This is a genomic window from uncultured Tateyamaria sp., from assembly GCF_947503705.1.
Classification (GTDB): domain Bacteria; phylum Pseudomonadota; class Alphaproteobacteria; order Rhodobacterales; family Rhodobacteraceae; genus Tateyamaria.
In genome coordinates this window covers 56,744-112,059 of sequence record NZ_CANNES010000001.1, presented here as the reverse complement: position 1 = coordinate 112,059, position 55,316 = coordinate 56,744, and the positions used below count along the sequence as shown (strand labels likewise).

Here is a 55,316-nt window from a genome sequence, read left to right as displayed (position 1 = left end):
TATGTGGATGAGGCGGGCACTGTGACCCTGTCGTCGAACCCCTACGAGGGCAATCAGGGTTTTTGCGTGACCAAGGACTTTGGCGAGGCCAACAACATCACCGACATTGCCGATCTGGGTCGCCCGGATGTGGCCGCGTTGATGGACAGCGATGGCAACGGTCTGGGTGAGATGTGGATTGGTGCGCCGGGTTGGGCCTCTGCCAATGTGAACGAGGTCAAGACCCGCGATTATGGTCTGATGGATTTCATCGAGCCGATCCGCGCCGAGGAAAGCGTGAAGACCGCTCGCATCAAGGACAGCATCGCCAAGGGCGAGGGCTATGCCTTTTATTGCTACAAGCCCCATGCCGTGTGGTTCATGTTTGACGTGGAGATGCTGACCGAGCCGACATTTGATCCGGCGAAATACGTGATGGTCCAGCCTTCGGACGATGCGGACTGGTTCGAGAAATCCAGCGTGGCCACCAAGGATGCCCTGAAGCAGGTGCAGATCGCCTGGTCGAACTCGTTGGTGGATCGTTCGCCTGCGATTGCCGATTTCTTTGCCAACTTTGCCCTGACCGCCGATGACGTGTCGGGTCTGGCCTATGAGATCAGCGCCAATGGTGCCGACCCTGCGGATGCAGCGGCGGCCTGGGTTGCGGCGAATTCTGACCGTGTGGATGCGATGCTGGGCCTCTGAGCCCGGTTTCTGCCAAAGCATTGCAGCACCGGCCCCGGTCGGTGCTGCCCACCCCACCCCAACCATGCGGGTCCTGTCATGAGCCAAGACACTGTCATCGAGATTTCGAACGTCTGGAAAATCTTTGGCGCCAAGCCCGAGGCCGCCTTGCAGGCGATCCGGGATCGGGGTCTGACCAAGGCGCAGGTGCTGGCCGAATATAATGCCGTTGTCGGCGTGGCCGATGTGAGCCTGACGGTGAACCGCGGCGAGATTTTCTGCATCATGGGTCTGTCGGGCAGTGGCAAGTCAACATTGGTCCGTCACTTCAACCGGTTGCTGGAGCCCACCGACGGCAAGATCGAGATCGAGGGCGTGGACGTGATGGCCCTTGGGCCGAAGGAGTTGCAAGGCTTTCGCAACCAGAAGATCGGCATGGTGTTTCAGAACTTTGCCCTGATGCCCCACCGGTCGGTGCTGGACAACGTGGCCATGCCCCTGGAGATTCGTCAGGTGGCCAAGAACGAGCGGATGCGTCAGGCGGCCGCGATCCTCGACATTGTAGAGCTGGGCGCCTGGGGCGCAAAATTTGCCCATGAGCTGTCGGGCGGGATGCAGCAGCGTGTGGGCCTGGCCCGTGCCTTGGCCGCGAACCCCGATGTATTGCTGATGGACGAGCCGTTTTCGGCCCTTGATCCGCTGATCCGCCGCCAGTTGCAGGACGAGTTCATTCGCCTGTCCAAGATTCTGAAAAAGACCACTGTGTTCATCACCCATGACCTCGACGAGGCCGTGCGCATCGGCGACCGCATCGCCATCATGCGCGACGGCAAGATGGTGCAGATGGGCACCGCCGAGGATATCGTGATGAACCCGGCCGATGATTATGTGGCCGATTTCGTGGCCGGGATTTCGCGCCTGAAGGTGGTCCATGCGGGGGCGGTGATGCAGCCGATTGACGCCTTTGTCGCCGCTGATGGGCCATTGCCTGCGGATGTGCACCGGGTGGCAGAGACCGAGACGCTAAGCACGCTGATCAACATGGCCATCGACGATACCAAGCCGATCATCGTGGCTGACGGCGGCACGGACCTGGGTGTGATCACACGGGCGGATTTGCTGCGCACGGTTGTGGAAGGGACGGAAATGTCATGAAAGATCAGGACTTTAACCCGCTCGAAGACACGGAAGGCGAGGCGGCGCTGGCCTATGCCGAGGAGCGTCGCGAGAACATCCGCACCTTTGTGCGCACCAGCCCGGACTACTACATCGCGAACTTTGACAAGGTGGGCGCGTCGGCCCGGTTTACCCCGACCTTCAATGCGATGGCGGGTCTGTTTGGCCCGATCTGGTTCGGGGCGCGGGGCCTGTGGTCTTGGGCGCTGTCCTTTCTGGTGATCGAAGCCATTGCCTTTGTGCAGATTGCGCGCGGCCTTTTTGGTGATCTGGCCGCAGACGCCATGGCGCGCATCGCGTCGATTGAGGGCACGCTGGATTTGCGCCGCCAGCAACTGGCCGCCGCCATCGAGAGCGGATCGGACAGGGTGGACGCGTTTCAGCGCGCCGTGGACGGGTTGGAGGCCAATATCGGCGGCATTCGTGCCGAGGCCGAAGCGTTGGCCGAGACGGGCCCGACCATCGCCTTGACGGGCCTTGTCATCCTGATCCTGGCCAAGGCGGCCCAGGCGACGGTGGCCAACTGGGCGCTGGAGGCCCGGTTTTCCGATTGGTTGTCGGATCGTACACTTCGCTCTGGCATGCCGGTGCGGGAGATCGTGTTCAGCGCGATATTCATGATCCTGATCGTGGCTGTGGCCATGGTCCACTACAGTTTCCCGGATCGCTATGCCTTGCTGAGCGATTTTCCGACGAACCCGGAGATCAGGCTGACCAGCATTGACGGGGTGGAGGCGTTTTTCAATTGGGCCGTCCTGAACGGTGAGGCCCTGTTTGACGGGATCACCTATGGCATTCGGCTGATGCTGGACGCGCTTGAGCTGATCTTTGTCAGTACCCCTTGGATCGTGATTGCGGCCTTGATCGTGCTCTTGACCTGGTTGACGGCGGGGGTGCGTATGGCGATCTATTCGGGGGCGTTCCTGTCGTATATGGGCCTTTTGGGGTTCTGGGAAAAGGCGATGACGACGCTGGCCCTGCTGGGCACAGCCGCGTGTCTGTCCATCATCATCGGTATTCCGCTGGGCATGTTTGCGGCGCGGCGGCCCCGGTTCTATTCCTTTATCCAGCCGATCATGGATTTCATGCAGACGATGCCTGCCTTTGTTTTCATGATCCCTGTCATCGCCTTCTTTGGCACCGGCAAACCGGCGGCTGTTGTAACCACGATGATCTTTGGCGGGACGCCTGTGGTCCGTCTGACTGTGCTGGGCCTGCGCGGGGTGCCCGAGAGCGTGCGCGAGGCGGCCATCAGTTTTGGCGCGAACAAGTGGTATTTGCTGACCAAGGTGGATTTGCCTTTGGCCAGCCCGTCGATCCGGGCGGGGATCAACCAGACCATCATGCTATCGCTGGCGATGGTTGTGGTCGCGTCGCTGATCGGGGCCAAGGGCCTGGGTGAGGACGTGCTGGAAGCGCTGCAATATGCCAATGTGGGGCAGGGGATTCTGGCAGGCTTTGCCATCCTGTTCTGTGCCATGATCCTGGACCGCATCGTGCAGGGCCAGCGCAAGTGACCCATCTGGTGCTTGTCCATGGGTTCATGGGCGGCAGCGCGCAATGGGCGGATCAGATCACCGCACTGGCGGATCGCTTTGATATCATTGCCGTTGACCTGCCCGGGTTTGGTGCCAATGCGCGCGCGCCTGCGATTGATACGATTGGCGGATTTGCCGATTGGGTCATTGCGCATCTGCGCGACCGTGGTGTGGATCACTATCACCTGATGGGCCATTCAATGGGTGGCATGATCGTGCAGGAGATGGCCCGCCGTGATGCGGGCCGTGTGGACCGTTTGATATTATATGCAACGGGAGCCATTGGCGTGTTGCCGGGCCGGTTCGAGACCATCGCCGAGAGCAAGGCGCGCGCTGTGGCGGATGGGTCGGTGGCGACCGCCCGACGGATTTCGGCCACCTGGTTTTTGGACTGCGCGGCGGCCCCCGGCTATGAGGGCTGCGCACGGATTGCGGAGCAGGCCAGTGCCGACGCAATTCAGGCGGGGCTGGACGCGATGGAAGCGTGGTCTGGTCAGGATGCCTTGGCCGATATTGCGGCGGAGACGCTGATCATCTGGGGAGACCGGGATCGGACCTATACCTGGGCCCAGATCGGTGGGTTGATGAAGGGTGTTCCGCGCACGCAATTGTCTGTCGTTCCGGGGTGCTCCCATGCGGTGCATCTGGAAAAACCGTCGGTCTTCAACGGGATCCTGCGTGACTTTCTGACAGCTTAGGCGCTGCCGGGGCGGACCCGGCAGCGCCTTGTGATTCAGGCGAATTCGACGCCGTCATTGATCATGGGCAGAACGCCCACGATGGTGCCGGTCTGTGCAATCGCGTTGGCCAGCGCCGGCGCGGCGGGGGGCGTGCCCGGCTCGCCAATGCCGGTGGGTGGCTCGGCGGAGGCGACGATATGCGTCTCGATCGCGCCGATATCCCGCATCCGCAGCGGCTCGTAATCGGGGAAGTTGTATTGGTCCACGACGCCGCCCGTTAGCGTGATCTCGTCCCGCATGACGTGGCCGAGGCCGTAGCCGACGCCGCCCTCGATCTGGGCCTTGATCACGTCGGGGTTCACTGCGATGCCGCAATCGACGGCGCAGGTGACCTTTTCGATCTGGATGCCTGTGTCGGCGGTGCCCGAAACCTCCACCACCTCGGCCACAAAGCTGCCAAAGCTTTTGTGCACGGCGATCCCTTGGGTCCGGCCCGCAGGCGCGTTGCCCCAATTGCCTTTTTCCGCGGCGAGTTTCAGCACCCCTGCCTTGCGTTTGGCATCGGTGCTGTCGCCCAGATAGGCGAGCCGGAATTCCACCGGATCGCGCCCGGCGGCGCGGGCGGCCATGTCCATCATCACCTCCATCGCGTGGGCGGTGTGGGTGTGCCCAACCGACCGCCACCAGAGCGTGCTGGTCGCCTTTTTCGTATCGGTGAGGCCCACATGCATGCCCGGGATGGTGTAGGGCGTGTCGGCCGTGCCCTCGACCGAGGAATGGTCAACGCCGTCATGGACTGCAAAGGCTTCGAACGCGGTGCCTTTCATGATCGACTGGCCCGCGATGCGGTGATCCCATGCGACGATGTCGCCCGTGTCAGAGAGCCCCACACGCACCTTGTGCCCAAAAGCGGGGCGGTAATAGCCGCCGCGCATGTCGTCCTCGCGGCTCCAGACCAGTTTTACGGGGCGGGTTCGGTCGGTGATCACAAAGGCCAGCGCCGCCTCGACCTGATAGTCGGCGGTGGGCGTGGCGCGGCGACCGAAGGAGCCGCCAGCAAGCATCGTGTTGATCCGCACCTTGTCCATTGGCAGGTCAAAGATCTGGGCCATGGCCATATGCGGCCCGGTTGGCATTTGCGCGCCGTCATGCAGCGTGACACCACCATCCTCGTTGGCCTCGATGGTGCAATTCAGCGGCTCCATCGCGGCGTGGGCGAGCAGGGGGAAGTAGAATGTCTGCTCGATCACCTGGGCGGCCTGATCCATCGGGGCCGGATCGTTTTTCAACACGTTGTATTCGGCGTCTGCATCCAGCGCCGCCATGATTTCGGCCTTGATCTGGGTGCTGTCGCGGGTTTCTGCGTTTGACAGATCCCATTCGACACTCAGCGCCTCGCGGGCCTGCATCGCGGCCCAGGTGTTTTCGGCATAGACCGCGACGGCGGCGTTGTTGGGCAGGGTCGCGGCCCGGATGAACCCTTTGACCTCGCGCGCGGCGCTGTCGTCAAAGCCGGCCACGAGGCCGCCCTGTTGGGGCGGGCGGGCAAGCATGGCGATCATCTGGTTCGGCAGGTACACGTCCATGGCGTACATCGCGGTGCCGTCGCCCTTGATCTTGCTGTCGAGGCGGCGGATGTCGGGATTGCCGATGAGGCGCCATTGATCGGGGGTTTTCAGGGTCGGCTCGGCCGGGGCTTCCAATTCGGTTGCGGCTGCGACGAAATCACCGAGGGGCATGGGGGTGCCCGCGCCTGTGACCATTCCGTCCACGATGTCGAGTGTGCCCGCGTCCACGCCGGTGGCCTGAGCCGCAGCGTCAAGGATCACAGCGCGTGCGGCGGCCCCGGCGGTGCGGTACTGCATGAAGGAATTGGCCATGGCGGTCGAGCCGCCGGTGCCCTGGATCTGGCCAAAGGCGAGGTTGGCGTAGAGTTCGGGGTTCGAAGGCGCAAATTCATAATCAATCTGGTCCATGGTCACGCCAATTTCCTCGGCGATCAGCGTCGACAGACCAGTGGCGGGGCCCTGACCCTTTTCAAAGTGCTTGATGATCGCAATGACGCGGCCATCGGCGCCGATTTTTACAAAGGGATTGATCTGGGCCGTGCTGCCCCCGGCGGCCAGCGCCCCGTTTGGTTTGAGGCCGACAACAAGGACGGCACCGGCGGCGGCGGCCCCTTTGAGGAACCCGCGACGGGATGTGTTGAGTGTCATCGCTTAACCCTCCATAATCTCGGAAGCGCGTTGGATGCCCGCGCGGATGCGTTGGTAGGTGGCGCAGCGGCATGCGTTGCCGTCCATGTAGTCGTGGATATCCCCGACCGATGGTTTGGGGTTTTCTGTCAGCAGGCCCACGGCCGACATGATCTGGCCCGACTGGCAATAGCCGCATTGGACGACGTCCAACTCTTCCCAAGCCTGCTGGATCGCGGCCCCTTCCTTGGTGGCGCCGATCGCCTCGATTGTGGTGATCTCGGCCCCTGCGACGTCCTCTGCCGCCGTGATGCAGGAGCGCATTGGAAACCCGTCCACATGCACGGTGCAGGCCCCGCAGGACGCGACCCCGCATCCGAATTTGGTGCCGGTCATCTGCAATTCGTCCCGCAGCACCCACAATAGGGGCGTGCCGGGTTCGGCGTCGACAGTATGTTCAACGCCGTTCAATTTCAGTACAAGGCTCATGCCGTTCCTCCTGCTGCGACCGGGATACCGGTGGTAAACTGTGGAGTTTACACTAGGCAGAGAATTGACAGCTGTAAACCCATGCGTTTACCCAGATAGAGCACAACGGATTTTTGACAATGTACACCGATCCAATTGAGGCCGCGCCCGAAGACAAGCGCGAGCAGATTTATCAGGCGGCTGTTGCGGAATTTCAGGAGAAGGGTTTTCGCGAGGCGAGCATGGACCGGATTTCGGCGCGTGCCGGGGCGTCCAAGCGGACGGTGTATAAGTACTTTGAAAGTAAGGAAAAACTGTTTCAGGAGCTGATCTATCGCCACTGGGCCCGCTTTGCCGAGACCCTGAATGTGACCTATGAGCCGGGCCGAGATATCCGCGATCAGTTGACGGCCCTGGGCCGGGCGGAGGGGGCGTTGCTGACCTCGCCCGAGGTGATGGCCATGACCCGTCTGGTGATGAGCGAGGTGTTGCGCAGCCCCGAACTGGTCGAGGAAAATCAGGAAAAGACGGATTTCAAGGCGGCGTTCGAGGTGATGCTGCGCGCGGCGGCGGCAGACGGCCAATTGCGCATCGACGACCCCCGCCAGGCCGCCGAAGAGTTCATCGCCCTGATCAAGGGCAAGGCCTTCTGGCCGGTGGTGTTCGGCGCGCCCGTGGTGTCGGTGACCGAGATGGAGCAGATCGTGGACAGCAGCGTGGCGATGATCATGAGCCGGTATGGGGTTTGAACGCGGATTTATTATTGGCGTTGTAGATTGGGTTTAGAAAGGCAAGCGGACGTTGGCGCAGCACGCGGCGAAGGGGTCATCTGAGCCCATTCTGTGAATTCAGTTTTCTTGCTGCGTGCGCACGCAGCAAGAAGATTGCTGCAATGGCCACATCTAGGGCAATGTTCGTTTGTGAAGAAAGCGGCCATTCAACATATGCTATGTTTTGCCGTCAGCGCGGTGCTGATGACAGGGCACGGAGGGAGGATCGGAGGGCAAATCATGCCAAGAGTCCAACTTCCCGCAACTACCCCAAAACGCAGGGCCTGGAACAAGGGGCGGATCATTGGTCAGAAGCGGCCGCTGTTACCGAAGCAGGTCTGGGCAATCCGGGCGCGTCTCGAACTCGCTCGCAATCTCAGGGTTCTGTCTTTGTTCAACGTTGCCATCGACAGCAAGTTGCGCGGCTGTGATTTGGTCAAACTCGAGGTCAGCGATCTGGTGAAGGATGGTCGGGTGCGCGAGCGCGTTTCGGTCATTCAGAGTAAAACCAAGCGACCCGTTCAGTTCGAGTTGACAGAAAACACGTGTGAGACCGTGTTGGCTTGGGTCAAATCACCTGAAATGTTCGCGTGCCGGTTCATGGTTCCAAGTCGCTTCCACGGCCGCCCGCACATCTCAACATGGCAATATGGTCGGATTGTACGAGATTGGGGACTTCCATTGGTCTGGAACCAAGTGGGTACGGCACGCACTCGTTGCGACGGACAAAAGCCGCGGAGATTTGACGAAAGACCGGCAATCTCCGCGCCGTTCAGCTGCTCGGGCACACCAAGGTCGACAGCACTGTGCGTTATCTAGGCGTCGAACTGGACGATGCTCTGAGCATCGCAGAGCGTATCGATATCTGACCCACCTTGGCGAGCGGCACTGCCCTTCGCCATTTCGAGGCGGTTCCCTTTTCTTCGAGTTGTTGAAGTGACCCCAAAAGTCAGTTGAGACTTGGCTCCTGTCGAAGCCGCTTTTTGGCCAGGTCCAGAAAACTGCGGGCCTTTGTAGAGACACGTCGGCCCTCATAGTGGACCAAATGAATGGGGAGATGTTCGGGTTCAAAGTCTTCGAGGACTGTTTTCAAGGCACCAGACTGAAGATCCGGGCCAACCTGATACGACAAAACACGCGTAAGGCCCCATCCCGATCTTGCAAGGGAGACTGCGGACGCGACGCTAGTTGTGGCAAGTGTGGGTGTTACGCGCGCAATAATGTCCTGCTTCTTACCGAGGCGCCATTCACTGTTCAGCGTTGTCGTTGGAGTTTCGACAATGCGGTGATTTGCAAGATCATCCGGTGTCTGCGGCAAACCATGTTCGGCAAAATAGTCAGGCGCGCCGCAGATGACCCGACGCACGCGACCAACCTTGACGGCCATCAATCCAGCTGCGGTCAGCGGCCCGATCCGCACACCTATGTCCAATCCTTCTTCGACAAGGTTTACCACCCGGTCGACCATCAGCATGCTGGCGGTCATTTCGGGGTAGAGGTCCAGATACTCGGCAAGAATTGGGGCAACATGTATGCGCCCGAATTCCACTGGCGACGTCAGCCTAAGCATGCCTTTCGGCACTCCAACCGCACCAGAGACACCATCATTGGCCGCATCAAGATCGGTCAGGATACCCCGAACCTCATCTAGATAGGTTCGGCCAACATCAGTCAAACGTACCACCCGCGTGGTTCGGGTGAACAGGCGCGCGCTCAAACGCTCTTCCAATTCGTTCACACCGCGCGTTGCCGATGGTGCGCTGATCCCCAGCGTACGTGCTCCGCCCGCGAAGCTGCCCGTCTCAGCCACGGCAACAAACACTTCTAATGATTGTAACCTGTCCATGATCCCTCTCGATAATTACCAATTCTGAATTAATAACTTTCAGAGTTCCAGTATTATTATCTGATTTGATCGGAGCTAACTTCTTCCCAGAACGAAACACAAACCTCACTTCGAATGGACAACGACATGAGCCGCATCGCAACACCTCAGACCATCGCCGACACGCCGGTACAGTCACAGCCACTGCTTGAAACGGTGGAAAAATCGCTGGGATCGGTTCCCAATCTGTTTCGCCTCCTCGCGACAAGTCCGGACGCGCTGGAAGGATATCTGGGCCTGAACGGGGCGCTGTCAAAAGGCAAACTTAGCGCCGCAACCCGTGAACGCATCGCCATTGCCATCGCGCAAACCAATGGGTGTGACTACTGTAACGCAGCCCACACGTTTCTGGCCAAGACCTTCGCGAAGCTGGACGAAGCTGAGGTCGCGGCAAACCGCGCTGGCGCATCAACAGATGCAAAAGCACATGCCGCCGTGTCCTTTGCCGTCAAGGTCGCGACCTCAAAGGGCCGCGTGAGTGAACAGGACATCTCGACCGTCCGCGCCGCCGGGTATTCGGATGCGGAGATCATCGAGATCATTGGCCTGATCGCCCTGAATGTGCTGACGAACTACGTCAATGAAGTCTTTCAGACAGATATCGACTTTCCCGCAATCAACGCAGCAGCGGCCTGAGCCTGGCGCAAGAGGATCTTGAAATGACCACCGAAGCCCCCCGTCATCCGCTGCCCCCATTCACCGAAGCGAGCGCGCGCGAAAAGGTGCGCCTTGCCGAGGATGGCTGGAATTCCCGCGACCCTGCGAAAGTTGCTCTGGCCTATACGCCGGACAGCGCCTGGCGCAACCGGGCGGAGTTTCCGAAAGGCCGCAAGGAGATCGAGGCGTTCCTGACCCGCAAATGGGACAAGGAGTTGGACTATCGCCTGATCAAGGAACTCTGGGCCTATGGCGGCAACCGTATCGCGGTCCGCTACGCCTATGAATACCACGACGACAGCGGCAACTGGTTCCGCGCCTATGGCAACGAGAACTGGGAGTTCGACGAGAACGGCTACATGGCCAACCGCCATGCCTCCATCAATGAACAACCCATTGCCGAGGCGGATCGCAAGTTCCGCTGGCCGCTGGGGCGCCGCCCGGATGACCATCCCGGCCTCAGTGATTTTGGCTTCTAAAACCGCGCCTCTCCCACACTCTAAAATTAGCGAAAGAACCTGAAACCATGACAACGCCCATCAAACTTCACCGCGCTGCGAAATCCGGCCACTCCCACCGGGTGCAGCTTATGCTCTCTCTGCTTGACCTGTCTTACGAGGTCATCGAGGTCGATATGGCAAACGGCGCGCACAAGGCGCCCGAGTTCCTCAAAGACAGCCCTTTCGGCACCGTGCCGGTGATCGACGATGGCGGTTATCTGCTGTCGGACAGCAATGCGATCCTGACCTATCTGGTGCAGACTTATGCCAAGGGCAGCCACTGGATACCTGAGGACCCCAAAGAGGCCGCCGAGGTGCAGCGTTGGCTGACCATTGCCGCGCATCAGATTTTCCATGGCCCCTGTTCGGCCCGTTTGGTTACCGTCTTTGGCGTGCCGCTGGATCATCAGGGGGCGATCAAAACGGCGCATGATCTGTTCAAGCTGATGGATGCCCATCTCGACGGCCGCGAGTGGTTGGCGACCGACACAATCACCATCGCCGATATCGCCAGCTACAGCTATGTCGCCCACGCCCCGGAAGGCGGGGTGGATCTGACCCCCTATCCGCATATCCGCGCCTGGCTTGCCCGCGTGGAAGCGCAGCCGGGTTTCGTTGGTATGGCAACCTCACCCATCCCCGAGCTGGCTTGAAGCCAGCCCCGCGTGTCGAGGTCTCTCCCGCCTCGACACGCCACCTCTTCAGAGAAGGACCTGCAAGATGTCAAAGATGGAACAGATCAATCCGTTTCACGAAGGTGAATTGAAGGCGCAGGCCTGTGCGGGTGTGGGGGATGTTGCGCAATGGGCCGGTGGGTTCATCCGCGACTACCTGCCCGAACAGCATCGCGACTTTCACACCAATGTGCCATTTCTTGTTGTGTCCGGTGCAGATGCACAGGGCCAGACCTGGATAACGATGCTGGATGGTCCGGATGGCTTTGCCACCTCTCCTGATCCCCGACGGATTGAACTTGCAACCGCACTGGATGCGACCGACCCGCTGGCAGAGAGCTTTGCGCAAGGCTCAGATATTGGCGTATTGGGCATTGAGCTTGCCACCCGCCGCCGCAATCGCTTCAGCGGCCATATTCACGGGTCTGACGCAGGCTATACAATCGATATCCGTCAGACCTTTGGCAATTGCCCGCAATACATCCACGAACGTGCCTGGACCCGGGCGCCAAGAGCCGCCGTTCCTGAGGCACAGACAAGTGCAGCACTCACCCCCGCCCAGATCGCCCAGATCGGCAAGGCAGACACGATGTTCATCGGCTCTGGCCATCAGGGTGAGGCAGGTGCCGCCTCCAACGGGTTTGACGCCAGCCACCGCGGCGGAGCGCCCGGCTTTGTCAATGTCGCCAGCCCAACGCATCTGCAGATCCCGGATTACGCCGGGAACAACTTCTTCAACACAATTGGCAATCTGGTCTCGGACCCTCGGGTCGGGCTCCTGTTTGTGGATTTTGAAACCGGCGGGTTGTTGCACATCACGGGTCGCGCCGAAATCGACTGGTCGCCCAAAGGGGCGCATGACCCGGACGCATGGCGCATGATCAATGTCGAAATTGATCAGGTGATCGCGCGCCCCGGCGCAGTCGGTTTGCGCTGGAGCAAACAGGACCATCTCAGCCGTCGTCTGAAAGTCGCCAAGCGGGTCGAGGAGAGCACCTCTATCACGTCGTTTTATCTTGAACCTGCGGATGGCCCCGCGCTGGAGCCCTTTGAAGCCGGTCAGCATCTGCCCGTTGAGGTGCAAATCCCCGGTCAGCTCGGCACGTCGAAACGCAGCTATTCGTTGTCAGGTAACCCGGATGATCTGTCGCAATATCGCCTCAGCATCAAACGCGAAGACAAGGGACTGGTTTCACGCTTCTTCCATGACGAGTTGCGCGCGGGCAGTGTGATTGAGGCGCGGCCCCCTGCGGGCGACTTTGTCATTCCGTGCAGCAAATGCCCTCTGGTTCTGATCTCTGCGGGTGTCGGGCTGACGCCGATGGTGGCTGCCCTGCACGCAAATGCGCAACAATCGGACCGCGAGGTCTGGTATGTCCACGGTGCACGCAATGGCCGCGACCATACGCTCAAGCCCGAGGTCGATGCGCTGATGGCGCAGAACGAAACGCTGCACAAACGCATTTTCTATAGCCAGCCTGAGACGGAGGATGTGCTGGGGCGCGATTACGATTTGCAAGGACGCATCACCGCCGAACATATCATCGACTTGGGTGCAGGTCCGGACGCCTGTTACATGCTCTGCGGACCCGCGCAGTTCCTCGCTGACCTCCGCGATGGGCTGGAAGCCGCAGGCGTGCCCGGCGCCCACATCCACTTTGAAACCTTTGGCCCAACCGGCTGACCCACCAAGACGAAAGGACTTAACCGATGACACGCTATATCGTCCCCGGACTGCGCACGCCGTTCGTGAAAGCGGGGACCGCCTATGTCTCCCAAAGCTCCATTGATCTGTCCATTCCCGTCATGCAAGCCATGGCGGAGCGCGCAACACCCGATCTGGTGGCCTGGGGTCAGGTGATCCCGACGGCCAATGTGTCGAACATCGCGCGCGAGGCTTGGCTGGAGGCCGGGCTTGACCCGTCTGTGCCGAGCTTTTCGACCGCGCTGGCCTGTTCGACCTCGATGATGGCCACCATCCAGGCCAGCGGCATGCTGGGCTATGGCGGGACGCATCTGGCGCTGGTCGGCGGTGCTGAATCCATGAGCCATGTCCCGATTGCCCTGAAGCCCGAGGTCGCCCAACAAGTTGCTGGCCTTGCAATGAAGGACCCCGGCGCGGCGTTGGCCATGGTCAACGACCTGAACGCCGGTCATTTTGATCTGCCCCTCAAAGGCTGGGCGAACCGGCTTTCGGGGCGCTCCATGGGCGAGCATACCGAAGACACAGCGCAGTTGTTCAACATCACGCGGGCCGATCAGGATCAGATCGCCTTCGACAGCCACCAAAACGCTGTCAAAGCGCAAAAGGACGGCTTCTTCGACGATCTGATCACGCCGTTCGGTGGTGTGGACCAAGACACCATGCCGCGTGCCGATAGCACGCTGGAGCAGCTCTCCGGCCTGAAACCCGTTTTTGACCGCTCAGAGGCAGGCACCCTGACGGCGGGCAACTCTTCACCGTTAACGGACGGCGCCGCAAGCATTTGGGTCGCAGACGCAGAAGGTCTTGCGCGGTTAGGTGTCGCCGAAACAGATGCGATAGAGATCGTCGATTGGCGGCTCGGCGCGATGGATTACAAGGAAGAAGGCATCCTGATGGCCCCCGCCCGGGCCATTCCGCAGCTTTTGGCCGCGCATGGTCTGACGCTGGATGACATCGACGTCTGGGAAATCCACGAAGCCTTTGCCGCGCAGGTGCTGGCCAATATCCATGGCATCACGGACGACACCTATCTGCGCGACAAGGCGGGCGTGAGCGCGGATATGGGGGCCTTCCCGATGGATCGGCTAAACCAGACCGGCGGCTCGCTGGCCATCGGGCATCCATTCGGAGCCACAGGCGCGCGGGTGCTCAGCCAGGCCGCGAAACAGCTGCAAACCAAAGAGGTCGGATCCTACGCGGTCGTGTCCGTTTGTGCCGATGGCGGTCAAGGGACCGTAACCTTGCTGCGTAAACCTTCTTGAGGAAGACCGGGCGGTCCGCCCGATGTGATGGCCAGGCCGTACCCCGAAAGGAAAATCCCTAAATGCAACAGTCAAACAGCGCCAAACCTGTTCAGAGCCCGGCAAAGCCGCCGAAGGAGGTCGCGTCAAAGGACATGCATAAACCCCTCGAAGAGAGGTCGCATGTTTTTGAAGATCGCCATTGGGTGAATGAAGCCTGCGGAGACGATCTTTGGGAGATTTGAATGTACAAAAAATACTCTGCGTTTAAGGAGATATCCTAACGTATCCGTCGCCTGGCCCCGCATCAAAGCGGGGTCAGGCGATGTGCGTTCAGTCTGATCCCTTTTTGATAAGACCTTTATTCCAAATTTTGAAGTAGTGTCTTTCATTTTGGACGTATTAAGTATTTTTTCGAAATAGATATTCTCTTCTTGAAAGGGCACGCATCTCGACCGTGTCGAAATTTTCAAGGAGCATGACATGACCAAAGAACTCGGTATTTTCGCCTTTGCGGCGCTCACCACGACTCTCATCGCAAACATGGTACATGCCGGTGACGTCTCTTATGGATACGAGACCGTCGATGGCGTCGAGATCTTCTACCGTGAAGCAGGCAATCCAGAAAACCCAGCCATCGTCTTGTTGCACGGGTTCCCAAGCTCGTCTCACCAATATCGCCATCTGCTGGATGAACTGTCAGGCGACTATTACCTGATCGCCCCGGACTATCCCGCCTTCGGCTCCAGCGGGTTTCCCTCCCCTGACGACTACGAATACACATTCGACAACCTTGCGGTGACAGTGAACACCTTTCTGGAACAAAAGGGCGTCGATCAGTTTTCGATGTACATTCAGGACTATGGCGCGCCTGTCGGCTTTCGGATCGCCACCACATACCCCGACAAAATCGACGGCCTGATCATCCAGAACGGCAATGCCTATGCTGAAGGGGTGGACCCTGAAACATGGGCCCCTGTGGTCAAACTGTGGGAAGGCGGGCGAGACGCTGAATATGAAAAGACCCTGATTGACAACGTGTTCAGTGTTGCCGGTCTGCGTTGGCAATACACCCACGGCACCCGCAACCCCGACGGGATCAACCCGGACAACTGGCTGCTGGATCATCAGTCCATGAGCCGTCCGGGCATGTACGAGGCGCAGTTCAGCCTGATCTACGATTATCGCAACAATGTCGCAAAATACCCCGAATGGCAGGCCTATATGCGCGAGCATCAGCCACCTGCGCTAGTGGTCTGGGCTAAGAATGACGCCTATTTCCCGGTCCCCGGTGCCGAAGGCTACCTGCGTGATCTGAAAGATGTCGATTACAACATTCTCGATACAGGCCACTTTGCCATCGAGGAAGACGGTGATTTGATCGTCGCCCGCATTCGCAGCTTCATGTCGGCCCGGTTCTGACCTGATTGGCGGGGCATCAAGCCCCGCTGTTCCCTCCCCCAAACTTCTAAAAGGAAAAAGTCATGAAATCCTCAATCTTCGCCTCCGCCGTTGCAGCCTCTATCGCCCTGGCAAGTGCCGCATTTGCCGCAGATGAATATAACGTCTCCAACGGCCTGACCCTGAACGGTATGCCCCTTGGTTTCCACGGTGTTGATGTTGTCGCGATGACCACAGGCGAACGCCTGCTCGACGGTGCGGCTGCACATGCTGCCACACATGACGGTGTTGAATACTATTTCGCCACAGCCGCAGCCAAAGACAGCTTTGAGGCTGACCCGACAGCGTTTCTGCCGCAATTTGGTGGCTTCTGCACCCTTGGCGTTGCCGTGAACAAAAAGCTCGACGGCAACCCGCGATTTGCTGATGTGCGTGATGGCAAGCTCTATGTGTTCGTTAATCAGACGATCTACAACAAATACAAAGAGGATCCTGTAGGCACGATTACTGCGGCTGAGGAGAACTGGAAAACTATCCAGAACACTGCGGTTGTAGACCTGTGAGCGATTGAGGCGGCAGCATGCAGCTGCCGCCCTTTGCTCAACAGCAAACGGAGGTCTCTACCATGCCCAATTTCACGATCTCAGGCTTGAACCGTTTTCCCGTCAAAGGGCTGAGCGCGGAAACCCTCGATACCCTGACGCTCACGGAAGGTGAAGGTGTTCCCGGGGATCGTCTGTTCGGTTTTGCGCGTTACAACTCCGGTTTTGATCCGACAAATCCAGAACCGCTGCCCAAAGAACGCTTCGTCGTTCTGGTAAAGGAAGCCGCGCTGGCAGGTCTGAACACCACATTTGACGACACGACCTGGACCCTTCAGATCGCGACGGGCGACAGCACCCACAGCTTCGAGATGGACAGCGCCGAGGTGCGAGCACAGGCGGGCGTTTTCCTGCACAAGACCTTGGGCCTGAGCGACCCAGAGCCCCCCATTTTCGTCTCCGCTGCACCGCACAGGTTTACAGATGTCTCGGTTGTATCACCACAAATGATGAGCGCGATTTCTGTGATCAACCTCGCCTCGCTGCAGGACCTTGGTAACCGGGTCGGGGCAGAAGTGCACCGTGCGCGGTTCCGTGCAAATATCGAAATTGACGGGCTGCCGCCCTTTGCCGAACTGGATGCTGTCGGGCAGACGCTCGCTTTTGGCGACGTCGCGCTGCGCATCCTGTCGCGCACCAAGCGCTGCGCCGCGACCGAGGTCAATCCGCTCACCGCCGAGCGGGACCTCAAGGTGCCTTACCTGCTGCGCAAAGAGTACGGGCATACGGATATGGGCGTCTATGTCGAGGTGGTCAAAGGCGGTCGTCTGACACCAGGCCAGGACGGGCAGCTGAAAAGCTGAGGGCGACCGTTAGGCTGCACCAAGCATCTGCAAAACAAACGAATTACCGCAACACCGTATCTGAGAGGACGACATGACAACTCTAAAAACCAAAGTCGCCATCATTGGCGCAGGCAGCGCTGGCATGCGGGCTTACCGCGAAGTGACAAAGACTACAGATGACGTCCTTCTGATCGAAGATGGCCCCTACGGCACCACCTGCGCGCGGGTCGGTTGTATGCCCTCCAAATTGCTTATTGCGGCGGCAGAGGCTGCGCATGCCGGGTCGCACACATCGCCAATGGGCGTGACCTATGACGCGCCCAAGATCGACGGTGCCGCCGTCATGCAAAGGGTTCAGAGCGAACGGGACCGTTTCGTGGGATTTGTCGAAGAAACGGTCGAGGGCTGGCCAGAACAACATCGTATCCGTGCCCGTGCCACGTTTGAGACCGACACGGTCCTATCGTTGAGCGATGGGCGCAGGGTCGAGGCCGAGGCAATTATCATCGCCACCGGGTCCCGGTCGAACATTTTGCCGTTCTTTGAGAATTTCGGCGACCGTCTGATCATCAATGACGATGTGTTTTCCTGGGACACCCTTCCGGGTTCAGTCGCCGTTTTTGGCGCGGGCGTCATCGGGCTGGAGCTGGGCCAAGCGCTCCACCGCCTTGGTGTCCGGGTCAGCCTGTTTGGCCGCGACAATCTGGTTGGCCCCCTGTCTGATCCAGAGGTGCTGGCCGAGGCAAATCGCCTCTTCACAGAAGAGTTCGACTTCCACCCGCACACAGATGTTCAAAACCACCGCAGGACCGATAACGGCGTGGCCGTGGACCTCGTGACAGAGGCAGGCACGCAAACGCTCGAATACGACTATGCGCTGATCGCCACAGGCAGGCGTCCGAACGTGGACAAGCTCGGCCTTGATAACACGACCCTAGACTTGGATCCGCGCGGGGTGCCCATCTTTGACGTCCAGACCGGGCAATGTGGCACAGCGCCGATCTTTATCGCCGGTGATGTTAACAACATCATTCCGCTTTTGCATGAGGCTGCAGATGAAGGCATGACAGCAGGCCACAACGCCACGCATTTCCCCGAGATCCGCCGCTTTGTCAAAAGCGCGCCAATCTCTGTGGTGTTCAGTGATCCGCAAATCATGATGGTGGGCGAAACCCACCGGGCGTTAACCGAACGGGACGCAGATTTTGTCACCGGCGCAGTCGATTGGTCCGATCAGGGCCGCGCGCGCGTGATGGGCGTGAACAAAGGACTGCTTCGTGTTTATGGTGACCGGATCACGGGCCGTTTTCTTGGCGCCGAAATGATCGGGCCACGCGCAGAACATTTGGCGCATTTGCTGGCTTGGTCGCTGCAATCGCGCCTCACCGTCAGCGAGATGCTGGAACGCCCCTTCTATCACCCGGTGATCGAGGAAGGTTTGCGCACCGCGCTGCGGATCCTCAATGCGAACATGCAAATGGGCGCAATGCCCCCGCCGCGCTGCATTGATTGCGGCCCGGGCGCTTAACTCGAAAGGAAATAGTATGAGACAGACACGACTGGGACTATCCGAAAACACCCGTGCCGTCAGCGCAGAGCTGCTGCAAAACAATCTGGCCGAGGCGCTCAATCTGCGGCTGGCGATTAAGCAGGCGCATTGGACGGTGCGTGGGCCGCACTTTCAACAGTTGCATGAACTGTTCGACAGTTTCGTCGCGCCGCTGGATGCCGAAATTGATGAGATTGCCGAACGCCTCGCCACGCTTGGCGGCACACCCGATGGCCGGGCAGAGACAGCTGCCGGGTCAAACCCGTACCCGCTGGATGCAACAAGCGGGACGGCGCACCTAATCGCGCTTGCCGATCGGTTTGCAGCATTGGGCAACACTGTTCGAGACGCGATTGAGGCAACTGACACAGCAGGTGACGCAGACACAGCCGACCTGTTGACCGGCACGTCGCGGTTTCTGGATCAATCGCTCTGGTTCCTTGAAGCCCATCTTGACGAGAACTGACGCACAAGAAAGGGGCGGCACATATCCGTGCCGCCCCACTTTGTTATAATTTGGTATGGTCTTGATGTGCTTCAGAACATCCCGTTGTCATGCGCCATTTGCTCGGGGATTTCCTGCACCGTATCCCAGTGCTCAACGATCATGCCGTTTTCGACGCGGAAGAGGTCATAGAACGCCGTAGGTTTGCCGCCGAACTCGCCCTCGTTCTGGACCATCACGAAGTTCCCTTCAGCCACCACGTTGTGCACTTTGGTGTAGCGGAATGAGATGTTGTTTTCCTGCAAGTAGCCAACAAAAGCCCCGAGGCCGTCCAGACCATCGCCCACATTCGGGTTGTGCTGCAGATATGTGCCGCTGATGTAATTGGTGATCTTGTCGAACTGGCCATTCACCAGGATGTCGTTCACAAAGCCGGTCACGATGGCTTCGTTTTCGTCGGTCTTGTCCAGATCGGTAATCTCGGTCGGGCCATCGGTCATGGAGCGCCCGCTGACGGTTTCTTCGACCCAAGGCTGGAGACCATCCCAGTGCTCGACGGCAACGCCATCTTCGAACCGGAACAAATCAAACGCGGCCATTTTGTCGTCGCCAAACTCGTAGATCACATGCAATGCGACAAGATCGTCCTGCTCCAGCGCGCGCACGACCGTAGCAGTGTTCTCGGTGCCTTGTGAGGCGAGGTATCGCGTAAAGCCGATCAATCCAGCCCGCCCATCAGGCGCTTGCGGATTATGCTGAATGTAGTCCTCGGCGACATATGTGTTGATGAAATCCACATCGCCGTCGATCAAGCCGTTCTGGATGATCGCGATGGCCGTTTCCTTTTGAGTGAGCGTTTCGGCCTGTGCCGATTGTGCCCAGAAGCCAACGGTAGTGGCGACGACGAGTGTGGCTGTTTTGAGTGCATGAAGTGTCATTTGGTTCAGTCCCTTGCTGTGTGTTTTGGTTTTCTCAGAGGCGCTTTGTTGCATCGGTAAGGGAAAGATACGCGCCATCAAAAGATCGGGAAATATGGCGGAAACGATATTGGATATCGAAAATTCTGATAACCCTATGCGAACCAAACAAACAAAAACCGACCGACCCTATTCGGATCGGTCGGCCAAGATGGAAGCAGTTTCAACCCCAGCTCTTAATGTGATCTGCGACAGAGGTCAGTGTCACGCCAAACGTCTTCTCAAGAGTCGCCGTGTCCACCGCCATGGCGTCGCCTTCAAGGGCCGCGATTGAGCCGTAAAGGTCCGACAACACAAAGGCCACGCCGGGATTGTTCAGCGCATCCCCGACACGCTGGCCAAACGCCTCCCGCGTTGCAGGGTCAAAGGTGACAGGGCGGTCCAACCAGCCCGATAGGTGTGTTGCCAGCTCTGCCCCGGTCAGCGCATCAGGCGAACCAATCTCAAAGGCCTGTCCAGCAAGTTCCGGGCGCGCTAAGGCTGCGACAGCCAGTTTTGCCTGATCCAGATGAGAGGTCCACTGCATCTTTAGGTCCTGGGGCACGGGAGGATAATCCAGTTTGCCTTCGCTGCGCAGGAATGGCGCGAACAGTTCGGGCTGTAGGTTCTCAAGATAGACCGCTGATTGCAGGACGATGGATGGGATACCTGACCCCAGAACCGCATTCATTCCATCAGTAATCCCATCAACGATGGTGGAGGATGGAAAGCGATCGCCGGATGGTCCGCCCGTGACATAGACCAACAGCGGCAGCTTTTCTTTGTGCGCGGCCCCGAAGAAGGCGCCGGCCCAGGTTGCGCTGTCATCTGGCCCCGAGGGCATTGGAAAGTGCAGGAAGGCAGCATCCACACCGGACAGGGCCTTAACCACCGCGGCCTCATCTGAGAGATCTGCGCTCACGGCAATCGCGTCGGGGTGCATTTCCTTGATCTTGGCGGCGTCTCGCGCGACGGCGCGAACGGTGTAGCCTTCGGCGAGGGCTTGGGTGACGACGGGGGCCCCTTGGGCTCCGGTTGCTCCGAAGATTGCGATGGTCTTTGACATTTTCTTAATCCTTTCGTCCGGTTAGACAGTTGCGAGGTTTGATACATTGGCAGGAAGGGCGTCGGCCCGGCCGTAGTAGGCCTGATGGTCCACGACGCTGTAACGATCACCATTGCTGCGCAGCACGGTCGGCACACCGCGTGATCCGACTGCCGCCATCAGAGCTTTGGCTCTACCGGCCAGCGATTCTGCTTTGGCTTCCAGTTCTGGCGTGCCCAGCTTTTCGGCGTCCTCAGGTGTGATGCCTTCCTCGATCAGGGCCGCGACAATCGCATCGCGGTCTGTTGAAGAGACGCCTTGGCCAAAGTGCAGGTCTTCCAGCTTGCGGCGGATCGCAAATTCGCGCGCGGGGCCCTGATCATGAACGAGGGCGGCTGCCTGCGCCGAGTATTTGGACGCCAGCACTTCGGTCGGCGACATGGCGATGTTGTCTTTGTAGGCTTGGGTAAACTCCTGGCCCGTCAGCGCTTCAATTCGTGGAATCAGGTTCTCAACAATCTGTTCGCCTTTGCCTTCGCTCATCTTGGGGCGGTAGTCGCCCTCAAAGAGATGGCGATGCAGCACTTCGACCTCAGCACCGCTGGCTTCGATGGTGTCGAACACCTCGGAAGCGCCGTGGCACCAGCCACAATAGGTGTCGTAAATGATGGTGATTTTTTCGTCTGACATTGGATGTCTCCTTGAATTTAGGGAAGGAATATAAGGCTTTAGGCCTTCTGCGCTTCCATCGTGGCGAAGTAATCGAGCACCTTTTGGTGCATGTCGGGGTGATGGGCTTCGAGGTGATCCACCTCCATCACCTCGAAATTCTCAGGCACCTCGCCGCCTGCGAGGATCTGCTCCAGCGCGCCGACGATTTCCGAAACCAGTGGGCGGTCTTTCGCGCCGCCGATGTTCATTTCGCTTGGCACGATGGCCCAGCGGTACAGAACCCGTCCCGCGGTGTCCTCGATCACGATGCCGGGCTGCACCATGCCATTTGGGTAAAGCTCAGGCAGTGCTGCTGCCACCGGGTTATCGGCTTGTGGCGTTATGAAGATGTCGTGCCGCTTGGCCTCTGCGTTGTCCTCATCAACGATCACGTCGAACTTCAGATTGTTGTTGGCTTTCGACTGGTTGCCCGCTTGCGACGTGTAGGCAACAACTTGGCCGCCCAGTGCCTGGACGCGATCCTGCGCGTCGTTGAAGTCGCGCAGTTGCGCGTTGCACCAAGGGCACCAGTCGCCACGGAAGAAGACTTTGATTGTGAAAGATTGTGTCATGTCGATTTATCGTTGTTTGGTTGTGTCAATGAGGCCTATTGCCAGTGTCCGGTCTGAAGTGAGCGGGGAGAGGCCTCGCCATCGACGAACCCCAGCGGGGAGGCGCCGATCAGGCGGTGGCCTTTGGTTAGATGAAAACGCCAGGCACGTTGCGCGCCTTCAAACGCGGCGATCTCGGGGGTGATGTCCCACATGATCTCGACCGTGCCAGTCAGTTGCAGGATGTCGCCTGAGGCGAAGTCGATAAACAGCAACCCAGCCTTTGGGTTCACCATGAAATTGCCCAACGTGTTAAAGGCAAAGTTGCCTGAGAAATCGGGGACGGTCAGCGTGTTGCCGTCAATCTTGACGAAGCCGGCATTGCCGCCGCGGTGGTTTACATCGACCCCGCCATTGCTGCGCGGATCATCGACCGGATTGTGGCTGGCGACAAAAAAGGTGTCGGCCTTGGAGATAATCGCGCGCTCAGCATCACCCAATTCAGTGAACTCATGCCGATCAGAGGCAACGGCCACACGTGGATCACGGGTGAAGGCCATGTCCCTTGTATGGATGTACTGTGGACAATTGCCGAAGGACTGCACCACGTCCGCCACAACCCCATCGCCGTCACGGATGATCCCGTTCAAGCGATTGCGGCGGCGCGTTTGCAATTCGATTCCGACAAAGCTCACAGGCGCGCCCGGCTTTGCATTCTCGGCAAAGGGATCGCCATCCAGCACAGGCGTGTTGATGGCAAAGCTCACGTCGTTGGGTGTTGACAGAAACCCAGGCCGCCCGAACAGGGCCGAGGCCCAAGGCGCGCCCTGCACATCCACACTGCCGCCGATGACGAAAGGCAAGCTGGCAAAAAACGCGCGATGTTGGTCGATCATATAGGGGCGGATGATCCGGCGACCCACCATGTCCTGACGCTCCGCGCGACCCACGCGCTCGTGCAGGGCAACCTCTCCTTGGTGAAACGGAGAGACGTCTTTGTCCCAACCATCGAACGCGGGTGCGGCTTGTGCTTGTGCTGTCATGTCATCGACCTCCTTGGGCGTATCTTGTGGTGTTGAAGTAGAGATACGTCCGGATTGATTGTCCGGAAATCCCACGTTACTAGTTTGCACTATGGAAAATTCTGATTACCTCGGGATCGACGGGCGGCAGCTTCAGATCCTGCTGACCATCCAGAAAGCTGGATCGCTCAGCGGGGCTGCCCGACTATTGGATATGAACCAATCCACCATCAGCTATTGGCTGGAACAGTTGCGCGCCCGCACTGGCGATCCGCTGTTTGTGCGCGCTGGCAACGGCGTGCAGCCAACAGAGCGGGCCAAGACTCTGCTGCCAGAGGCCGAGGCAGCGTTGCGTCATCTTGATGCGATGTTTGAGACGCCCGCTTATGATCCGGCTTCGGACACCGGAACGCTGCGCATTGCGGCAACGGCCGTGGAGCGGACAGTTCTGATTAAGCCCCTGTTGCAGCATGCGCTAACCCAAGCACCAAAGCTGACATTCGAAATCAAGCGCCCAGGCTCGCTTTTCCAAACGGTACAGAACCTGCAGGAAGGCGTACTCGACTTTTGCTTTTTGCCGCTTGATGCCGCAAAGGGCGACGGCATTATGCAGCGCAGGTTGTTTTCATTTCGCGATGTCGTCTACTTTGACCCAATATATCCATTGCCAGAAAACGATTTGGATGCCTTTTGTGCGCGGCCTCATGCACGCATTGCCCTTGGCCCGGATGCCAGCTTCGCAATCGACCAGCGTTTGGCAAAGATGAAGCGCAAGCGAAATGTCGTGCTGCAAGTCCCCGACTTCGACAGTGCGCTTACGTTGATCAAGGGCACTGAGATCATCGTAACCCTACCGGACGTTCTTTCGGCAACTGGTCTTGAATGTGTAAATCCGCCTTGGAGAACCGAAACGCTGGACATCGGCCTGTGTTGGCATGCCCGCAGCCAGACGTCGGCACGGCACAGCCACTGGCGGCAGGTGCTTGCAGAGATCGCAAAGACGTAAGTGCAAGTTGCCTAAACACTACCTTCATTAAAAAATAGGCCATTGGCGGGACCATGGCAAAATAGCACACGCCATCGGCGTCTAGATAGTCCAAGCATTTTTCAGCGAACGTGAGAATTCGGATCGAACAAAATTTACGTTCGCGAATGGCTGCTTCAACGGCCCGCACTGCGAAGCAGCATTTACGGTGCTGCAACTGCGAGTGGATGCTGCGTCAGCAATAGCTGCGACTGCGCAAGTCCGGTTTGTCCCGCACTGCGGACATGGACCGAAGGCCCAGTCGAGGTCTGCTTTGTGTCATCGTGGTCGAGACTATTTGCCGGTGGGGTTTGGCGAGTAGGACGGATTTCGTCTGATAAGTGCTGCGTTCATCGCCTAGAGTGTCAGGTGTCGCGCTCTTGCGCCGCGCTCAATCGCGGCGGCGTGCAGGCGGTCTATGTTCAGTTCGTACCGCATTTCTTCGAGCAGCCGCAGTTCGGTTTCTTCGAGTGTGCCGTCGGCTGCGGCCACGTCGCAGGCCAAGGCATAGGCTGTTTCATGCAGCCGTTCGGGCAGTGCTTCGCGTGCGAGACCGAAGAGGGCGTCCAGACCGTCTTCCTGTTCGAAGAGGTCGAACACCGTTTGCGCCACAACGTTCATCCGGTCGAGGTCGTAATCAGCAAAGACCGGCAGGTTGTTCACGGCCGAGTTGATCTTGACCAACTCGGCGGTCCGAATGTCCTCGTCCGAGGCGGAGATCGCGATCATCAGCGCCACAAGCGCATCCTGGGCGGAGAGCGTAAACGTTTCGGAGTGTGCCATTGTGACAGTCCTGTTCGGGTGACCTGATGCCCCCTCAATATTGACGCAGTGCCCCGCCCGCAATAGGTAGCGGCGGGTTCGTGCCTGTCGGGTGCGGATTCTGTCCGCGCGTACCCCGTGCGGAATTGATGAGAGCGCCGCCGCGGATGCCCCCGTGGCGCCAGAATTTAGGACACCCCTGATGTCGACACTGCGTGACGCTGCGATGACGAGCAAAGCCTGGCCTTTTGAAGAAGCGCGCCGGGTGCTCAAACGCTATGAAAAAGCGCCGCCCGAGAAGGGGTATGTGTTGTTTGAGACGGGTTATGGCCCTTCGGGTCTGCCCCACATCGGCACCTTTGGCGAGGTGGCTCGTACCACGATGGTCATGCGTGCCTTTGAGGAATTGAGCGATATCCCCACGAAACTGGTGTGTTTTTCGGACGATCTGGACGGGATGCGCAAGGTGCCGGGTAATGTGCCCAACCCTGAGGCCTTGCAGCAGTATTTGCAGATGCCCCTGACCTCGGTGCCCGATCCCTTTGGCACCCATGAGAGCTTTGGCCATCACAACAACGCCATGCTGCGCCGGTTTCTGGATACGTTTGGTTTTGAATATGAGTTCATCTCGGCCCGGGAATTCTACCGCTCTGGCCAGTTTGACGAAATCCTGCTGCGTTGTGCGGAACGCTATGACGATCTGATGAAGATCATGTTGAAGTCCCTGCGTGAAGAACGTGCCGCGACCTATTCGATTTTCCTGCCCATTCATCCCGAGACCGGTCGCGTTCTTTATGTGCCGATGAAGCACGTGGATGCTGTCGCCGGCACTGTCACCTTTGATGACCCGGAGAGCGGGGAGGAGATGACCCTGCCCGTCACGGGCGGCAACGTGAAGCTGCAATGGAAGCCTGATTTCGGCGCCCGTTGGGCGGCCTTGGGTGTGGATTTCGAGATGTATGGCAAGGAACATGCCACCAACGAGAAAATCTATGACGCGATCTGTCGGACCCTGGGTGTGAAGCCCCCGAACCATTTCAGCTATGAGCTGTTTCTGGACGATCAGGGCCAGAAGATTTCCAAGTCCTCGGGCAATGGGGTCAGCATTGACGAATGGCTGACCTATGCCTCGACCGAGAGCCTGTCGTACTTCATGTACCAAAAGCCGAAGACGGCCAAGCGCATGTTTTTCGACGTTATTCCCAAGGCGGTGGACGAGTATCACCAGCAGCTGCGCGCCTATGCCAAGCAGGATGATGTGGCCCGCTTGAACAACCCGGTCTGGCATATCCATGGCGGCGATGTGCCCCAGAGCGATATGGTTGTGCCTTTTGCGATGCTCTTGAACCTCGCCTCTGTCAGTCAGGCGGAAACGAAGGAGACCCTTTGGGGATTTATCCAGCGTTATGCGCCGGAAACGGGCGCAGAGACGCATCCCGGGATGGACCGGGCGGTGGGCTTTGCCGTGCGCTATTACAATGACTTCGTGAAACCGTCGAAAGTGTACCGTTTGCCCACAGATACGGAGCGGGAGGCGCTGGAGGCGTTGCGTGCGGCGCTGGTCGCCTATGACGGGCCTGTCGACGATGAGGCGTTGCAGTCGGTGGTTTATGCGGTGGGCCGCGATCGGTTTGATCCGCTGCGCGGCTGGTTCACGGCGCTTTACGAAGTGCTGCTGGGGGCGTCGCAGGGGCCGCGTTTTGGTGGCTTCATCGCGCTTTATGGCGTGCAGGAAACCGTGACGCTGATTGATCAGGGTCTGGCGGGCGAACTGGTCGGGTAGGGCGGATCGAGGTCCGCCTTGCGGGGATTATGAGGCGCCGTTTGCCCAATGGCCCTGTTGCTCTAGCTTGTGAGGTAGAGCGACGGAGGGTTTGCGATGTTGAAATGGATGATGGCATTGGCGGTGTCTGTGTGTCTGACGGGGGCCGTGTCGGCGCAGGATGCCGAGATCGAGGGTGTGATTGGCAGCCAGATCGAAGCCTTCAAGGCTGATGACTTTGTCAGTGCCTTTGAATTTGCCAGCCCTTCCATTCGTGGCATGTTTCGCACGCCCGAGAATTTCGGCCGCATGGTCACCCAGGGTTATCCGATGGTGTGGCGCCCGGCCGAGGTGACCTTTCTGGAGCTGCGCGAGGTCGCTGGTGCGCTGTGGCAGAAGGTGCAGATCGTGGACGGGAAGGGTGTCGTCCACTGGCTGGATTACCGGATGCAAGAAACCGAGAACGGATGGAAGATCAGCGCGGTTCAGTTGCTGGATGATCCGGGCCTGAGCGCCTGAGCCGCTATTTCTGGATGGTGCGCATCCAGGTGATGATTTCGGCAACCGGCTGGCTCGTCAGGATGGATTGACCAGCCTGGGTGCGCAGCGAGATGTCCCGCCCGCCTTCAAAGAATGGCCCAAAGACCGGCATGGGTGAGCCATGCCCGACGAGAGGATCGCGCCCGTCGATCCGTTTGACCACGCGCAGCAGCGGGAACACACCATCATTGTCGCCCTGGAGCGTGGTCAGGTCGGTGGGCTGCAAGAGCAAGGCAGGGCCCATCGGGCCGTCGCCCTTGCCTGTCAAGCCGTGGCACGTTGCACAGTAGTTCCGGTACAGCATTTTGCCTTCGGCTGTGTCCTCTTGAGCATGTGCGGGTAACGTCATCAATGCGGCCAGCATCAGCCCGGTTGTTGCGTGTCTCATCGTGCCCTCCTGCGGTTTTCGGGGCAGTTTACCCGCGGTCCGCGCCTGCGGTTTGACCCTGATCAATTTTCTGGATGTTGCCTGAGCAAGGAGTACCGCGCGCGGTGCTGTGAGCCTGCGTTAACCCCTTGTTGATATTTCCCTTGCCCGGACGGGTCAGAGCACCCGGCTTTCTGCGGGTTGACTGCACCTCAACGGGCACTGCTGCCCCTGCTTGATAAAAGGGATATTTGGATGAACAAGGCGATCACTGATGGCGTGCTTTTGATGCCGCCGGCCTTTGCAAATGGTCTGGACGTTTGGTCGAGCGGCGATGGCACGCCGGGCTCTGACACATACCAGAACGCGGCGAATGCGGCCTTTGTCCCGGCGGACCAGGATTTTGCCGGCTGTCTTGAGCTGCAAAAGACGTCGAACACCACACGTGTGCGATATATGGGCGAGACGCCGATCCTGCCGGGGTGTTACCTGCGCATCACCGCGCGCATCAAAGCGATCAGTGGCAGCCTGCCTGCGGTGCGCGTGTCGGGCTATGCGGCTCAGGGCAATGGCCAGGCGGTTTCGGGTGTCACGACCGTCGGCGACAGCGTGACGCTGACCACTTATGGGTCGGTTGTCGAGGTGTCGGCCATCGTCGGGGCGGGCAATCGCAACGGCGTCGATATGGTCTGGGGCCCTGATGCTGTATACGGCCATTTTGGCATTGATCTGACCGGCCCCAATGGCGGGATTGTGCGCATTGACGACATTATCATCGAAGACGTCACATCGGTCTTTTTGCGCGATCTGGTCCCTTATGTGGATGTCCGCGACTACGGCGCCGTGGGCGATGGCGTGACCGATGACAGCGACGCCTTTGACGCTGCCAGTGCCGCCGCCAATGGCCGCACCGTTCTGGTCCCTGCGGGTGTCTTCCGCCTGGAAAAGGACATGGCCATCGAGGAATTGGTCAAGTTCGAAGGCACGCTGAGCATGCCCACGGACAAGATGCTGCTGTTGCGCAAAAGCTATGACCTGCCCACCTATATCGAGGCCTTTGGCGATGAAGAGCTGGCCTTCAAGAAGGCGTTTCAGGCGCTTTTGAACAGTTCGGATCATGAGGGTCTGGACCTGGGCGGCCGCCGCATTGCCGTCACCGCACCCATCGACATGCAGGCCGCCGTGCCCAATCGCACCACCTTTGCCACCCGCCGCATGATCCGCAACGGTCAGTTGGAGGCGCAGGGCGACAATTGGGACACCATCACTACGACCAGCCAGGCCACCTATAGCGCGTCGGACGCCCGCAAGCTGACCAATGTGAGCAACATCGCCAATATCGAGGTTGGGTCGCTGGTTGAAGGCAATGGCGTTGGCCGCGAGATCTATGTCCGCAGCAAGAATGTGGGCAGCCAGGAGATCGAATTGAACGCGCCGCTGTATGATGCGGAAGGTACCCAGAACTACACCTTCCGCCGTTTCCAGTACATGGTTGATTTCAGCGGCTTTTCCAAGCTGTCCAAGTTCATCATGTCCGACATCGAGTTCCAGTGTAACAACCTGTCGAGCGGTATCATGCTGGCCCCGTCCGGCCCCACATTCGAGTTGCAGGACTGTTTTGTGAGCCGGCCCAAGAACCGGGGCCTGACCTCGATCGGGGGCGGCTGTCAGGGTCTGTTGGTGGATCGTTGTCAGTTCCTGTCTTCGGAGGAATCCGACGATGTGGCGGACCGTGTGACCATTGCCATGAACGTCAATTCCAATGACGTGAAGCTGCGCGACTGTCGGGCCACGATGTTCCGCCACTTTGCCGTGATGGCCGGTCAAAACCATCTGGTGTCGGGCAACCACTTCTTCCAGGGTGACGCCGTGCCCAATGGGTTCCGCACCGCCGGACTGGTGTTGATGGAGAACTTTACCGCCTCTGTGGTATCGGGGAATTACATCGACAACTGTTTCATCGAGTGGACGAATGAGCGTGATGCGACCCCGGATTTCAACACCGGCTTTTCCTTCAGCTCGCTCACCATCACCGACAACGTGTATCTGTCGGGCGATGTAGCCCCCTGGTTCAGCTATTTCGTGGTCAAACCTCATGGCACGGGCCACTTCCTCAATGGTGTGACTGTGTCGGGCAACCGCTTCCGTTCTATCAACGGGACGATCGATCGGGCCGAACGCGTTGACACCAGCATTTCTGATCTGGATTACAGCCGGAACCGCGAGGTGTTTTTCGACGGCAATTCGTACCACAACGTGTCGGAGCAGGCCCATAACCCGCTGGTGGTTGCCCATACCCAGAACAGCAACGAACGCATCTGGACCGTTGGCACCAGCAAGCAACTGCCCTTTGAGAGCTTTTGCATGTTTGTCGACAGCGTTGCCCTGACTGGCGACCTGCGCAACAATTCCGGTGTGAAGCAGTTCGAGACCCCTGTCGCTGTGGGTCGGATCGGGTCGAACGAGGATCAGTTCACCCTGGAGTTCAGCACCGAAATGCGTGGCCAGATCCGGGCCACAGTGCGCATGGACCGCTAGATTTGTGCCGGGCGGGGGCATGTCCTCCGCCCACCTTCAAAAGGTTTGCCAGATGCCGAGTTTGAGGGCCACCGCGCCCTCTTCGGCCTCTAGCCCGATCTGATAGCTGGGCCGATCCGGCTTGCGTTGCCAGATCACCGAAGGCGCCAGTGTCGTGGTGCTGGCCGTGTCGGTCAGGCTGTGAAACACCTGGACCATCACCTTGAACCTGTCATTCAGTGTGAGGCCCACTGTCGTATCGAGCTTGCCTGTATCGGTGCCGTCGCCCAGCGACCATTCGACCGACCCATCTAGGGCAAACCACCCATGTTTGCCGGCGATCTTGATCCCCCGCCCATAGCTGAGCCCGGTCAGCAGCAGCATGTCAGAACTTTGCCCGAAGGTGCTGCCGATCCCGACCTCGTAGGCGAGGCGGAAGGGGCGATCCCGGGTCTGGATCGGTTTGCGAGCAAAGACAAATGCACTGCCGTTGCCTGCGCGTCCGACCGTCATGTCGATATCGGCCTTGAGGCCCAGCGTCAGTTTGGGCCGCACTCCGTATTCGCCGTAAAAGCTGCCATTGAGCGCGCCATCTTCCTCGAATGTGGTGCTGTAGGCGAGGAATCCGGTGCCCTCTGCCCGCAACCACGCCCCGGCATGTGCCGTCCCTGCCAGCAACAGGGCCATGATCAGCGTGAATAAGCGCATGGGGTCGTACCGTTTTGAAATGAGCCTCGACCAGACCGCAACATGGTTAACAATCCGTTATCGTGCCCTCGTCACCCGCGGATCGTGCCTTATGTGGTGCTGCATGACTCTGGTCCCTGAAAACGTTCAATCTTATCCCCGTCCGCCCGCGCTGGAACCTGTGCCGCAGCGTTTGCGTGTGATGCTGAACGACGTGGTTGTCGCCGAGACAACCGCTGCCCTGCGCGTGTTGGAGACCCATCATGCGCCCACCTATTACATTCCGCGCGGGGACGTTTTGGCGGTTCTCACCCCGGCGCATGGTAATTCTTTTTGCGAGTGGAAGGGTGTCGCCCGGTATTGGACGGTTGAGGCCGACGGCGGTCGGGCCGAGGCTGCGGCCTGGAGCTATCCGTCGCCCACCCCCCGTTTTGCCGATCTGGCGGATCACCTGGCGTTCTATGCGGGCAAGATGAGTGCCTGTTTTGTGGGCGAAGAGCGCGTGATGCCCCAGCCCGGAGATTTCTATGGTGGGTGGGTGACCGCCAACTTGCAGGGGCAGATCAAGGGTGGGCCGGGCACACGTCATTGGTGATACCCAGTTCTGCGGATGAATTCGCAAGCTTTGCGCCTATATGAAGAGAAGTGTTTAGGAGACAGCCCATGCAATGCCCCATCGACGGAACCCAACTTGTGATCACCGACCGCTCTGGCGTGGAGATTGATTATTGCCCCCAATGTCGAGGCGTGTGGTTGGACCGGGGCGAGCTCGACAAGATCATCGAGCGTGCCGCTGCCTATTCCGCGCCGCCCCCACCGCCGTCTGCCCCATCGCGCGGCCATGAGGATCAGCGCGGTTATGACCCGCGCCGGGGCAAGAAGAAGAAAGGTATGGGCGACCTGCTGGGCGATATCTTTGATTTTTAGCACCTAGGCGACGGGCGCTTTGGTGCAGTCGCGGAACTTTTGAACCGGCTCAGCCGCCCCTGTCAGAGAAAAAGTCGTGGCGGCCGTGTCGGTAAAGGCCGTTGCCGTATCGTTGAACTCAAGTCCATTGAGCACATTGCCAAAGCCCGCATCGGTGACCGTGATTGTCGCCCCATCGGTTTGATGCCGCGTGGTTGAGATGATGTTGGCCTGCCCCCCGTCGAACCGGATTGAGAAGGCGTCGGCGGCAGGCCAGCCTTGGGTTGTGGTGATCGCAATCGCATAGAGGCCGGTTGTGTGGTCATAGGTGAGTTTGACGCCTGTGTCCGCCTCGCTATGCGTCAGCGTGCAGATGGGCGTGGGTGCAAATTCCCACGCATGGACATGGGCGGCGGGCAGGGCGGTCAGCATCAGGGCAATCAGGGTTCGCATCATGTGCAGGTAGGGCTGTGGTTGGCGTTGGCCAGTGGCGGGCCAAGGACCGCCTTACAGGGATGCGGTGCCGTTGTTCGTGTATTTTGTGGTATGTGTAGGTTGGGCCGGTGAATTTGCGGCCTGATTGTATTGCGCATTGGAGATTTTATGAGACGTATTTTGTTTGCCGTTCTGATGGCTTTGGCTGGGCCTGCGAGCGCTCAGTTCAACACGGCCGCCGAGGTGAAGCCGATCTTGCAGATGATCAAACCGCAGTGGATTTCGTTGCGGGAATATGAGGGGCGCGACCTGCTCTACTTCACGTTGCTGGAGGTGTATCGCTGTGGGCTGGACCGGATTTCCTATGCGGTGAACGGTGGGCCGCTCATGGTCTGGCTGACGCCGCCATGCCCGGGGGACCAGACCTTTGCCGAGATCCCGGAGGGCCGGTTGCCTTACGTGGTTTTTCCGCTGGGGTCGGTGGAGACGGTGCGGATTGAGTTGGTTTATGACGATGGGACGGGTGAAGTGGGGGAGTATGCGCGGGGGGCGGTTTTGGGGCGGTAGAGTTTTGGCGATAGAACGTCCAGCTCGCGTGTCGTGATATGGCCGTTTGCTTCTTTTTGTTTTGCTGTTTGTCGAATGAGCTTCAAGATCTTCAGGAAAAACACTTTTTTACTTATCAGCTTCAGAGAAAATATATTTGTTCCAGTGGTAGAGATAGAAGCCAATTATTGCTACAAACACTATGAAGATGATACCCGAAGCAAGAATAGGGCGCGCGATCTCGCTCCAGGTCGTGTTTAAAACTTCCGGGAAAACCCTCAATGCGAAGGTCATTGGGTATAAAGTCGCCAGACCAATTGCTACGTTGAGCCAAAGTGCGGACTTGGCAACTCTTCCTCCAACCTTTTGAACTTCTATGAGGACGTAATTTATCCGCGTTTGAACTCCAGAAATTGGTGCGATCAAGGCGAAAGACAGAAACGAAGCGTTGAATGTTGCCCCAGCTTTAACGAAATTCCCATTTCGTGTGTTGCTTAACCAAAAGGAAAGCTCAAGTATTAGTGGTGTTAGCAAACTGGTCGAAAGAAATAATAATAGCGTACTGCTGTCTAGTTTTGGGCCAACATTAGAAACCTGTGTGGTGTCTGTCGGAATTATATTTAAACGCGAATAGCGGATTACAAGCATAAGGCCGATGCCAACTAGCATAAACAATAGAGCGTCTGGTTCGACATTTTCGGAACCTGCGAACTTCTCTAGTACTGTCATATCGCCTGACCAGAAGCTTATCGAGAAACTCAGGTAGTCTGTAATAGGTTCAACAAGACTCTCGAAGTCCATTCACCGCTTCCCCCCATACCGCGACTTGCCGCCCCGCATTCCTCCGCGTCCGCCGGTTGACCGCCCATACGCCTTCTGCGCGTCCCCAACCGCCTTCTCTACAGCGTATTGCCGCGCCATTGGGTCGTCGGCCACGGCAAGGTCCACCGATTCCAGCCTTTTGACCTCGTCCCGAAGCCGTGCCGCCTCTTCGAATTCCAGGTTCTCGGCGGCTTTGCGCATGTCTGTCCGCAGCCCATCCAGCACCGTTTGCAGGTTGCCGCCTGCCAGCGGGTTGTCGATCTTGGCCGTCACGCGGCTCTGGTCCGTGTCGCCTTTGTAGAGGCCTGCGAGGATATCCTCGACGTTCTTTTTCACTGTGGCGGGCGTGATGCCGTGTTCCAGATTATACGCCTCTTGCTTGGCCCGGCGGCGGTTGGTTTCGGCAAGCGCGCGTTCCATCGAGCCGGTGATGCGGTCGGCATACATGATCACCCGGCCGTCGGCGTTGCGCGCGGCGCGGCCGATGGTTTGGATGAGCGAGGTCTCTGAGCGCAAGAACCCTTCCTTGTCCGCGTCGAGGATGGCTACCAAGCCGCATTCGGGGATGTCGAGCCCCTCGCGCAGCAGGTTGATCCCGATCAGCACGTCGAAGGCACCCAGGCGCAGGTCGCGCAGAATCTCGATCCGTTCGATCGTGTCGATGTCGGAGTGCATGTAGCGGACGCGGATGCCCTGTTCGTGCATGTATTCGGTGAGGTCTTCGGCCATCCGCTTGGTCAGCGTGGTGCAGAGCGTGCGCATGCCGTCGGCGGCGACTTTGCGGACCTCGTCGAGCAGATCATCCACCTGCATCTCGACCGGGCGGATTTCCACGGGCGGGTCCAAAAGCCCGGTGGGGCGGATCACCTGTTCGGTGAAAACACCGCCCGACTGTTCCATCTCCCAGGCGGCCGGTGTGGCGCTGACAAAGACCGATTGGGGTCGCATCGCGTCCCATTCTTCGAACTTCAACGGTCGGTTGTCCATGCAGGAGGGCAGGCGGAAGCCGTGTTCGGCCAGCGTAAATTTGCGCCGGTAGTCGCCTTTATACATGCCGCCGATCTGCGGGACGGAGACGTGGCTTTCATCTGCAAAAACAATGGCGTGGTCAGGGATGAATTCGAACAGGGTGGGGGGCGGCTCGCCCGGGGCGCGACCCGTGAGATAGCGTGAATAGTTCTCGATCCCGTTGCAGACGCCGGTCGCCTCCAGCATTTCCAGATCAAAGTTTGTGCGCTGTTCCAGCCGCTGCGCCTCGAGCAATTTGCCGTCACCCACGAGTTGGTCGAGGCGCGTGCGCAGCTCTTTCTTGATGCCCAGGATGGCCTGGCTCATCGTGGGTTTGGGGGTCACGTAATGCGAGTTGGCGTAGACCCGGATATGTTCCATCGTGTCGGTTTTCTCGCCCGTCAGCGGATCAAATTCCGTGATGCTTTCCAGTTCCTCACCAAAGAAGGACAGCCGCCAGGCGCGGTCGTCCAGGTGTGCGGGAAAGATTTCGAGCGAGTCGCCGCGCACCCGGAAACATCCCCGGAAAAACGCGGCGTCGTTGCGCTTGTATTGTTGGGCTACAAGGTCGGCGATCACCTGGCGCTGGTCATAGCTTTTGCCGACTTTGATGTCTTGCGTCATGGCCCCGTAGGTCTCGACCGAGCCGATGCCGTAGATGCACGACACGGATGCCACGATGATCACGTCATCGCGTTCCAACAGCGCCCGCGTGGCGGAGTGGCGCATCCGGTCGATCTGTTCGTTGATCTGGCTTTCTTTCTCGATATAGGTGTCAGAGCGCGCCACATAGGCTTCGGGCTGGTAGTAGTCGTAATAGCTGACGAAATATTCGACGGCGTTGTCGGGAAAGAACCCTTTGAATTCGCCGTAGAGTTGGGCGGCAAGCGTCTTGTTCGGGGCAAGGATGATGGCGGGGCGCTGCGTTTCCTCGATCACCTTGGCCATGGTGTATGTTTTGCCCGTCCCCGTGGCCCCCAACAACACCTGATCCCGCTCGCCCGACACCACACCCGCGCTGAGTTCCTTGATCGCCGTCGGCTGATCGCCTGCGGGCGAAAACTCGCTGTCCATGCGGAAGGGAATGCCGCCCTCAAGCTTGAGGCGGGTGCGCACGTCTTCGGCAGGATTGGCAAGGATCGCTTGGGCAGTGTCGGACATCTGGGCGGGCTCCTGTGGTCAGGGCTGTAATCTGGCGTTTGTGGGGGCATGTGCAAGGGGGTGCGGCATTCTAGGGCCGCACTGTTGTCAGGATTTGGCAGGAGAGTAGACCGGCATCGGAGCCTCCAATCCCTTGAGCGGTTCCGTGCCCACATGGGTCATTTGACCGACCATCGTGCCTGCGACGGTGTCAGACACCAGGACCGCATGGCCCAGCGTTGCGGTCAGCGCCTCGATCCGGGCGGCGATGTTCACCGCCTGGCCCAGCACGGTAAAATCGATGCGGGCACGCGCGCCGATATTGCCATAGAGAACCTCGCCGAAATGGATGCCGATGCCAAAGGCTGCGTCCAAACCCGACTGTGCAGCGATGTCGTGGGCTGCTTGGGCTGCCGTCATCGCGTTCCGGCAGGCGCGGTCGCGCCCGGCGGCGGTGCCATCTGACGGAAAGAGCGCCAGCACCCCATCGCCCAGGAACTTCAGGATCTCGCCCTCGTTGCGGTCCACAGCGTCCGAGATTACTTCAAAATACCGGTTTGCAAGTTCGAGCGCTTCGGAAGGAGGCCGGGTTGCATTGATCCTGGTCCAGCCGCGAATGTCGCTGATCAGAATGGCGGCCTCGATCGTTTCGATATCGCCGCGCGTGATCTGCCCGTCCAGCACCCGCTGCCCCGTGCGCGCGCCCAGATAGCTGGTGGCAATGGATGTGGCGAGGTGGTGCCGCTCATAGGGTTCGACCACCGGTGCCAGAACGCTGGCAATCTGGTCGATGGTGGTGATCTGATCGGCACTGAACCCATCCGGCCCGTCACTGACCAAGGTCAGGATGCCCCCGGTGCCCATGGAAAATTCGAGCGGCAGGCCATAGTAATCCGTTGCACCCCGGTCCTGCATTTCGTGCAGAAACAGGTGGTCTGTTTCGTTTAACGGACCGGTCAGCTTTCTGCGAAAAGGCGTTCTGGTTTCCGAGATATGTGCCATGGGACTGCCGATATAGGCCGAGCGGGTCTCAAGGCCGTGTTGGGCAAGATTAGGCGCGATCCGGTTGCCATCTGCCTCCCACATGACACTGAAAGCGGCGGTCAGCGGGTGCGTTGTCCTTATCCCCAGCCGCATCCGCATCACCGGAATGCCGCCTGCCCTGAGCCGTGCACCCAGCCCGTCAACCAAACCTTGCATGGTCTGAAACCGCCCTTGGGTCAGCATCCATTCGATGTGCGGTGTGTGATCATCCATCGCAGTTTATATGGCCAGGATCGGTGCTGAGACAATTCGCATCTTGCGAGCAGGCCCGGAATTGCGGATATACTTTGCCAACCGTTTCAGGAGTTTTGCCATGCGTGCCCGCATCTACCAACCTGCCAAAACCGCGATGTCCTCTGGTGCTGCCAAGACCAAGCATTGGGTGTTGGAATTTGCGCCGGCCTCGGCCCGGTCGGTTGATCCGCTGATGGGTTGGACCTCGTCCTCGGACACGCAAAGCCAGGTGCGCCTGAAATTCGACAGCCGTGCCGCTGCCGAGGATTACGCCAAAGAGCATGGCATTGACGCCGTTGTGCAAGAGCCCAACAAGCGCAAGGCAAATATCCGCCCCGGTGGCTATGGCGAGAACTTTGCCACCGGTCGGCGCGGCGCCTGGACCCATTGAGCGGGGCCGTTCATACGCCTGCCGGTGGCGGAGCGGCGAATGACGCCTTCGGGCTGACCCGCCGATTTCACGTTGACGGCGATGCAACTTTGCCTGCGGTGTTTGAAGAAGACGTGCCTCATGGCGCTGGCCCGCCGCGCCATATTCACAACGCCGCAACCGAGCTGTTTGTGATCCTGCGGGGCCGTGTCCTGTTTGAGGCGGATGGCGAAACGCTGGAGGCTGGCCCAGGCGATACCGTTTTCATCCCGCCCGGTGTTGTGCATGCGTTCAAAGGGCTGGCGCCCGAGGGCTCTGTCGTGTTGATCACCCTAACACCGGGCAGCGGGGCGGACCTGTTTCGCCGCGTTGCCGCCGAAGGGTTGAAGGCACCTGATGACATGCCCCGCATTGCCGAGATCGCGGCCCAGACTGATCTGACCTTTGTTGGGCCGCCCTTGTGATTGTCGCGCCCGATACCCCCGCGACCCCGGATGTCCGCGCTTTGCTCGAACGTCACTTTGCGTTGATGCGCGCGGGTTCGCCCGCGGAAAGCTGCCATGTGATGGACCCTGACACGCTGCTTGAAAAGGGCGCTGTTTTGGTGGCGGCCCGTGATGGTGGCCCTGTTCTGGGCATCGGTGCTATGACGGTCATCGCCCCGGACCATGGTGAGTTGAAATCAATGCACACCGCCGCCGAGGCGCGGGGGCGTGGCGTGGCACAGGCGGTTCTGATGGCTTTGATGGACACCGCCCGGGCGCAAGGTCTTTCCCGTCTCAGCCTAGAGACCGGCAGCGCAGAGATGTTTGCTCCGGCCCGCGCCTTGTACGCGCGCAACGGTTTTGATCTGTGCCCGCCCTTTGGGACCTATGTGGTCGACCCGCTCAGCGTTTTCATGACCCGCACCTTGTGAACCCTTGCCCCTGCGCGCGGCCTGCGGCATGAACGGTTCAGCGGTCCCTTAGCTCAACTGGATAGAGCAGCTGACTTCTAATCAGCAGGTTGAGGGTTCGAGTCCTTCAGGGATCGCCAGTTTTCCGATGTGCCTGGTGCAAAGCAACGACAAGGGGGCGCTTTGATGTTCACGCGCTACGCGGTTTACTACACGCCCGCCGCAGGCACGCCTTTGGCCGGTTTTGGCGCGGATTGGCTGGGCTGGGACAGTGCCGCCGGTGTAGGTCGGGCACATCTGCCTGTGGACGGTGTTGATCTGGCCGAGATCACGGCCACGCCCCGCAAATATGGATTTCACGCAACGATCAAGCCGCCCTTTCGGCTGGCCAAAGACCGCACGGCGGAGGCGCTGAGCGCCGCTCTGGAACGGCTGTGCGATGCGGCGCCTGCGGTCGCGCTTGAGGGGCTCAAGGTTTCTCGGTTGGGCCGGTTTCTGGCGCTGGTGCCTGTCGGCGACACAGAGCCCTTGGCCCGCCTGGCAGGATCGGTGGTGCAAGAGCTCGATCCCTTTCGCGCCCCCCCGACAGAGGCCGAGTTGGCCAAACGGCGCAGCGCACGGTTGAGCCCCGCCCAGGAGGCCAATCTACAGGCTTGGGGCTATCCTTATGTGATGGATCAGTTCCGCTTTCACATGACGCTGACAGGGCGACTTGACGCCACTACGCTTGAAAGGGCCGAGGCGGCGCTGGCCGCCCCGCTTGCTGCCTTGCGCCTGTCCCCTTATCCCATCAACGGGCTGACCCTGTTCGGCGATGATGCGCAAGGCATGTTCCACCAGATCGAGCGCTTTGCCTTGCGGGGCTAATGGGTCTCGCCATGGGTTTTAGTTTCCGCCTCTTTAGGTGACCCGGTACGCGCCGGATCCGACACGATCCACGTTGCTTCCGTCCGTCAGATCGACCCGCTGAATTGGCCCGGGATAGGCGGTGGGGTCAGCGGCCCATTCGCGTGCTTGCAAGCCGTGCAGGCCGATGGCCCCTGTGGCGGCGCGCGCCATTTGCGGGGCCGCGGTGCTGGTGCCACCCTGACGTACCATGGTGCCGCTGCGCGAGCCCGCATTCAGGACCCCGCGCAACACCAGGCTGTCATCACCGAGCGCCGTCATGTCGGGCCCGTCGCGATCTGCCGCACAGGCCGAGGCGGGCCGGTTTAACGGGCCTGCGGCAGAATAGTCCGACATCTCGGCCTGTTTGGCCGTATAGGCCGCAACCACGATGGGCGCCGCGCCGCAGCCATAGCCGCTGAGCGTCATGGACCGGCGGATCGGGCTTGTCGTGTCCGGCGGATCAACCGGCAAGGGGGCCCCGAATTTGCCAAAACGCTTGTAGTCGTCATTGTTGAAATAGGCCTGCCTGCCGCCGGGTTTGAATCCGGGCAGCGTTTCGTCGCGGCGGACCCAGGCGTGGACCTGATCCGGTGCATTCGCCTCCCGCCGGATGGTCAGGGTCCAGGTGCCACAAGGGGCCAGCGCCTCTTTGGGATCGAGGCTGGAGGTCCTGTTCAGCGACAAAAGTGCAAAGCCGCGATTGATCGGAGCTGGCGCAAATTCATAACTGAGCCGACCGATTTCGCGTCCTGCGCCGTCGCGCAACGAGTGGCAGGGGCGTCCGTCGGTGGCGATTGATCCGGCAGGGCCGAAAGGTGTGGCAATGGCGATTTCGGCCGTTTCCGCTTCGGCTTCGGTGGCCGCATAGGGCATCCAGATCTGAACCTGGGTTGCGGTGCGGTCGTCGGGCTGGACGGCCAGTGACAGGGCCGTTTCGGTGGCCCCCGCCTCGATCTGACCATGCAGGCGCGACAGGTTCAGGTTGCCCGCAGGCACCGTCAGCCAGGCCTGTTGCGGTTCTTGCGCGCCTTGTGCTTCGGCGCCGAAATAGTGGTCAAACAGGGTCGCGAACAACCCTGTGCCGTCGTGGGGGCCACCACCATTGCCGTAAGACAGGTTGAACATGGCGGGCGCTAGATCTCCTGCCTGCGTCCGAAAACGTCGGGCCTGTTTGACCAGCATGTGAAAGGCCAGGTAGAGCGTGGGCAGCAGGTCGACACCGGTCGTGTCCTCGACAAGGGCCGAGGGCAAAGCGGCACAGATGATCGGTCGGTTGCTGCATTGCTCTTCCATCGGGAAACCGGCGGCGACGCCCATCGTGTGCGTGCCGTGCGAACGACGCATGGCCACGGTTGAAAACACCTGGTCGTAGAAATCGACCTGGCCGGTGAGCGTATAAAACAGATCCTCGTTCAGCAGGTGGTTGCCTGTACACGCCTCCAACAGCCCGTCGATCTGTTTCTGGCTCAGCGTGCGCCCGATGCTGGTTTGTGAACCTTCGGCGTCCACATTGGCACCCAGTATCGCAGCATAGGCAACCCGCGACTGCGTGGGACCGGTGCGAAAGAGGTTGTTGGCAATGCCGATCCCGTCATCAATCACCGCCATGACGACGGCGTCGTCGGGCACTACGATCGGGGTGGTATCCGGCCAATCGGCGTCAAAATCCAGCGCATCGCGCCGCACAATGGCCCCCAGATGGACCGAAAGCACACCAAAGCGGTTCGCCGCCCCCCCGTCGCCCTCGTGCCGGTTGAGCACATGGACAAAGCCTTGCCGCGCAAAGATCACAACGGGCTGGCGTGCCTTTTCCACATGCAGGTCTGCCGGGTCATAGGCCACGGGCACGAGAAAGCTTTCTTCCTCGGCGTCGGGGTCATCATATTCTGCCAGGAACGCTTCTGCCTTGTGGATGAATGCCTGAATGCTGCCTTCGATCTCGATCAGGACAGACCACCATTTGTCGGTCTGGCTTTGCGGGTCGGCGTGCGGGTAACGGGTCAGCCGAAAGTCGGCTGTCTGGCTGATGACATTGTCCTTGCAGCCTTCTTGATATTCCATCGGGTTTAACATGGGTCCGGCCTCACCCTGCCTGCGACGGGGTGACATCGCGCCATTCGGCCACGGCCTCTGTCCAGAGCCAGTTCAGGAGGGCAGAGGGGTCGTCGCCGCGCCGGTCCTTGTGCTGTTCTGACGATCCCCATTGATAGCCATCGGTTTTGAACGTGCCGCACATCTTGTCTTGTTCCGGATCATAAAGCGCGTGCCAGTTGAAATCGAGCTTGCCATCAAAGCCGGGCCCGTCAAAGACGCACGAAGTCCAACCGCCGCCCGTTGCGACGTCTTCGATATGTTCGGCCAACGTCAGGCCCAGGGCCCCGCCTGCGGCACTGTCCACGGGGAAGTGCACGCCCGCCACGGTCCGGTTCACTGCAATCCGCGAGGCCTGTCGCATCAGCATGTCGCCCCAATAGGCCTGATCGTTGTATTGCGGCGCTTCGCTGGCGCGCATCAGCTTCCAGATCAGGCGTGCCATCAGGAACGCCTCGGTCGCGTGGCCGCTGGGCAGGGAGGCGTGTGTGGGCGTCGGGATCATCGGTTGCACTTGCGGAGAAAACTCGATCGGGCGCTTGATCCCGAGCGAGAACTTCACCCGCTGGATCGTGGCAAAGGCAAAGCCTGCCGCCAGATCAAGCAATTCCAGCGTGCGTGGTGTGCGGGCGGGGTCGATGTAACCGATGCTCTGGTAGAAGGGGATCGGCAGGGCCAGTTGCGCCAGGATTTCGGCAGAGCGGTCTGCGCGAATCTGGGAATAGCCCGCCACGTAGTTCAGTTGCTCGACCAGTTGGTCGATGCCCGGCGCGCTCATCTCAACCATCTCCTGATAGCGCATTTTTCCGGGTTCATTCATGCTGTCGCGCCGCCAGACGGTTGCAGTGGGCAGGTCGCCCTTGGAGCTGGCCGTGACTTCGACCGTGGGGGCCAGAACGGACATGAAGATGGCCGATTGCTGGCTGGGCGTCAGTCGCTTGAGGCCGTTGGGGTCATTGGCCATGCCCGGAAGGGGCGGGGTGATGTTTTCTATCTTGCTGCTGACGATGCCGTCGCGGTTGGTGATCAGGGCGAATGCATCTGCGGACACGTTTCCGCCATAGGCGTTGTAGGCATTATACGCGTTATACGCATTGTAGGCGTTGTACGCATTATAGGCATTGTAAGCGTTATAAGCATTTTCGCGGTCGGCCATGTTCGTATCCCTTGTTGGTTCGTGAGTGTTATTCCGGCACGCCTGCTGCACGCAGCATGTCGGCAAATCTGCGCCCGTTCTTGAACTGGGCGCTGGGCGTGGATTGCAGCCACGCGCCGACCCTGAAATCGGGGTATTGCTTCATCAGGGTTTGCGCCGCCTCGTGCGCGGCGTGTTCCTGGCCTGCGCCCAAAAGGGCGACGGGCAACATGCGTTGGCTTGAGGCATGTTCGCGGTTCAACCGCAGCGACTCGTGGGTCAGTGCCAGCGCGCGGTCGTAATTTTCGGTCGCAAGGCAGGCCCCTGCGTTCAGCGCCAGATACATGAAACGGTGCGGGTCCAGCGGCGTCAGGTGCATGGCCCGTTCGGTGTCACGCTTGCCCTGTGCACCCCGGTCGCTGAAGGCAAGCAGCATCCCCCGCAGGCTGCGCCCATTGGCGTCGTTTGGATTGTTTTGCAAGGCCAGGTCATAGCGTTGCTCAGCCGTGTCCAGATCCTTGACCAGGTGCATCAGAACCTGCCCCTCGCAAACGAGTGCCAAGGTGTGAAACGGATCAAGGTCGAGGGCCCGGGCAGTCAGATCAAGGGCCACCTGTGCCTCGGCTTCAGGATCGTCGACCCACCCCTGGGCGGAGTTGAGCACATGCCAGCGCGCCAGCCAGGCCAGCGGCGCGGGATGGCGCGGGACCTTGTCGTGCAGGTGTTCCAGGAACCCTTTGGCCCTGTTGAAATCCGTGGGCGAAAAGCGGTGCATGAGCCCGACTGCCCCGTGCAGGATACTGAACAGCTTGAGGTCGCGGATCGGGCTGGAGCCGACCCGCCGGACCTCGTTGAGCGTGATCGCACGGCGGATGTTGGCCACCACGATTTCCAGCCCTTCGGTCTCGGGCTGCGTCGGGTCAAAGGGCAGTTGCATCCGCTCGGACCAGAGCACAAAGCCGGTATCGGCCTCTGCAAATTCGATGGAGACGGCAACCTTGGCTCCCAGCCGGACCAGATAGCCCGAAAGCACAAAGTCTGCATTCATGGTCCGGCGCACATTGTACGGCTCTGGAGCAAACCCTCCCATCGTGCCTGTCGACAGCCGCGAGATCACGTTCACGTCCTGTGTCATGGAGAGCAGTTTGGCGATCTCGTCAGCCAGAAATATGCCGTAGATATCAACGGTGTCCTGCTGATCACTTTTGAAGGGCAGGACGGCGAGCGTGGGAAGGACGTCGCGCGGGTCCAACTCGGCAGGCAGCAAAAGGGTGTCGGGTTCGGCGTCGTCATGCAGAGCGGGCGCGAGACCGGGGGTACGGGCCACAGCGCCGGTTTTAGCGGCTGGCACCACTTCGCCCTTCAAAAGATAGCCCCGTTTCGGCACCGTCACCAGAATTGCGCGGGTGTCGTCGCCAATGGCCTTGCGGATGTCACGGATGCATTGTGTCAGGCTGTCGTCCGTCACGGCCAGATCGGGCCAAACATGACCGATCAAAGTGTCGCGGGCGACCAAAGTGCCCAGATGATCCACCAGATAGCCCAGCACCTTGGCCGATTGCGCACGCAACAGGATTTCCTGCCCCTGCGCGTCAAACAGGCGGTGCGAGGTGGTGATGTAGGATGCCATACCCAGCCGGACATGACCCGCATTGTGCGCGTCCGTTTGCAAAACAGTCTTTTCCCCAGACCGACCAGCCCGAACGGGCTTTCGCCGCCACCCGCCGGTCACGTAGTGCCAATGAGGGATAGATGCCACGCCGGTTGTGCGTCCCATCCACTCTGACGCGCCCCCTCTCCCTCGGGGCGAGTGTTCAGTAAAACCACGGGTGGTGTCTAGGGGTTTGTGCGCCAACATCATTTTTGTTCCACCGGCGTCAGGAAAAGCGCGGTTTCTCCGACCTTTGCGCAGCTCAGCGTGTCCAGCATGATGGTTTGCAAGGTGCGTTTGGATTTGGCCACGAGAGTGATGTCTTTTGAGCCTTCGGGGAAGCATGCGGGCAGGGTTGGATCCTCGATCAGGACACCGATGCAGACGGGGAACATCGCGGGCATCATCACCAGCCATCCCTGGTCGCCCAGTTTAGCCTGCGAGTGGCCATAGGCAGGGTTTGGGGATTTCAGTATCGCGTGCACCTGGCTGAGGGCTTCCAGTTTCACCGGGGCGTCATCGACGGTGCTGAGCAGGGGGGCCACGCGGCCCGGATGCGACCAGTCGAAAATCACGCCGAATGTGGGATGGGGATCAAGCCCGGTGCAGAACATCCAATGCGAATTGGTCTGATCGCCCTGTGTCGTCTTGCCTGTCCAGCTATAGGTGGCACCCACATGGATGTCTGCGCTGGCCTTTGCCTGGGTCAGCTCAAGACGCAGGAACTGGTTGTTCATCATCTGCCCTGACGAAAACATCCCCTCGCCGACCATCACGGGCGGCACATCTGCAAAGACGCCAGCATAGTAAGGGAAGATTTGAACGTCGGTCACGCGGCGGCTTTCCATTCTTGGCACTTGCCCTTTTGGCACCCGCATGGGGTGGGCACATGGCAGTTCCATGCTGTTCACAGTTGTGACGACGAAAGGGCTATCGCTCCTGAAATCCTTCCGAAATCTTTCCGAAAAAACGCGCAATGCCCTTTGAAGCAAGCAAAATACGCGTCTGCAGCGTTCGAGGGCGCCCAAATGACCTTGCAGAATTTCGGAAGGATTTCGGAACGATTTCAGGCCAAATCATCCGCCATGCGCAACAGTAAGGGACATTGATTACAAGCACTTTCAGAACGCTCGGCATCAAAAGAGCCGAGGCATAGCAGCGACCCGGAGGTGGGGGAGCCTTTTATGGGCGAACTGATCTAGGGGAGAGTCGGGGGGTTTGGGCCTCTGGCGGTTAAGCACGGTGACTTGTCTGGCTGACATGATCGTGTGACCCGCGGCTTCGACTGACCGGGTCGCTTGCGATGATTAGGATTTATGCGGTCTGGGTATGTGGGCGGTCTGAATCCCGTGCGGTAGCGATTTGGTACGAGGAATTTCAAACGGGCGGACAATATTCCGCAACAGCGCGTAGCACCTTATTTCAACAACAACAGCCCCGCATGATCATGGGCGATCTTTGGTTACCCTGCCAAAAGTATCTGTTTGGTGATCATTGTCGGAGACGATGGTGGTGGGCGGCGCGGCAGGCCGCGCGCAAGCGGCGACAGGTCAGTCTTGGCGGTGTCCGGCGCATCCAGCAACAGCATCGCGCCCAAGATTGTGGCGTAATCAAAGAGGACGATATCGGCACCTGGGTGAGACCCCCCCACAGGGCGGCCCAAGCGAGAGCTTCCAGCGCTGCCCCACCATCGTGGGCAGTATGAAACGCAAGGGCCGTTGATCATCGTTGCCTCGCTTACCCGCCTTGACGCAGAAAAAGCGCCTGCATCCGGGGTCACGTCTCTGCCGAACTCCAACCTCGCGTCGATCACTCCTTCGTCGCCCATGGCCCACGTGCGGGAAAGTTGCGGGCCGTCCGGCAGCACGCCCAGAGCTTCGTTCAACCGCACTGGCAATGGGATGCCAAAGTCGAGGCCAAGCGCGATTTACTGGACAGCGTCGCCCAGACCACACTTGCTCATGAGTTCGCCGGCGTGATGGGGCTGTCTGCGTCCGGTTCGGCGCGTCGGCGGGCGGTCGGCGAGGGCACCGGGTAGGTCAGATGCGGATCGGCCTGGGTGGGAAAGAGGTTGCTGGCCCGGCCGGCATACGAAGGGTCAGAAGGCTTTCCGCGTAAAAGTGCCGGATCACGGTTATGTTCCCTTTTTGCGGAGGCGCTCGATCAGGTCGTTGAGTTTCAGGTACACAAAGGTCAGTTCTGCAAAGTCGAGCCCGCTTTGCCCTCAGCCCGACCGGTACCTCGCACGTGGGCGGATCATTTCGCCGCTGCTGACTTGTTCGATGGCATGGGCAACCCAACCTGCTGTGCGCCCAATCGAAAACAGCGTTGTCGCCGCATCGGCGGGCCAGTTGAAATGCGTAGAAACGGCGGCCAGAGCGGCATCGATATTAGGCGGCAGACCCAGATGGCTCGACGCTGAAATGACGGCCTGACGCGCGGGCGACGATTGTGGCAAGCGGGCGAGCAAATGAGCCGCCCTTGGATCGCCCGCGGGGTAGAGCGGATGGCCGAACCCGTAAGCATAGGGCGCTTGGTGGGCATTGTCGTTGAGAAACGTTGCGAGACGCCCATCCCGAGTGGCGCGCAATGCGGCACCGGTGAGGTCCGCGACGCCACCATGCCGTGGCCCGCTGAGCGTGGCCATCCCGGCAAGCAGAGCCGCCGGAAGGCTTGCCCCGGTCGACGCGCACACTCGCACGGCGAAGGTTGAGGGGTTCAGTTCGTGATCGCTGAGCAGAACAAGGCAGCGGCGGATCGTATCTGCGCCCCGCGCACCGGCCCCCCAGACCGCTGCAATGCGATCATGGAGCGGCCCACTGTCTGTGTTGCCCACGCATGCGCCGGTGATGACAGACAGAAGTCGCCCGGCCTGCGCGGCAATCTGAGCCGGGCTCTGACCTTGCATGGGCGGGGCGGTTTCAACATCGCGGGCAAGGCCCTTCATCGCCCTGACGAAACTGGACGCACCGACGGGGTTGTCTTGAAGAACGGGGCACGTCACTTCGTCTGTATCGCACAAGACCGCCGCCATCTGCTCGAAGGTCATTTGTTCTGCGCAATCCTCGATCGCCCGTTCCCGCACCCAGAGTGTTCCATCCCTGACCTCGGAAATTGCCGTGGTCAGGACCGGGTCACCCCACCGTATCGCGGCTCTGGCCACGTCGGCGCGGGCCCTGGGGCGGCGCATCTTGCGCAGCAACCCTTCGATATCGTGTTTTGCATAAAGGCTGTGCCGACTGTCGTTCGGGTCGGTACGCGCCCGAATTTTGTGGCGACTGACATAGGCGTAAAGCGTCTGTGCCTTCACGCCCAGCAAGGCGCAGGCGCTTTGTGCATCAAGCCAGTCCATGTTTTTCATATTGATTATATTGATCAAGATTTACCCGGGATCAAGGCTGCGCCTAACTGGCTTAGCCACAGCAAGGAGCGCGCCATTGGACCTCTTCATTTCACAGATCGACCAAGCACTTGGGCCAAACCCGGACACACCGGAGGTGCATGTTCAACAGGGTCGCAACGCAGAATTGCCATCCTGTTTCGCCGTGACTGACCTCGCCTTTGCCTCGGTGCGCGCGGCAGCTGTTGAGCTGGCCGCCCTGGGCGGGGCACCTGAGGTCACGATTGACCGTCGCCTGACTGCTATGTGGTTTGATATGACGCTCCGTCCTACCGGTTGGGCTTTGCCGTCCGCGTGGGATGCCATCGCAGGAGTATACAAATGCGCGGACGGCTGGATACGCCTGCACACCAATGCACCGCACCACCGGGATGCAGCACTGGCTGTTTTGTCGTGCCCTGCCGACAAGGCGAGCGTCGCGGATGCCGTGGCCGATTGGCGCAAGTCCGATCTGGAGGACGCGATTGTGCAGGCTCATGGAGCGGCCGCAGCGATGTATGACATGGCCGAATGGGCGGCACATCCCCAAGGTCGCGCAGTCGCGGACGCGCCTTTGATCGCGTGGTCGGCGCGTGAGGCGCAGGCCGCCCCGGTTGCCTTGGCAGGCCTCAAGGTGCTGGATCTGACGCGGGTTCTTGCCGGGCCAGTTACGACGCGGTTTCTGGCCGGGTTTGGCGCTGATGTGCTGCGGATTGATCCGCCGTGGTGGGGGGAGCCTGGTGTCGAGCCTGAGGTGACTTTGGGCAAACGCCGCGCCGGACTGGACCTGAACCATCCGGCGGATCGGGCGGAGTTTGAAGCGTTGTTGGCCGAGGCCGATGTGCTTGTCCATGGTTACCGCCCCGGTGCGCTTGATGGCCTGGGCTATGGCCCCGACCGTTTGCACACGCTCGCGCCGCATCTGATCGAAGTCAGTCTGTGCGCCTATGGGTGGCACGGCCCCTGGGCGGGACGCAGAGGGTTTGACAGTCTGGTGCAGATGAGCTGTGGCATTGCTGCTGAAGGGATGCGCCGTACCAAAGCCGCGCATCCGGTGCCCCTGCCTGTGCAAGCGCTTGACCATGCCACTGGCTACCTGATGGCGGCGGCTGTTCTGCGTGCAATCCGGGTGCGCAATACCAGTGGTCAAATCCGTTCCGCCCGCTTGTCATTGGCCAGGACAGCCGCGTTACTGACTGCGACTGGTCCGCGTGACATGGAAGGTAAAAAGATCATCGAGACACCCGATGACCTCGCGCCGGGCGTGGAGCACACTGATTGGGGGCCTGCCCGCCGCCTGAAATTTCCGATCCGTTTGGGAGATGTTGGCCCCAGTTGGCTCTACCCTGCCGGGTTGCTTCGCAAGGACGTTGCGCGTTGGTGAAAGGAGGCGCTGTTTTGCGTTGAAGCTACGGCTTGCCTGTCGTCATTATGACGCCGGTAACAGGTTTATTCGTCGCCGGGATAAGTGATCCGGGTGGCCCAAGTCGGGTCTTTGTGCATGTCCCAATAGAGCGCCTTGAGGCGGTTGGTGATACGTCCGGGTTGTCCATCGCCCAACAGAACCCCGTCAACCGAACTGACGGGCATGATGCCGCCTGCGGTCGAAGTCAAAAACGCTTCATCCGCGTGTTTCAAAGTATCCGGAGCCAGATCACCCACCGAAACGTCAAGGTTCAGTCGGTGACACAGATCAAAGACGGTGCGACGCGTGATGCCCGGCAGGACGCCAAATTCCGGCGTCAGCAACCGGCCCTCTGCGACGGCAAAGACGTTAAAGCCCGGGCCCTCGGCGATATTGCCATTGGTGTCCAAGATCAGCGCTGTTTCCGCGTCTTTCTCGAATGCGTCATAAAGGCCGCGTACAAGATCGAGCCAATGGTAATTCTTGATCGAAGGATCAACGGACTTGGGCGGAATACGCACCACGTCGCTGGTGGCAACGCGCAATCCACGCGCCATTTGTTCACGATTGGCGACCGAGCCATAGGGCACGGTGAAGGCCATGAACCGGTTGGTGGCCGCGCGGGGATCGCGGCTGAAGTCAGGCGCCGCGCCGCGCGTGCAAATCATCTCTACATAGGCGTTTCTGTGCCCTGAAAGGGCGACACAGTGAGAGAGAATTTCGGTGACCTGGCCGCGATCGAACGGGATCGTCATATGCAGCTTTTCGAGCCCGGCGAAAAACCGGTCAAGATGCAGGTCTAGCCGGAAAAACGCACCCTCCCAAACATGCACAGTGTCATAGGTGGCATCGGAATGCAGAAACCCCCAATCCAGGACAGACACCTTTGCGTCGCGCATCCGAAGGTATTGGCCGTCCTGAAAGGCGACCCCTTGGGGATATTTGTGCGGGTCGTGATAGGCGGGGGAGAGTAAGGGGAATGTCATCAGGCGTCTGCTGAGTTGTAGAGGTCGTCGCCAGATTATCAGTGAATTGGTGTCTTTTTACTCGAAGATGCAGTAAAGAATAGGTAGTGTGCCTGATATTTTTATTATTACAGAGCAAAGTGCCAGAATCATGGATGAGACGGATCGCGCGATTCTGCGCGAACTTCAGCAAAATGCGCGGCTGTCCTCGGACGATTTGGGCGCGCGCGTGGGCGTATCACGGTCCTCTGCGCAAAGACGCGTCCAGATATTGCGCGAAACGGGTGTCATCGGCAAAGAGATCGCCGTTGTGGACACCAGGCACGTCGCCTTGATAACCTTTGTCGTCGAGGTCGAACTGGAACGCGAGCGTGTGGATTTGCTGGACGAGTTCCGGCGCTCCATGCTCAAGCTCGAAGAGGTGCAGCAGTGCTACTACGTCACTGGGCACACCGACTTTATTTTGGTCGTTATGGCCCGGGATATGGCCAGCTATGAACAGTTCACCCGGCGCGTCTTTACCGAGAACCCCAACATCAGGCGATTTCACACGAATGTCGTGGTCGACCAGGTAAAGGTTGGGCTGTCAGTACCTCTGTGAAGCCTTTCAGACGATGAACTCAACGCAAGGCATCGCGACTGGGTTCGTGGCTCCGTCCAGACCGTGCGACAGGGCTGGGTGCGACATCTGTATGGGAAGGGAAACAGATGGTGCTGTGAGAGAGGATTGAACTCTCGCACTCAGCGTGGCCCTGCAGGCTGCGCGTCAGTCGAGACCGTGCGGTAGGGCTGGGTGCGACATCTGTATGGGAAGGGAAACAGATGGTGCTGTGAGAGAGGATTGAACTCTCGCACTCAGCGTGGCCCTGCAGGCTGCGCGTCAGTCGAGACCGTGCGGTAGGGCTGGGTGCAACATCTGTATGGGAAGGGAAACAGATGGTGCTGTGAGAGAGGATTGAACTCTCGACCTCACCCTTACCAAGGGTGTGCTCTACCACTGAGCTACCACAGCGCCGTGGGCGGGTCATTAGCGACAATCGCCCGCGCCTGCAACCCCATTCTGGACGCCCCCGCGCCCCTGCGATACAGAGACCCCATGACAGACAAATCCGCCCCCAAAAACAAGACGGCAGATGACCGGGATGCGCGCCTCAAGGCGGCGCTCAAGTTCAATCTGGCGCGGCGCAAGGCACAGGCCAAGGCGCGTAACGCAGCGGAAAAAACCGAGGAGCAGGACGATGGATAGCATTCTGGTACGGGGCGGCGGGCCGCTGAACGGGCAAATCCCGATTGCAGGGGCCAAGAACGCGTGTCTGGCCTTGATGCCGGCCACCTTGCTGAGCGACGAGCCGCTGACGCTGACCAACGCGCCGCGCCTATCGGACATCCGCACCATGACTGCGCTTTTGCGCTCTCTTGGGGCCGAGGTGACGTCGATGCAGGATGGACAGGTCATTGCCATGTCGTGCCACGGGGCGATCAATACCCGCGCCGAATACGATATCGTGCGCAAGATGCGCGCCTCAAACCTCGTTCTGGGTCCTTTGCTCGCCCGCGAGGGGCATGCGGAAGTGTCCTTGCCCGGTGGCTGCGCTATTGGTGCGCGCCCCATGGATATTCACACCGACGGTTTGGCCCAGATGGGGGCGGAGATTGATCTGCGCGATGGCTATCTGCATGCCAAGGCTGCGGGCGGCAAGCTGAAGGGCGCCGTGATCGAATTTCCCTTTGCCAGCGTTGGCGCAACCGAAAACATCCTGATGGCCGCGACCCTCGCCAAGGGCACAACTGTGATCAAGAACGCGGCCCGCGAACCCGAGATCGTGGATTTGGCCACCTGCCTGCGCGCCATGGGCGCACAGATCGAGGGGGATGGCACCAGCGAAATCACCATTCAAGGCGTGGATCACCTGCACGGTGCGACCCACCGCGTAGTGACTGACCGGATTGAATTGGGCACCTATATGCTGGCCCCTGCGATGTGCGGCGGCGAAGTGGAGCTTTTGGGCGGACGCATCGATCTGGTGGGTGCCTTCTGTGAAAAGCTGGATGCTGCGGGCATCTCGGTAACCGAGACCGACAAAGGCCTGAAGGTTTCGCGCAAAAACGGTCGCATCCATGCCGTGGACGTCACGACCGAGCCTTTCCCCGGCTTTCCTACCGATTTGCAGGCGCAGATGATGGCACTTTTGTGCACCGCCGATGGCACCTCTGTGCTGGAAGAGAAAATCTTTGAGAATCGGTTCATGCATGCCCCCGAACTGATCCGTATGGGTGCGCAGATTGACGTGCATGGTGGAACGGCCACTGTGACCGGTGTCGAAAAGCTCAAAGGTGCGCCGGTGATGGCGACGGATTTGCGCGCCAGCGTCAGCCTGATCCTTGCGGGTCTTGCTGCCGAGGGTGAAACCCGGGTGTCGCGCGTCTACCATCTGGATCGCGGATACGAACATGTGGTGCGCAAGCTGTCAGGCGTGGGCGCAAATATCGAGCGGGTGCAGGGCGAATGAGCGAAGATGCACGATTTGAAGACGGGCGCGAAAAGCCGCTGAACCTTGGTGCCTTGGACGCTGAGGATATCAAGGTATTGTCCTCGCTGGCTCAAGACGCGGTCTTTCCCATTACTGAAATGCGCTGGGATGCCAAGGCGCGCCGCTTTGCGCTGTTGCTGAACCGGTTCCGCTGGGAAGATGCGGGCAAGGAACGTCACGCTCCCGAGCGGGTGCAGGCGGTTCTGGCCTTTGACAACGTGCTGCGCGTGGCGAGTCAGGGCATTGATCGGCGGGACAAGGACATGGTTCTGTCTCTTTTGTCCGTCACCTTCGAGGCGAGTGAGGACGGCGCGGGCGAGATCGAACTGACCCTCGCCGGTGATGGCGGTATCCGACTGAGCGTCGAGGCGATTGAGGCGACCTTGAAGGATGTGACCCGGCCATATGTGGCCCCGTCGAAATCGGTGCCATCCCACGATGGCTGATGTAACGGTCCGGATAGCCCGGCCGGACGATGCGCCCGTGTGGCGCGCCCTGCGCATGGCCGGGATCGTCGAAAACCCCTCGGTCTTCATTGTCACAGCAGAAGAAGCAGCCGCAGTTCCGATCGACGCAGACATCAAACGACTGGCCAAAGGCGACAGGCTTTTGGCCTTCTTAGGGGAAACACCTGTTGGCCTTGCAGGGTTCAACCGCAATGGCGTGCCGCGGGCCAATCATCGCGCCGAAATCGGTCCGCTTTATGTGGCGCCCCAAGTGCGGGGCCAGGGCGTTTCTGACCTGATCATGACACAGCTCATGGATGCAGCGCAGGCTGTTGGAATCTGGCAGTTGGAGCTATTTGTGAATGTGGAGAACGCGCCTGCGATCGCGCTTTATGAACGTCACGGCTTTGTCACGTCGGGCAAAATACCCAACGCGATTCATGGCGCGGATGGGATGGAAGACGACCTCATGATGATCCGCAATCTGATGTGATCGCTTACTGATCCACGGGCAGGCCGCTGGGCACCGTTTGTGGAATGCCCAACGCACCGCGCACGCTTTGCGGATCGGTAAGCGCGTTAAGGAAGGCAATGATATCAGCCACTTGACCGTCGCTCAGGGCGACAGGAGCCAGGCTGTTGGCACGCGCAATGGCGTCAACCTCTGCCGCGTCGGTCATTATCCGTAAATCATCCGCCTCAAAACCGGGCATCACCGCCTGAGAGATGTCATAGCCGCGCAAGCTGGCGACTGGATCGAGATGGTGGCGGATAACGCCTTCCAGCGTCGCATAGGCCCCGGAATGGCCATAAGGGGCCGTTTGGGCAATGTTGCGCAAAGGCGGGGTGCGGAAGGCATAGGCATCCTCAGAGCGGCCTGTCACCCGCATCCGCCCGGTGTCGCGCGCATGGCTCTCAAATCGGGCGGCTTTGCCGGGGCCGATCTGTGGCATAGCAATCGCATGGAACCCGTGATCGGTCTGGAACCGGCCCGAATGGCACGCAGCACAGCCCGCATCGCCGTAAAAGAAGTCCATACCGCGCATGGCTGCATCTTCCATCGCGGTGCCATTGCGCAGGTAAAGGTCAAAGGGGCTGGCCACGCCGCGCCATTCAAAGTCGATAAAGGCCGCAATGGCGTCCGAAATGTGGGTGAAGCTGACTGGTTCGGGTCCGATGACGATATCAAAGCGGGCGCGATAATCGGGAATATCCTCGACCCGTTTTGACAAGATATCCCATGCGCCACCCGGACCCGTGATCAGACCCTGACGGACTGCTTGCGCGACCTTGTTTTCGGCATAGTGCCCCGCCATCTCATCCGGTGACAGCACGGGGAACATCGACTGCGCCGACAGGGCAGAGGCAAATCCCATCTCCATCTCTGATCCAAGGGGTGTGCGGATGCCCGAGGGACGGTTCGGGTCTTCCTCCAACCGGCCATCGTGGAAAAAGACGGTGAATTCCTTGGCCCCAAGGTTGAACAGGGGCGGGGCGTTCCGGGGGATGCGTTGTTCGGGCAGGTTGTCTGTGTCAGCCAATCGCTCTGGTCCCAGACCGATACCGCCATCCCCAAGCCCCAGCGACACACCGTCGCCTGTGCCAAAACGCGGGTGGTGGCAGGTGGCGCAGGACACGGTTTTTGAGCCTGACAGGATGGGATCGTAAAACAGCAATTGCCCCAGCTCGACCTGCGCGCTGTTGACCTCGGGAAATTCCGGTTCGGCATAGGGCAGGGGGCCCGCCAGGGCGGGGCTCATCCAAAGGACAACAGCGGCAAACCTAGACAAAGCGCGAAACATAGTTCTCCAACATTTCTTGCCGACCAGAGCGGGGTTGCGGATCAAGACCGCGCGCCAGAACATCGTCTGAAATCGAGGTAAGATCACTGTCGAGCATCGCCTTGGCCCCATCCGTCTCCCACCCAGCATAGCGGTCGGCGAGCGCGCTTTCCAAGCCGCCATCTTCGATCATCGCGGCGGCGGCCTTGAGGCCCCTCGCACAGATGTCCATCCCCCCGATATGGGCGGCAATCAGGTCTTGGGCGTCGAGCGACTGGCGGCGCAGCTTTGCGTCAAAGTTGGTGCCGCCCTGACCCAGCCCACCGGCCTTGAGAATGTGATAGTAGCACAGCGCCACCTCGGGCACGTTGTTGGGAAACTGATCGGTGTCCCAGCCCGATTGGTAGTCGTTGCGGTTCATGTCAATGGACCCCAACATCCCATCTGCGGCAGCCACGGCAATCTCGTGTTCGAACGAATGGCCCGCCAAAATCGCGTGACCCTGTTCGAGGTTCAGCTTGACCTCATCTTCCAGCCCGTACTTGCGCAGGAACCCGATGCAAGTGGCTGCATCAAAGTCGTATTGGTGCTTGGACGGCTCTTGTGGTTTTGGTTCGACCAGGATCTGACCTTTGAAGCCGATCTTGTGTTTGTATTCGACCACCATGTTCAGGAAACGGCCCATATGGTCCAGCTCGCGGCCCATATCGGTGTTAAGCAAAGTCTCGTAGCCCTCGCGCCCGCCCCAAAGTACATAATTCTCGCC

Annotated in this window: 56 protein-coding genes, 2 tRNA genes and 1 pseudogene (2 of these 59 running past the window's edge); 34 read left to right on the top strand and 25 right to left on the bottom strand. The window is 59.7% G+C overall.

Features of this window, described 5'->3' with window-relative positions:
- The 4 genes from Q1A44_RS00565 to Q1A44_RS00550 form a co-directional block, all read left to right on the top strand.
- Positions 1-684, top strand: the 3' portion of a protein-coding gene (locus tag Q1A44_RS00565) for a glycine betaine ABC transporter substrate-binding protein (RefSeq protein ID WP_299618054.1). Its footprint begins 276 nt before the window's first position; only the last 684 of its 960 coding nucleotides appear in the window; the start codon falls outside the window, past its left edge; it ends in the stop codon at positions 682-684.
- Positions 685-762: 78 nt separating this feature from the next.
- Positions 763-1,818 carry a glycine betaine/L-proline ABC transporter ATP-binding protein gene (locus Q1A44_RS00560; protein WP_299618051.1) on the top strand — a complete coding sequence of 352 codons (1,056 nt, stop codon included), beginning with the start codon at positions 763-765 and terminating at the stop codon, positions 1,816-1,818.
- A complete protein-coding gene (locus Q1A44_RS00555) occupies positions 1,815-3,356 on the top strand; it encodes an ABC transporter permease subunit (protein ID WP_299618048.1) in 1,542 nt (513 codons plus the stop codon). Before Q1A44_RS00560 ends, Q1A44_RS00555 begins: the two co-directional genes overlap by 4 nt.
- Positions 3,353-4,075, top strand: a complete 723-nt coding sequence (locus Q1A44_RS00550) for an alpha/beta fold hydrolase (RefSeq protein ID WP_299618045.1) — start codon at positions 3,353-3,355, stop codon at positions 4,073-4,075. The genes Q1A44_RS00555 and Q1A44_RS00550 overlap by 4 nt, the downstream gene beginning before the upstream one ends.
- 35 nt (positions 4,076-4,110) lie before the next feature.
- On the opposite strand, the gene Q1A44_RS00545 is transcribed toward Q1A44_RS00550, so the two are convergent.
- Positions 4,111-6,273, bottom strand: a complete 2,163-nt coding sequence (locus Q1A44_RS00545) for a molybdopterin cofactor-binding domain-containing protein (protein WP_299618042.1) — start codon at positions 6,271-6,273, stop codon at positions 4,111-4,113.
- A 3-nt stretch (positions 6,274-6,276) separates the two neighbouring features.
- On the bottom strand, positions 6,277-6,741 hold the full coding sequence (locus Q1A44_RS00540; RefSeq protein ID WP_299618039.1) for a (2Fe-2S)-binding protein: 465 nt from the start codon (positions 6,739-6,741) through the stop codon (positions 6,277-6,279).
- A gap of 119 nt (positions 6,742-6,860) precedes the next feature.
- Between Q1A44_RS00540 and Q1A44_RS00535 the strand changes: the two genes are divergently transcribed.
- Together Q1A44_RS00535 and Q1A44_RS00530 are read left to right on the top strand one after the other, a co-directional pair.
- Positions 6,861-7,469: a TetR/AcrR family transcriptional regulator gene (locus Q1A44_RS00535; RefSeq protein WP_299618036.1), complete on the top strand. Its 609-nt coding sequence runs from the start codon at positions 6,861-6,863 to the stop codon at positions 7,467-7,469.
- A 261-nt stretch (positions 7,470-7,730) separates the two neighbouring features.
- Positions 7,731-8,359, top strand: a pseudogene (locus tag Q1A44_RS00530) (tyrosine-type recombinase/integrase).
- Positions 8,360-8,439: 80 nt separating this feature from the next.
- Here the strand turns inward: Q1A44_RS00530 and Q1A44_RS00525 are convergent.
- Positions 8,440-9,336 (bottom strand): LysR family transcriptional regulator, encoded by an 897-nt coding sequence (locus tag Q1A44_RS00525; protein WP_299618033.1) that lies wholly within the window; start codon positions 9,334-9,336, stop codon positions 8,440-8,442.
- A 126-nt stretch (positions 9,337-9,462) separates the two neighbouring features.
- On the opposite strand from Q1A44_RS00525, the gene Q1A44_RS00520 reads away from it, so the two are divergent.
- The 10 genes from Q1A44_RS00520 (at position 9,463) to dps (ending at position 18,955) form a co-directional block, all read left to right on the top strand.
- Positions 9,463-10,011 (top strand): carboxymuconolactone decarboxylase family protein, encoded by a 549-nt coding sequence (locus Q1A44_RS00520; RefSeq protein ID WP_299618030.1) that lies wholly within the window; start codon positions 9,463-9,465, stop codon positions 10,009-10,011.
- A gap of 23 nt (positions 10,012-10,034) precedes the next feature.
- Positions 10,035-10,511, top strand: coding sequence for a nuclear transport factor 2 family protein (locus Q1A44_RS00515; protein WP_299618027.1), 477 nt, complete (start codon positions 10,035-10,037; stop codon positions 10,509-10,511).
- Positions 10,512-10,558: 47 nt separating this feature from the next.
- Positions 10,559-11,185, top strand: coding sequence for a glutathione S-transferase family protein (locus Q1A44_RS00510; protein WP_299618024.1), 627 nt, complete (start codon positions 10,559-10,561; stop codon positions 11,183-11,185).
- A 67-nt stretch (positions 11,186-11,252) separates the two neighbouring features.
- On the top strand, positions 11,253-12,890 hold the full coding sequence (locus Q1A44_RS00505; protein WP_299618021.1) for a pyridoxamine 5'-phosphate oxidase family protein: 1,638 nt from the start codon (positions 11,253-11,255) through the stop codon (positions 12,888-12,890).
- 26 nt (positions 12,891-12,916) lie between these two features.
- Positions 12,917-14,173, top strand: a complete 1,257-nt coding sequence (locus Q1A44_RS00500) for an acetyl-CoA C-acyltransferase (protein ID WP_299618017.1) — start codon at positions 12,917-12,919, stop codon at positions 14,171-14,173.
- Positions 14,174-14,635: 462 nt separating this feature from the next.
- Entirely contained in the window at positions 14,636-15,574 is a 939-nt protein-coding gene (locus Q1A44_RS00495) for an alpha/beta hydrolase (RefSeq protein ID WP_299618014.1), read from the top strand.
- 62 nt (positions 15,575-15,636) lie between these two features.
- Positions 15,637-16,116 carry a YHS domain-containing (seleno)protein gene (locus tag Q1A44_RS00490; RefSeq protein WP_299618011.1) on the top strand — a complete coding sequence of 160 codons (480 nt, stop codon included), beginning with the start codon at positions 15,637-15,639 and terminating at the stop codon, positions 16,114-16,116.
- 62 nt (positions 16,117-16,178) lie between these two features.
- Positions 16,179-16,958: an MOSC domain-containing protein gene (locus Q1A44_RS00485; RefSeq protein ID WP_299618008.1), complete on the top strand. Its 780-nt coding sequence runs from the start codon at positions 16,179-16,181 to the stop codon at positions 16,956-16,958.
- A gap of 73 nt (positions 16,959-17,031) precedes the next feature.
- Positions 17,032-18,468, top strand: a complete 1,437-nt coding sequence (locus Q1A44_RS00480) for a dihydrolipoyl dehydrogenase (RefSeq protein ID WP_299618005.1) — start codon at positions 17,032-17,034, stop codon at positions 18,466-18,468.
- A 16-nt stretch (positions 18,469-18,484) separates the two neighbouring features.
- Entirely contained in the window at positions 18,485-18,955 is a 471-nt protein-coding gene (dps, locus tag Q1A44_RS00475) for a DNA starvation/stationary phase protection protein Dps (protein ID WP_299618002.1), read from the top strand.
- 71 nt (positions 18,956-19,026) lie between these two features.
- Here dps and Q1A44_RS00470 read toward each other — a convergent pair whose 3' ends face one another.
- The 5 genes from Q1A44_RS00470 to Q1A44_RS00450 form a co-directional block, all read right to left on the bottom strand.
- Positions 19,027-19,872 (bottom strand): nuclear transport factor 2 family protein, encoded by an 846-nt coding sequence (locus tag Q1A44_RS00470; protein ID WP_299617999.1) that lies wholly within the window; start codon positions 19,870-19,872, stop codon positions 19,027-19,029.
- A 202-nt stretch (positions 19,873-20,074) separates the two neighbouring features.
- Positions 20,075-20,956 carry an SDR family oxidoreductase gene (locus Q1A44_RS00465; RefSeq protein ID WP_299617996.1) on the bottom strand — a complete coding sequence of 294 codons (882 nt, stop codon included), beginning with the start codon at positions 20,954-20,956 and terminating at the stop codon, positions 20,075-20,077.
- 21 nt (positions 20,957-20,977) lie between these two features.
- Positions 20,978-21,625 (bottom strand): DsbA family protein, encoded by a 648-nt coding sequence (locus tag Q1A44_RS00460; protein WP_299617993.1) that lies wholly within the window; start codon positions 21,623-21,625, stop codon positions 20,978-20,980.
- Positions 21,626-21,663: 38 nt separating this feature from the next.
- A complete protein-coding gene (locus Q1A44_RS00455) occupies positions 21,664-22,218 on the bottom strand; it encodes a peroxiredoxin (RefSeq protein WP_299617990.1) in 555 nt (184 codons plus the stop codon).
- A 35-nt stretch (positions 22,219-22,253) separates the two neighbouring features.
- Positions 22,254-23,240: a pyridoxamine 5'-phosphate oxidase family protein gene (locus tag Q1A44_RS00450; RefSeq protein ID WP_299617987.1), complete on the bottom strand. Its 987-nt coding sequence runs from the start codon at positions 23,238-23,240 to the stop codon at positions 22,254-22,256.
- A 91-nt stretch (positions 23,241-23,331) separates the two neighbouring features.
- Between Q1A44_RS00450 and Q1A44_RS00445 the strand changes: the two genes are divergently transcribed.
- Complete coding sequence (locus Q1A44_RS00445) at positions 23,332-24,225, top strand: LysR family transcriptional regulator (RefSeq protein WP_299617984.1); 894 nt, start codon at positions 23,332-23,334, stop codon at positions 24,223-24,225.
- 375 nt (positions 24,226-24,600) lie between these two features.
- Here the strand turns inward: Q1A44_RS00445 and Q1A44_RS00440 are convergent, their stop codons facing one another.
- Entirely contained in the window at positions 24,601-25,026 is a 426-nt protein-coding gene (locus Q1A44_RS00440) for a tellurite resistance TerB family protein (RefSeq protein ID WP_299617980.1), read from the bottom strand.
- Between the two features lie 181 nt (positions 25,027-25,207).
- Between Q1A44_RS00440 and Q1A44_RS00435 the strand changes: the two genes are divergently transcribed.
- Together Q1A44_RS00435 and Q1A44_RS00430 are read left to right on the top strand one after the other, a co-directional pair.
- Positions 25,208-26,788, top strand: coding sequence for a lysine--tRNA ligase (locus Q1A44_RS00435; protein WP_299617977.1), 1,581 nt, complete (start codon positions 25,208-25,210; stop codon positions 26,786-26,788).
- A 96-nt stretch (positions 26,789-26,884) separates the two neighbouring features.
- Positions 26,885-27,286, top strand: coding sequence for a DUF4864 domain-containing protein (locus Q1A44_RS00430; RefSeq protein WP_299617974.1), 402 nt, complete (start codon positions 26,885-26,887; stop codon positions 27,284-27,286).
- A gap of 4 nt (positions 27,287-27,290) precedes the next feature.
- On the opposite strand, the gene Q1A44_RS00425 is transcribed toward Q1A44_RS00430, so the two are convergent.
- Positions 27,291-27,695 carry a cytochrome c gene (locus Q1A44_RS00425; RefSeq protein ID WP_299617971.1) on the bottom strand — a complete coding sequence of 135 codons (405 nt, stop codon included), beginning with the start codon at positions 27,693-27,695 and terminating at the stop codon, positions 27,291-27,293.
- Between the two features lie 234 nt (positions 27,696-27,929).
- On the opposite strand from Q1A44_RS00425, the gene Q1A44_RS00420 reads away from it, so the two are divergent.
- Positions 27,930-30,212, top strand: coding sequence for a glycosyl hydrolase family 28-related protein (locus Q1A44_RS00420; protein ID WP_299617968.1), 2,283 nt, complete (start codon positions 27,930-27,932; stop codon positions 30,210-30,212).
- 36 nt (positions 30,213-30,248) lie between these two features.
- On the opposite strand, the gene Q1A44_RS00415 is transcribed toward Q1A44_RS00420, so the two are convergent.
- Positions 30,249-30,899 (bottom strand): hypothetical protein, encoded by a 651-nt coding sequence (locus Q1A44_RS00415; RefSeq protein ID WP_299617965.1) that lies wholly within the window; start codon positions 30,897-30,899, stop codon positions 30,249-30,251.
- Between the two features lie 103 nt (positions 30,900-31,002).
- On the opposite strand from Q1A44_RS00415, the gene Q1A44_RS00410 reads away from it, so the two are divergent.
- Together Q1A44_RS00410 and Q1A44_RS00405 are read left to right on the top strand one after the other, a co-directional pair.
- A complete protein-coding gene (locus Q1A44_RS00410; protein WP_299617962.1) occupies positions 31,003-31,473 on the top strand; it encodes a DUF427 domain-containing protein in 471 nt (156 codons plus the stop codon).
- 68 nt (positions 31,474-31,541) lie between these two features.
- A complete protein-coding gene (locus Q1A44_RS00405; RefSeq protein WP_299617959.1) occupies positions 31,542-31,805 on the top strand; it encodes a zf-TFIIB domain-containing protein in 264 nt (87 codons plus the stop codon).
- 3 nt (positions 31,806-31,808) lie between these two features.
- Here Q1A44_RS00405 and Q1A44_RS00400 read toward each other — a convergent pair whose 3' ends face one another.
- Complete coding sequence (locus Q1A44_RS00400; RefSeq protein ID WP_299617956.1) at positions 31,809-32,240, bottom strand: hypothetical protein; 432 nt, start codon at positions 32,238-32,240, stop codon at positions 31,809-31,811.
- Positions 32,241-32,387: 147 nt separating this feature from the next.
- Here Q1A44_RS00400 and Q1A44_RS00395 point away from each other — a divergent pair, with 147 nt between their 5' ends.
- The gene (locus Q1A44_RS00395; protein WP_299617953.1) at positions 32,388-32,786 is read left to right on the top strand and encodes a hypothetical protein; all 399 of its coding nucleotides are present in this window, start codon (positions 32,388-32,390) and stop codon (positions 32,784-32,786) included.
- 108 nt (positions 32,787-32,894) lie between these two features.
- On the opposite strand, the gene Q1A44_RS00390 is transcribed toward Q1A44_RS00395, so the two are convergent.
- The 3 genes from Q1A44_RS00390 to Q1A44_RS00380 form a co-directional block, all read right to left on the bottom strand.
- Positions 32,895-33,566 carry a hypothetical protein gene (locus Q1A44_RS00390; protein WP_299617950.1) on the bottom strand — a complete coding sequence of 224 codons (672 nt, stop codon included), beginning with the start codon at positions 33,564-33,566 and terminating at the stop codon, positions 32,895-32,897.
- Positions 33,567-35,756, bottom strand: a complete 2,190-nt coding sequence (gene uvrB / locus Q1A44_RS00385) for an excinuclease ABC subunit UvrB (protein ID WP_299617947.1) — start codon at positions 35,754-35,756, stop codon at positions 33,567-33,569.
- An 87-nt stretch (positions 35,757-35,843) separates the two neighbouring features.
- Positions 35,844-36,992, bottom strand: a complete 1,149-nt coding sequence (locus Q1A44_RS00380; protein ID WP_299617944.1) for an adenylate/guanylate cyclase domain-containing protein — start codon at positions 36,990-36,992, stop codon at positions 35,844-35,846.
- A gap of 100 nt (positions 36,993-37,092) precedes the next feature.
- Here Q1A44_RS00380 and Q1A44_RS00375 point away from each other — a divergent pair, with 100 nt between their 5' ends.
- The 5 genes from Q1A44_RS00375 (at position 37,093) to Q1A44_RS00355 (ending at position 39,145) form a co-directional block, all read left to right on the top strand.
- On the top strand, positions 37,093-37,404 hold the full coding sequence (locus Q1A44_RS00375) for an ETC complex I subunit (RefSeq protein ID WP_299617941.1): 312 nt from the start codon (positions 37,093-37,095) through the stop codon (positions 37,402-37,404).
- Positions 37,401-37,847 carry a cupin domain-containing protein gene (locus tag Q1A44_RS00370; RefSeq protein ID WP_299617938.1) on the top strand — a complete coding sequence of 149 codons (447 nt, stop codon included), beginning with the start codon at positions 37,401-37,403 and terminating at the stop codon, positions 37,845-37,847. Before Q1A44_RS00375 ends, Q1A44_RS00370 begins: the two co-directional genes overlap by 4 nt.
- Positions 37,844-38,299, top strand: a complete 456-nt coding sequence (locus tag Q1A44_RS00365; RefSeq protein WP_299617935.1) for a GNAT family N-acetyltransferase — start codon at positions 37,844-37,846, stop codon at positions 38,297-38,299. The genes Q1A44_RS00370 and Q1A44_RS00365 overlap by 4 nt, the downstream gene beginning before the upstream one ends.
- Positions 38,300-38,341: 42 nt before the next feature.
- A tRNA-Arg gene (locus Q1A44_RS00360) sits at positions 38,342-38,418 on the top strand.
- 46 nt (positions 38,419-38,464) lie between these two features.
- The gene (locus Q1A44_RS00355; RefSeq protein WP_366942587.1) at positions 38,465-39,145 is read left to right on the top strand and encodes a DUF1045 domain-containing protein; all 681 of its coding nucleotides are present in this window, start codon (positions 38,465-38,467) and stop codon (positions 39,143-39,145) included.
- Positions 39,146-39,178: 33 nt separating this feature from the next.
- Here Q1A44_RS00355 and Q1A44_RS00350 read toward each other — a convergent pair whose 3' ends face one another.
- The 6 genes from Q1A44_RS00350 to Q1A44_RS00325 all read right to left on the bottom strand — a co-directional run bounded on the left by Q1A44_RS00350 (position 39,179) and on the right by Q1A44_RS00325 (position 47,404).
- Complete coding sequence (locus Q1A44_RS00350) at positions 39,179-41,227, bottom strand: hypothetical protein (protein WP_299617927.1); 2,049 nt, start codon at positions 41,225-41,227, stop codon at positions 39,179-39,181.
- 22 nt (positions 41,228-41,249) lie between these two features.
- Positions 41,250-42,413, bottom strand: a complete 1,164-nt coding sequence (locus Q1A44_RS00345) for a phosphatase PAP2 family protein (RefSeq protein WP_299617924.1) — start codon at positions 42,411-42,413, stop codon at positions 41,250-41,252.
- Positions 42,414-42,441: 28 nt separating this feature from the next.
- Positions 42,442-44,022: a winged helix-turn-helix domain-containing protein gene (locus Q1A44_RS00340; RefSeq protein WP_299617921.1), complete on the bottom strand. Its 1,581-nt coding sequence runs from the start codon at positions 44,020-44,022 to the stop codon at positions 42,442-42,444.
- Between the two features lie 227 nt (positions 44,023-44,249).
- Positions 44,250-44,876, bottom strand: a complete 627-nt coding sequence (locus tag Q1A44_RS00335) for a hypothetical protein (protein WP_299617918.1) — start codon at positions 44,874-44,876, stop codon at positions 44,250-44,252.
- 629 nt (positions 44,877-45,505) lie between these two features.
- Positions 45,506-45,934 (bottom strand): hypothetical protein, encoded by a 429-nt coding sequence (locus Q1A44_RS00330; RefSeq protein WP_299617915.1) that lies wholly within the window; start codon positions 45,932-45,934, stop codon positions 45,506-45,508.
- A 333-nt stretch (positions 45,935-46,267) separates the two neighbouring features.
- Complete coding sequence (locus Q1A44_RS00325) at positions 46,268-47,404, bottom strand: citrate synthase family protein (RefSeq protein WP_299617911.1); 1,137 nt, start codon at positions 47,402-47,404, stop codon at positions 46,268-46,270.
- A 76-nt stretch (positions 47,405-47,480) separates the two neighbouring features.
- Between Q1A44_RS00325 and Q1A44_RS00320 the strand changes: the two genes are divergently transcribed.
- On the top strand, positions 47,481-48,806 hold the full coding sequence (locus Q1A44_RS00320) for a CoA transferase (protein WP_299617908.1): 1,326 nt from the start codon (positions 47,481-47,483) through the stop codon (positions 48,804-48,806).
- Positions 48,807-48,871: 65 nt separating this feature from the next.
- On the opposite strand, the gene Q1A44_RS00315 is transcribed toward Q1A44_RS00320, so the two are convergent.
- Positions 48,872-49,813, bottom strand: coding sequence for an aminotransferase class IV (locus Q1A44_RS00315; protein WP_299617905.1), 942 nt, complete (start codon positions 49,811-49,813; stop codon positions 48,872-48,874).
- Positions 49,814-49,943: 130 nt separating this feature from the next.
- Between Q1A44_RS00315 and Q1A44_RS00310 the strand changes: the two genes are divergently transcribed.
- Positions 49,944-50,393 (top strand): Lrp/AsnC family transcriptional regulator, encoded by a 450-nt coding sequence (locus tag Q1A44_RS00310; protein WP_299617902.1) that lies wholly within the window; start codon positions 49,944-49,946, stop codon positions 50,391-50,393.
- Between the two features lie 336 nt (positions 50,394-50,729).
- On the opposite strand, the gene Q1A44_RS00305 is transcribed toward Q1A44_RS00310, so the two are convergent.
- Positions 50,730-50,804 (bottom strand) — tRNA-Thr (locus Q1A44_RS00305).
- Positions 50,805-50,888: 84 nt separating this feature from the next.
- On the opposite strand from Q1A44_RS00305, the gene Q1A44_RS00300 reads away from it, so the two are divergent.
- From Q1A44_RS00300 to Q1A44_RS00285, 4 genes are read left to right on the top strand one after another with little or no spacing between them, the layout of a single operon-like run.
- Complete coding sequence (locus Q1A44_RS00300; protein ID WP_299617899.1) at positions 50,889-51,038, top strand: hypothetical protein; 150 nt, start codon at positions 50,889-50,891, stop codon at positions 51,036-51,038.
- On the top strand, positions 51,031-52,302 hold the full coding sequence (gene murA / locus Q1A44_RS00295; protein WP_299617896.1) for a UDP-N-acetylglucosamine 1-carboxyvinyltransferase: 1,272 nt from the start codon (positions 51,031-51,033) through the stop codon (positions 52,300-52,302). The genes Q1A44_RS00300 and murA overlap by 8 nt, the downstream gene beginning before the upstream one ends.
- Positions 52,299-52,769, top strand: coding sequence for a DUF2948 family protein (locus Q1A44_RS00290; protein ID WP_299617893.1), 471 nt, complete (start codon positions 52,299-52,301; stop codon positions 52,767-52,769). The genes murA and Q1A44_RS00290 overlap by 4 nt, the downstream gene beginning before the upstream one ends.
- Positions 52,762-53,262 (top strand): GNAT family N-acetyltransferase, encoded by a 501-nt coding sequence (locus Q1A44_RS00285; RefSeq protein ID WP_299617890.1) that lies wholly within the window; start codon positions 52,762-52,764, stop codon positions 53,260-53,262. Before Q1A44_RS00290 ends, Q1A44_RS00285 begins: the two co-directional genes overlap by 8 nt.
- 4 nt (positions 53,263-53,266) lie before the next feature.
- Here the strand turns inward: Q1A44_RS00285 and Q1A44_RS00280 are convergent, their stop codons facing one another.
- Together Q1A44_RS00280 and xylA are read right to left on the bottom strand one after the other, a co-directional pair.
- A complete protein-coding gene (locus Q1A44_RS00280; protein ID WP_299617887.1) occupies positions 53,267-54,529 on the bottom strand; it encodes a cytochrome c peroxidase in 1,263 nt (420 codons plus the stop codon).
- A 22-nt stretch (positions 54,530-54,551) separates the two neighbouring features.
- A protein-coding gene (gene xylA, locus Q1A44_RS00275) for a xylose isomerase (RefSeq protein ID WP_299617884.1) crosses the window boundary here: on the bottom strand, positions 54,552-55,316 show its 3' portion. Its footprint extends 543 nt past the window's final position; 765 of the gene's 1,308 nt are visible here — the last part of the coding sequence; the start codon falls outside the window, past its right edge; its stop codon occupies positions 54,552-54,554.

What these genes read in the sequence shown, in the direction of transcription:
- Q1A44_RS00560 (WP_299618051.1), top strand. Translation starts at nt 763, where the DNA reads ATGAGCCAAGACACTGTCATCGAGATTTCGAACGTCTGGAAAATCTTT.
- Q1A44_RS00555 (WP_299618048.1), top strand. Translation starts at nt 1,815, where the DNA reads ATGAAAGATCAGGACTTTAACCCGCTCGAAGACACGGAAGGCGAGGCG.
- Q1A44_RS00545 (WP_299618042.1), bottom strand. Translation starts at nt 6,273, where the DNA reads ATGACACTCAACACATCCCGTCGCGGGTTCCTCAAAGGGGCCGCCGCC.
- Q1A44_RS00540 (WP_299618039.1), bottom strand. Translation starts at nt 6,741, where the DNA reads ATGAGCCTTGTACTGAAATTGAACGGCGTTGAACATACTGTCGACGCC.
- Q1A44_RS00535 (WP_299618036.1), top strand. Translation starts at nt 6,861, where the DNA reads ATGTACACCGATCCAATTGAGGCCGCGCCCGAAGACAAGCGCGAGCAG.
- Q1A44_RS00525 (WP_299618033.1), bottom strand. Translation starts at nt 9,336, where the DNA reads ATGGACAGGTTACAATCATTAGAAGTGTTTGTTGCCGTGGCTGAGACG.
- Q1A44_RS00520 (WP_299618030.1), top strand. Translation starts at nt 9,463, where the DNA reads ATGAGCCGCATCGCAACACCTCAGACCATCGCCGACACGCCGGTACAG.
- Q1A44_RS00515 (WP_299618027.1), top strand. Translation starts at nt 10,035, where the DNA reads ATGACCACCGAAGCCCCCCGTCATCCGCTGCCCCCATTCACCGAAGCG.
- Q1A44_RS00510 (WP_299618024.1), top strand. Translation starts at nt 10,559, where the DNA reads ATGACAACGCCCATCAAACTTCACCGCGCTGCGAAATCCGGCCACTCC.
- Q1A44_RS00505 (WP_299618021.1), top strand. Translation starts at nt 11,253, where the DNA reads ATGTCAAAGATGGAACAGATCAATCCGTTTCACGAAGGTGAATTGAAG.
- Q1A44_RS00500 (WP_299618017.1), top strand. Translation starts at nt 12,917, where the DNA reads ATGACACGCTATATCGTCCCCGGACTGCGCACGCCGTTCGTGAAAGCG.
- Q1A44_RS00495 (WP_299618014.1), top strand. Translation starts at nt 14,636, where the DNA reads ATGACCAAAGAACTCGGTATTTTCGCCTTTGCGGCGCTCACCACGACT.
- Q1A44_RS00490 (WP_299618011.1), top strand. Translation starts at nt 15,637, where the DNA reads ATGAAATCCTCAATCTTCGCCTCCGCCGTTGCAGCCTCTATCGCCCTG.
- Q1A44_RS00485 (WP_299618008.1), top strand. Translation starts at nt 16,179, where the DNA reads ATGCCCAATTTCACGATCTCAGGCTTGAACCGTTTTCCCGTCAAAGGG.
- Q1A44_RS00480 (WP_299618005.1), top strand. Translation starts at nt 17,032, where the DNA reads ATGACAACTCTAAAAACCAAAGTCGCCATCATTGGCGCAGGCAGCGCT.
- dps (WP_299618002.1), top strand. Translation starts at nt 18,485, where the DNA reads ATGAGACAGACACGACTGGGACTATCCGAAAACACCCGTGCCGTCAGC.
- Q1A44_RS00470 (WP_299617999.1), bottom strand. Translation starts at nt 19,872, where the DNA reads ATGACACTTCATGCACTCAAAACAGCCACACTCGTCGTCGCCACTACC.
- Q1A44_RS00465 (WP_299617996.1), bottom strand. Translation starts at nt 20,956, where the DNA reads ATGTCAAAGACCATCGCAATCTTCGGAGCAACCGGAGCCCAAGGGGCC.
- Q1A44_RS00460 (WP_299617993.1), bottom strand. Translation starts at nt 21,625, where the DNA reads ATGTCAGACGAAAAAATCACCATCATTTACGACACCTATTGTGGCTGG.
- Q1A44_RS00455 (WP_299617990.1), bottom strand. Translation starts at nt 22,218, where the DNA reads ATGACACAATCTTTCACAATCAAAGTCTTCTTCCGTGGCGACTGGTGC.
- Q1A44_RS00450 (WP_299617987.1), bottom strand. Translation starts at nt 23,240, where the DNA reads ATGACAGCACAAGCACAAGCCGCACCCGCGTTCGATGGTTGGGACAAA.
- Q1A44_RS00445 (WP_299617984.1), top strand. Translation starts at nt 23,332, where the DNA reads ATGGAAAATTCTGATTACCTCGGGATCGACGGGCGGCAGCTTCAGATC.
- Q1A44_RS00440 (WP_299617980.1), bottom strand. Translation starts at nt 25,026, where the DNA reads ATGGCACACTCCGAAACGTTTACGCTCTCCGCCCAGGATGCGCTTGTG.
- Q1A44_RS00435 (WP_299617977.1), top strand. Translation starts at nt 25,208, where the DNA reads ATGTCGACACTGCGTGACGCTGCGATGACGAGCAAAGCCTGGCCTTTT.
- Q1A44_RS00430 (WP_299617974.1), top strand. Translation starts at nt 26,885, where the DNA reads ATGTTGAAATGGATGATGGCATTGGCGGTGTCTGTGTGTCTGACGGGG.
- Q1A44_RS00425 (WP_299617971.1), bottom strand. Translation starts at nt 27,695, where the DNA reads ATGAGACACGCAACAACCGGGCTGATGCTGGCCGCATTGATGACGTTA.
- Q1A44_RS00420 (WP_299617968.1), top strand. Translation starts at nt 27,930, where the DNA reads ATGAACAAGGCGATCACTGATGGCGTGCTTTTGATGCCGCCGGCCTTT.
- Q1A44_RS00415 (WP_299617965.1), bottom strand. Translation starts at nt 30,899, where the DNA reads ATGCGCTTATTCACGCTGATCATGGCCCTGTTGCTGGCAGGGACGGCA.
- Q1A44_RS00410 (WP_299617962.1), top strand. Translation starts at nt 31,003, where the DNA reads ATGACTCTGGTCCCTGAAAACGTTCAATCTTATCCCCGTCCGCCCGCG.
- Q1A44_RS00405 (WP_299617959.1), top strand. Translation starts at nt 31,542, where the DNA reads ATGCAATGCCCCATCGACGGAACCCAACTTGTGATCACCGACCGCTCT.
- Q1A44_RS00400 (WP_299617956.1), bottom strand. Translation starts at nt 32,240, where the DNA reads ATGATGCGAACCCTGATTGCCCTGATGCTGACCGCCCTGCCCGCCGCC.
- Q1A44_RS00395 (WP_299617953.1), top strand. Translation starts at nt 32,388, where the DNA reads ATGAGACGTATTTTGTTTGCCGTTCTGATGGCTTTGGCTGGGCCTGCG.
- Q1A44_RS00390 (WP_299617950.1), bottom strand. Translation starts at nt 33,566, where the DNA reads ATGGACTTCGAGAGTCTTGTTGAACCTATTACAGACTACCTGAGTTTC.
- uvrB (WP_299617947.1), bottom strand. Translation starts at nt 35,756, where the DNA reads ATGTCCGACACTGCCCAAGCGATCCTTGCCAATCCTGCCGAAGACGTG.
- Q1A44_RS00380 (WP_299617944.1), bottom strand. Translation starts at nt 36,992, where the DNA reads ATGGATGATCACACACCGCACATCGAATGGATGCTGACCCAAGGGCGG.
- Q1A44_RS00375 (WP_299617941.1), top strand. Translation starts at nt 37,093, where the DNA reads ATGCGTGCCCGCATCTACCAACCTGCCAAAACCGCGATGTCCTCTGGT.
- Q1A44_RS00355 (WP_366942587.1), top strand. Translation starts at nt 38,465, where the DNA reads ATGTTCACGCGCTACGCGGTTTACTACACGCCCGCCGCAGGCACGCCT.
- Q1A44_RS00350 (WP_299617927.1), bottom strand. Translation starts at nt 41,227, where the DNA reads ATGGAATATCAAGAAGGCTGCAAGGACAATGTCATCAGCCAGACAGCC.
- Q1A44_RS00345 (WP_299617924.1), bottom strand. Translation starts at nt 42,413, where the DNA reads ATGGCCGACCGCGAAAATGCTTATAACGCTTACAATGCCTATAATGCG.
- Q1A44_RS00340 (WP_299617921.1), bottom strand. Translation starts at nt 44,022, where the DNA reads ATGGCATCCTACATCACCACCTCGCACCGCCTGTTTGACGCGCAGGGG.
- Q1A44_RS00325 (WP_299617911.1), bottom strand. Translation starts at nt 47,404, where the DNA reads ATGAAAAACATGGACTGGCTTGATGCACAAAGCGCCTGCGCCTTGCTG.
- Q1A44_RS00315 (WP_299617905.1), bottom strand. Translation starts at nt 49,813, where the DNA reads ATGACATTCCCCTTACTCTCCCCCGCCTATCACGACCCGCACAAATAT.
- Q1A44_RS00310 (WP_299617902.1), top strand. Translation starts at nt 49,944, where the DNA reads ATGGATGAGACGGATCGCGCGATTCTGCGCGAACTTCAGCAAAATGCG.
- Q1A44_RS00300 (WP_299617899.1), top strand. Translation starts at nt 50,889, where the DNA reads ATGACAGACAAATCCGCCCCCAAAAACAAGACGGCAGATGACCGGGAT.
- murA (WP_299617896.1), top strand. Translation starts at nt 51,031, where the DNA reads ATGGATAGCATTCTGGTACGGGGCGGCGGGCCGCTGAACGGGCAAATC.
- Q1A44_RS00290 (WP_299617893.1), top strand. Translation starts at nt 52,299, where the DNA reads ATGAGCGAAGATGCACGATTTGAAGACGGGCGCGAAAAGCCGCTGAAC.
- Q1A44_RS00285 (WP_299617890.1), top strand. Translation starts at nt 52,762, where the DNA reads ATGGCTGATGTAACGGTCCGGATAGCCCGGCCGGACGATGCGCCCGTG.
- Q1A44_RS00280 (WP_299617887.1), bottom strand. Translation starts at nt 54,529, where the DNA reads ATGAGCCCCGCCCTGGCGGGCCCCCTGCCCTATGCCGAACCGGAATTT.